The sequence below is a fragment of the Micromonospora sp. RL09-050-HVF-A genome (genome assembly GCF_019374995.1).
Taxonomy (GTDB): domain Bacteria; phylum Actinomycetota; class Actinomycetes; order Mycobacteriales; family Micromonosporaceae; genus Micromonospora; species Micromonospora antibiotica.
The window spans coordinates 5,826,993-5,884,663 of record NZ_JAGKQP010000002.1; the positions used below are offsets into that span (position 1 = coordinate 5,826,993).

At 69.2% G+C, this 57,671-nt stretch carries 49 protein-coding genes, 3 tRNA genes and 1 pseudogene (1 of these 53 only partly in view); 25 read left to right on the top strand and 28 right to left on the bottom strand.

The genetic code is table 11. From position 1 onward, the window contains the following. Window positions 1-128: 128 nt before the first annotated feature. Both J7462_RS25945 and J7462_RS25950 read left to right on the top strand, forming a co-directional pair. Window positions 129-446, top strand: a complete 318-nt coding sequence (locus J7462_RS25945; protein ID WP_219467725.1) for a hypothetical protein — start codon at window positions 129-131, stop codon at window positions 444-446. 63 nt (window positions 447-509) lie between these two features. Next, on the top strand, window positions 510-1,589 hold the full coding sequence (locus J7462_RS25950) for an expansin EXLX1 family cellulose-binding protein (protein ID WP_308291035.1): 1,080 nt from the start codon (window positions 510-512) through the stop codon (window positions 1,587-1,589). A gap of 153 nt (window positions 1,590-1,742) precedes the next feature. Here the strand turns inward: J7462_RS25950 and J7462_RS25955 are convergent, their stop codons facing one another. From J7462_RS25955 to bcp, 4 genes are all read right to left on the bottom strand, one after another. Next, window positions 1,743-2,270, bottom strand: a complete 528-nt coding sequence (locus tag J7462_RS25955; RefSeq protein ID WP_219467728.1) for a GNAT family N-acetyltransferase — start codon at window positions 2,268-2,270, stop codon at window positions 1,743-1,745. Between the two features lie 65 nt (window positions 2,271-2,335). Beyond that, window positions 2,336-2,421: transfer RNA gene (locus J7462_RS25960), tRNA-Leu, on the bottom strand. Window positions 2,422-2,426: 5 nt separating this feature from the next. Beyond that, window positions 2,427-3,329: a helix-turn-helix domain-containing protein gene (locus J7462_RS25965; protein ID WP_219467729.1), complete on the bottom strand. Its 903-nt coding sequence runs from the start codon at window positions 3,327-3,329 to the stop codon at window positions 2,427-2,429. Between the two features lie 31 nt (window positions 3,330-3,360). Beyond that, window positions 3,361-3,837 (bottom strand): thioredoxin-dependent thiol peroxidase, encoded by a 477-nt coding sequence (bcp, locus tag J7462_RS25970; RefSeq protein ID WP_219467731.1) that lies wholly within the window; start codon window positions 3,835-3,837, stop codon window positions 3,361-3,363. A 303-nt stretch (window positions 3,838-4,140) separates the two neighbouring features. On the opposite strand from bcp, the gene J7462_RS25975 reads away from it, so the two are divergent. From J7462_RS25975 to J7462_RS25990, 4 genes are read left to right on the top strand one after another with little or no spacing between them, the layout of a single operon-like run. Continuing rightward, window positions 4,141-4,860 (top strand): energy-coupling factor ABC transporter permease, encoded by a 720-nt coding sequence (locus tag J7462_RS25975; protein WP_219467734.1) that lies wholly within the window; start codon window positions 4,141-4,143, stop codon window positions 4,858-4,860. Next, window positions 4,857-5,270 carry a PDGLE domain-containing protein gene (locus tag J7462_RS25980; RefSeq protein WP_208567418.1) on the top strand — a complete coding sequence of 138 codons (414 nt, stop codon included), beginning with the start codon at window positions 4,857-4,859 and terminating at the stop codon, window positions 5,268-5,270. The genes J7462_RS25975 and J7462_RS25980 overlap by 4 nt, the downstream gene beginning before the upstream one ends. Window positions 5,271-5,284: 14 nt before the next feature. Beyond that, a complete protein-coding gene (cbiQ, locus tag J7462_RS25985; RefSeq protein WP_219467737.1) occupies window positions 5,285-6,055 on the top strand; it encodes a cobalt ECF transporter T component CbiQ in 771 nt (256 codons plus the stop codon). Next, on the top strand, window positions 6,052-6,816 hold the full coding sequence (locus tag J7462_RS25990; RefSeq protein ID WP_208567416.1) for an energy-coupling factor ABC transporter ATP-binding protein: 765 nt from the start codon (window positions 6,052-6,054) through the stop codon (window positions 6,814-6,816). Before cbiQ ends, J7462_RS25990 begins: the two co-directional genes overlap by 4 nt. 124 nt (window positions 6,817-6,940) lie before the next feature. Here J7462_RS25990 and J7462_RS25995 read toward each other — a convergent pair whose 3' ends face one another. Genes J7462_RS25995 through J7462_RS26005 form a run of 3 tightly spaced genes read right to left on the bottom strand, consistent with a single transcriptional unit; the run spans window position 6,941 to window position 9,268 of the window. Further along, window positions 6,941-8,035, bottom strand: a complete 1,095-nt coding sequence (locus tag J7462_RS25995; protein ID WP_219467740.1) for a hypothetical protein — start codon at window positions 8,033-8,035, stop codon at window positions 6,941-6,943. Then, on the bottom strand, window positions 8,032-8,748 hold the full coding sequence (locus J7462_RS26000; protein WP_219467742.1) for a thioredoxin domain-containing protein: 717 nt from the start codon (window positions 8,746-8,748) through the stop codon (window positions 8,032-8,034). The genes J7462_RS25995 and J7462_RS26000 overlap by 4 nt, the downstream gene beginning before the upstream one ends. After that, complete coding sequence (locus J7462_RS26005) at window positions 8,741-9,268, bottom strand: MauE/DoxX family redox-associated membrane protein (protein ID WP_219467745.1); 528 nt, start codon at window positions 9,266-9,268, stop codon at window positions 8,741-8,743. The genes J7462_RS26000 and J7462_RS26005 overlap by 8 nt, the downstream gene beginning before the upstream one ends. A 337-nt stretch (window positions 9,269-9,605) precedes the next feature. On the opposite strand from J7462_RS26005, the pseudogene J7462_RS26010 reads away from it, so the two are divergent. After that, window positions 9,606-11,260, top strand: a pseudogene (locus J7462_RS26010) (copper resistance CopC/CopD family protein). 17 nt (window positions 11,261-11,277) lie between these two features. Further along, window positions 11,278-12,009, top strand: a complete 732-nt coding sequence (locus J7462_RS26015) for a YcnI family protein (protein WP_219467748.1) — start codon at window positions 11,278-11,280, stop codon at window positions 12,007-12,009. 255 nt (window positions 12,010-12,264) lie between these two features. Here J7462_RS26015 and J7462_RS26020 read toward each other — a convergent pair whose 3' ends face one another. Beyond that, entirely contained in the window at window positions 12,265-13,524 is a 1,260-nt protein-coding gene (locus J7462_RS26020) for a glycosyltransferase family 87 protein (RefSeq protein WP_219467751.1), read from the bottom strand. 73 nt (window positions 13,525-13,597) lie between these two features. On the opposite strand from J7462_RS26020, the gene orn reads away from it, so the two are divergent. Next, on the top strand, window positions 13,598-14,188 hold the full coding sequence (gene orn / locus J7462_RS26025; protein WP_091251653.1) for an oligoribonuclease: 591 nt from the start codon (window positions 13,598-13,600) through the stop codon (window positions 14,186-14,188). A 99-nt stretch (window positions 14,189-14,287) separates the two neighbouring features. Next, window positions 14,288-14,360 (top strand) — tRNA-His (locus tag J7462_RS26030). 206 nt (window positions 14,361-14,566) lie between these two features. On the opposite strand, the gene J7462_RS26035 is transcribed toward J7462_RS26030, so the two are convergent. Together J7462_RS26035 and J7462_RS26040 are read right to left on the bottom strand one after the other, a co-directional pair. Beyond that, complete coding sequence (locus J7462_RS26035) at window positions 14,567-15,862, bottom strand: Ig-like domain-containing protein (RefSeq protein WP_219467753.1); 1,296 nt, start codon at window positions 15,860-15,862, stop codon at window positions 14,567-14,569. A gap of 172 nt (window positions 15,863-16,034) precedes the next feature. Then, the gene (locus J7462_RS26040) at window positions 16,035-17,309 is read right to left on the bottom strand and encodes an Ig-like domain-containing protein (protein WP_219467756.1); all 1,275 of its coding nucleotides are present in this window, start codon (window positions 17,307-17,309) and stop codon (window positions 16,035-16,037) included. Between the two features lie 187 nt (window positions 17,310-17,496). Here J7462_RS26040 and J7462_RS26045 point away from each other — a divergent pair. Further along, window positions 17,497-17,572, top strand: a tRNA-Lys gene (locus J7462_RS26045). 274 nt (window positions 17,573-17,846) lie between these two features. Then, on the top strand, window positions 17,847-18,287 hold the full coding sequence (locus tag J7462_RS26050; RefSeq protein WP_219467759.1) for an NUDIX domain-containing protein: 441 nt from the start codon (window positions 17,847-17,849) through the stop codon (window positions 18,285-18,287). Between the two features lie 120 nt (window positions 18,288-18,407). Here the strand turns inward: J7462_RS26050 and J7462_RS26055 are convergent, their stop codons facing one another. The 10 genes from J7462_RS26055 to J7462_RS26100 form a co-directional block, all read right to left on the bottom strand. Beyond that, a complete protein-coding gene (locus tag J7462_RS26055) occupies window positions 18,408-19,244 on the bottom strand; it encodes an IS5 family transposase (RefSeq protein ID WP_219460258.1) in 837 nt (278 codons plus the stop codon). A 227-nt stretch (window positions 19,245-19,471) separates the two neighbouring features. Next, complete coding sequence (locus J7462_RS33755) at window positions 19,472-20,074, bottom strand: GIY-YIG nuclease family protein (protein WP_374197549.1); 603 nt, start codon at window positions 20,072-20,074, stop codon at window positions 19,472-19,474. Window positions 20,075-20,272: 198 nt separating this feature from the next. Next, on the bottom strand, window positions 20,273-21,001 hold the full coding sequence (locus J7462_RS26065) for a helix-turn-helix domain-containing protein (protein WP_219467765.1): 729 nt from the start codon (window positions 20,999-21,001) through the stop codon (window positions 20,273-20,275). After that, window positions 20,998-21,294, bottom strand: a complete 297-nt coding sequence (locus tag J7462_RS26070) for a hypothetical protein (protein WP_219467770.1) — start codon at window positions 21,292-21,294, stop codon at window positions 20,998-21,000. The genes J7462_RS26065 and J7462_RS26070 overlap by 4 nt, the downstream gene beginning before the upstream one ends. A 43-nt stretch (window positions 21,295-21,337) precedes the next feature. After that, window positions 21,338-22,474, bottom strand: coding sequence for a hypothetical protein (locus J7462_RS26075; protein WP_219467773.1), 1,137 nt, complete (start codon window positions 22,472-22,474; stop codon window positions 21,338-21,340). A 131-nt stretch (window positions 22,475-22,605) separates the two neighbouring features. Continuing rightward, window positions 22,606-24,690: a methyltransferase, FxLD system gene (gene fxlM / locus J7462_RS26080; RefSeq protein ID WP_219470726.1), complete on the bottom strand. Its 2,085-nt coding sequence runs from the start codon at window positions 24,688-24,690 to the stop codon at window positions 22,606-22,608. Window positions 24,691-24,704: 14 nt separating this feature from the next. After that, the gene (locus J7462_RS26085; RefSeq protein WP_219467777.1) at window positions 24,705-25,967 is read right to left on the bottom strand and encodes a lanthionine synthetase C family protein; all 1,263 of its coding nucleotides are present in this window, start codon (window positions 25,965-25,967) and stop codon (window positions 24,705-24,707) included. After that, window positions 25,964-28,993 (bottom strand): lantibiotic dehydratase, encoded by a 3,030-nt coding sequence (locus tag J7462_RS26090; protein ID WP_219467780.1) that lies wholly within the window; start codon window positions 28,991-28,993, stop codon window positions 25,964-25,966. The genes J7462_RS26085 and J7462_RS26090 overlap by 4 nt, the downstream gene beginning before the upstream one ends. Window positions 28,994-29,105: 112 nt before the next feature. Further along, window positions 29,106-29,240 carry an FxLD family lanthipeptide gene (locus J7462_RS26095; protein ID WP_219467782.1) on the bottom strand — a complete coding sequence of 45 codons (135 nt, stop codon included), beginning with the start codon at window positions 29,238-29,240 and terminating at the stop codon, window positions 29,106-29,108. Window positions 29,241-29,410: 170 nt separating this feature from the next. Beyond that, a complete protein-coding gene (locus J7462_RS26100; protein WP_219467786.1) occupies window positions 29,411-29,986 on the bottom strand; it encodes a hypothetical protein in 576 nt (191 codons plus the stop codon). Window positions 29,987-30,295: 309 nt separating this feature from the next. Here J7462_RS26100 and J7462_RS26105 point away from each other — a divergent pair, with 309 nt between their 5' ends. Further along, complete coding sequence (locus tag J7462_RS26105; RefSeq protein WP_219470728.1) at window positions 30,296-31,171, top strand: helix-turn-helix transcriptional regulator; 876 nt, start codon at window positions 30,296-30,298, stop codon at window positions 31,169-31,171. Continuing rightward, window positions 31,168-31,377, top strand: coding sequence for a DUF397 domain-containing protein (locus J7462_RS26110; protein ID WP_219467788.1), 210 nt, complete (start codon window positions 31,168-31,170; stop codon window positions 31,375-31,377). The genes J7462_RS26105 and J7462_RS26110 overlap by 4 nt, the downstream gene beginning before the upstream one ends. Window positions 31,378-31,577: 200 nt before the next feature. On the opposite strand, the gene J7462_RS26115 is transcribed toward J7462_RS26110, so the two are convergent. From J7462_RS26115 to J7462_RS26135, 5 genes are all read right to left on the bottom strand, one after another. Next, complete coding sequence (locus J7462_RS26115) at window positions 31,578-31,952, bottom strand: hypothetical protein (protein WP_219467792.1); 375 nt, start codon at window positions 31,950-31,952, stop codon at window positions 31,578-31,580. A gap of 22 nt (window positions 31,953-31,974) precedes the next feature. Further along, on the bottom strand, window positions 31,975-33,309 hold the full coding sequence (locus J7462_RS26120; RefSeq protein WP_219467795.1) for a transcriptional regulator: 1,335 nt from the start codon (window positions 33,307-33,309) through the stop codon (window positions 31,975-31,977). Window positions 33,310-33,790: 481 nt separating this feature from the next. Beyond that, complete coding sequence (locus tag J7462_RS26125) at window positions 33,791-34,144, bottom strand: hypothetical protein (RefSeq protein ID WP_219467798.1); 354 nt, start codon at window positions 34,142-34,144, stop codon at window positions 33,791-33,793. A gap of 138 nt (window positions 34,145-34,282) precedes the next feature. Next, window positions 34,283-34,798, bottom strand: a complete 516-nt coding sequence (locus J7462_RS26130; protein WP_308291036.1) for a barstar family protein — start codon at window positions 34,796-34,798, stop codon at window positions 34,283-34,285. Window positions 34,799-35,143: 345 nt separating this feature from the next. After that, a complete protein-coding gene (locus J7462_RS26135; protein ID WP_219467806.1) occupies window positions 35,144-35,641 on the bottom strand; it encodes an NUDIX hydrolase in 498 nt (165 codons plus the stop codon). A gap of 1,115 nt (window positions 35,642-36,756) precedes the next feature. Between J7462_RS26135 and J7462_RS26140 the strand changes: the two genes are divergently transcribed. The 4 genes from J7462_RS26140 to J7462_RS26155 all read left to right on the top strand — a co-directional run bounded on the left by J7462_RS26140 (window position 36,757) and on the right by J7462_RS26155 (window position 40,792). After that, window positions 36,757-37,644 carry a replication-relaxation family protein gene (locus J7462_RS26140; RefSeq protein ID WP_219467809.1) on the top strand — a complete coding sequence of 296 codons (888 nt, stop codon included), beginning with the start codon at window positions 36,757-36,759 and terminating at the stop codon, window positions 37,642-37,644. Window positions 37,645-38,031: 387 nt separating this feature from the next. Then, window positions 38,032-38,925 carry a DUF2637 domain-containing protein gene (locus tag J7462_RS26145; RefSeq protein ID WP_219467812.1) on the top strand — a complete coding sequence of 298 codons (894 nt, stop codon included), beginning with the start codon at window positions 38,032-38,034 and terminating at the stop codon, window positions 38,923-38,925. Further along, window positions 38,922-39,323, top strand: a complete 402-nt coding sequence (locus J7462_RS26150) for a hypothetical protein (RefSeq protein ID WP_219467815.1) — start codon at window positions 38,922-38,924, stop codon at window positions 39,321-39,323. Before J7462_RS26145 ends, J7462_RS26150 begins: the two co-directional genes overlap by 4 nt. Continuing rightward, window positions 39,320-40,792 carry a site-specific integrase gene (locus J7462_RS26155; protein WP_219467818.1) on the top strand — a complete coding sequence of 491 codons (1,473 nt, stop codon included), beginning with the start codon at window positions 39,320-39,322 and terminating at the stop codon, window positions 40,790-40,792. Before J7462_RS26150 ends, J7462_RS26155 begins: the two co-directional genes overlap by 4 nt. Window positions 40,793-40,976: 184 nt before the next feature. On the opposite strand, the gene J7462_RS26160 is transcribed toward J7462_RS26155, so the two are convergent. The 3 genes from J7462_RS26160 to J7462_RS26170 form a co-directional block, all read right to left on the bottom strand. After that, window positions 40,977-41,564: a hypothetical protein gene (locus J7462_RS26160; RefSeq protein ID WP_219467821.1), complete on the bottom strand. Its 588-nt coding sequence runs from the start codon at window positions 41,562-41,564 to the stop codon at window positions 40,977-40,979. After that, a complete protein-coding gene (locus J7462_RS26165) occupies window positions 41,557-42,132 on the bottom strand; it encodes a hypothetical protein (RefSeq protein WP_219467824.1) in 576 nt (191 codons plus the stop codon). The genes J7462_RS26160 and J7462_RS26165 overlap by 8 nt, the downstream gene beginning before the upstream one ends. Before the next feature lie 303 nt (window positions 42,133-42,435). After that, a complete protein-coding gene (locus J7462_RS26170; RefSeq protein ID WP_219467827.1) occupies window positions 42,436-42,858 on the bottom strand; it encodes a hypothetical protein in 423 nt (140 codons plus the stop codon). A gap of 849 nt (window positions 42,859-43,707) precedes the next feature. Between J7462_RS26170 and J7462_RS26175 the strand changes: the two genes are divergently transcribed. The 7 genes from J7462_RS26175 to J7462_RS33445 form a co-directional block, all read left to right on the top strand. Then, complete coding sequence (locus tag J7462_RS26175) at window positions 43,708-46,068, top strand: AAA family ATPase (RefSeq protein WP_219467830.1); 2,361 nt, start codon at window positions 43,708-43,710, stop codon at window positions 46,066-46,068. 90 nt (window positions 46,069-46,158) lie between these two features. After that, window positions 46,159-47,109 carry a hypothetical protein gene (locus J7462_RS26180; protein ID WP_219467832.1) on the top strand — a complete coding sequence of 317 codons (951 nt, stop codon included), beginning with the start codon at window positions 46,159-46,161 and terminating at the stop codon, window positions 47,107-47,109. 198 nt (window positions 47,110-47,307) lie between these two features. Continuing rightward, window positions 47,308-48,864, top strand: a complete 1,557-nt coding sequence (locus tag J7462_RS26185) for a DUF2397 domain-containing protein (protein WP_308291037.1) — start codon at window positions 47,308-47,310, stop codon at window positions 48,862-48,864. Continuing rightward, window positions 48,861-50,051 (top strand): TIGR02678 family protein, encoded by a 1,191-nt coding sequence (locus tag J7462_RS26190; protein WP_219467836.1) that lies wholly within the window; start codon window positions 48,861-48,863, stop codon window positions 50,049-50,051. Before J7462_RS26185 ends, J7462_RS26190 begins: the two co-directional genes overlap by 4 nt. Beyond that, complete coding sequence (locus tag J7462_RS26195; RefSeq protein ID WP_219467839.1) at window positions 50,051-54,370, top strand: TIGR02680 family protein; 4,320 nt, start codon at window positions 50,051-50,053, stop codon at window positions 54,368-54,370. Before J7462_RS26190 ends, J7462_RS26195 begins: the two co-directional genes overlap by 1 nt. Beyond that, window positions 54,367-55,515, top strand: a complete 1,149-nt coding sequence (locus J7462_RS26200; protein ID WP_219467842.1) for a TIGR02679 domain-containing protein — start codon at window positions 54,367-54,369, stop codon at window positions 55,513-55,515. The genes J7462_RS26195 and J7462_RS26200 overlap by 4 nt, the downstream gene beginning before the upstream one ends. A 719-nt stretch (window positions 55,516-56,234) precedes the next feature. Next, window positions 56,235-57,671: the 5' portion of an AAA family ATPase gene (locus J7462_RS33445; protein WP_219467845.1), read on the top strand. Its footprint extends 117 nt past the window's final position; the window shows 1,437 of its 1,554 coding nt (coding positions 1-1,437); it begins with the start codon at window positions 56,235-56,237; the stop codon falls past the right edge of the window.

The window sequence follows — 57,671 nt, forward strand, 5'->3', positions numbered from 1 at the left end:
GGTGGGGCGGGCCGCCGTGCCCGACCGGTGCCGGACGGCCGAGCCGTACTCCGCCGGCCGGGGTGTTGCCCCCGGTACGGTGCCGGATCGATGATTGCCGAATCGCCACCATCGACGGAGGAGTCGGCATGCAGGTTCTCCACCACCCCCGCGTGGCCTGGGACATGGCCCGCCTGATCGTCGCGAGCGTCCCCGACGACGAACTCTTCGACTGGCTGCGCGCCGAACTCGGTGAACTGCTCGGCCCCGACCACGCCGGCTCCCTCCAGGACACCCGGCGGCGGCTGCTGCCATGGGCCCGGACCACGCCCGAGGCCGCCGCCGTCGAAGCCGGCCGCTGGCGGGTCCGCCTGGAGGACCTGCTGCGTACCCGGCCGGAGACCGCCGAACCGCTGCAGTCGCTCACCGTGATCGCGTCGGGCCTCCACCGTAACCGGATCGGCTGACCGGCTTAGCTTTCGCTTAGCCCGCTTGTCCCCGGGTCGTCGCCTGCGGCAGCATCGGTCGGCGTGACCGATGGCAGCGTGTCCCAGCAACCCGACCCCGGGCCGGGCGGTCGCGCCCCCGCCGCGCGTCCCGGGCCGGGGCGTCGCCGCGCCCAGGGTGGCGGACGCCGCCGCTGGCTGGCCGCCGGTGGCGTCGCCGCGCTCGCCACCGTGCTCGGGCTGAGCCTCGCGCTGCGCTCCGGAGCCGCCCCCGCCTGCGCCGCCCCGCCGGTCGCGCTGGCCGGTGCCGGGCCGGTGGCCGCCGGGCGGCTGGCACTGGCGGCCCCACCCACCGGTAGTACGGTCCACAAGGGGAAAGCCACCTTCTACGACTCGAAGGGGGCCGGCGGGAACTGCTCCTACCCGTCCGCCCCGGCCGACCGGATGTACGTGGCCCTCGGCCCCACCGAGTACAGCTCCGGCGCGGCCTGCGGCGGGTACCTCGACGTCACCGGCCCGCGGGGCACCGTCCGGGTCCTGATCATGGACCAGTGCCCGGAGTGCGCCCCCGGGCACGTCGACCTCTCCCGCGAGGCGTTCGCCCGGATCGCCGACCCGGTGCAGGGCATCGTCAACGTCAGCTACCGCGCGGCCGTCGACCCGCCACTGTCCGGCCCGCTGACCTTCCGGATCAAGGAGGGCGCGTCGCAGTACTGGTTCGCGGTGCTGGTCGCCGAGCACGGCAACCCGCTGCGCGCCGTCGAGGTACGCCAGGGCTCCGGCGCCTGGCGTACCGCCGCCCGGCAGGACTACAACTACTGGCAGATCGACTCGGGTGCCGGTCCCGGCCCGTACGCCGTCCGGGTCACCGACGTGTACGGCCACCGCGTCACCGCCAGCGGCGTCACCATGTCCCCCGGCCGGGTCCAGCGCAGCACCGTGAAGATGTACGGCGGCAGCGCCCCCGCCGCGCGGAAGAACCCGACCAGCCGGCCGTCCTCCCCGAGCCCCGCCGCCAGCCCGACCCGGGCCACCGCCAGCCCGTCGGCGGTCGCCTCCGCCAGTTCACCAGGTGCACCGCAGGTCAGCGACCCGCCCGCGCTCGCCGTGTCGAAGGCGGAGCCGGGCGCGGGCCGGCCGGTCGACTGCACGTCCCGGGGCTGACTCCCGCCGGTCCTCCACCGCCGCTGCCCGCCTCGGCTCGGCGGGACCAGCCGCGCGTCGCCCGGTCGCCGGAGCGGCCCGTCCGTCGGGAGCGGGGCCGGCCGGACGCCGCCGGGTCGACCCGGCGGCGGTCGAGCGCGGTCCGTCGGACGGTCAGTCCGGGGTGTCCAGGTCCCGCCACATGAGGATCTCGTCCCGGTCGTCGTCGGCTGCCACCCGCAGCGCGCCCGGCAGCCGGCCCACCTCGCGGTAACCGAGCCGGTCGTAGAACCTCTCCAGGCCCAGCCCGCCGCGCACCGTCACGTGCAGCGCCCGCCAACCCAGCTCGGGCGCGCGCCGGGCGGCCTCCCGCATCAGGGCCTGCCCGTGGCCGCGCCCCTGGGTGGCCGGGTGCACCATCACCCGCTTGAGGATGCCCCAGTGCGCCTTCAAGCCGAACCGGTTGTCGGCGAGGAACAACACCGCGACCGGTCGGTCACTCTCGTAGCCGACCAGCATCCGGTCCGGACCGTCGGTGACGGCGGCGAAGGTCGCCTCGGCGACGGGGCGTACGTCGGCGGTGGTGACCGGGGCGACGAAGCCGACCGCACCGCCGGCGTTGGTGACCTCGACCCACAGGTCGACGATCTGCTCGCGCAGGGCGGGGGTGAGATCGGGGTCGAGGACGAAACGCAGGCTCACCCTGTCGATCCTGCTGCGCCGACGCGTCGTGCGCCCGCGATCGTGACCCTCCCGACAGGGTCGTGTGGTGCGGGAGGGGGGACTTGAACCCCCACGTCCTTTCGGACAATAGGACCTAAACCTACCGCGTCTGCCATTCCGCCACTCCCGCTCGCGTCAGAGTTTAGAGCGTCGCGCGGAAACGGTGGAGAGCCCGGCCCGGCGCAGGATGTTCGATACCGTCCCGTGACTGACGACGTAGGTGTCGCCGGTCGCCTCGCGGATGAACGCGGCGAGTTTCCGTGGTCCCAGATCGGGACGGGCCAGTGCGTACCGGAGGACGGTTTCCTGGTGCGGCGAGCCGCTGCGCGGTCGGAGCGGGGCGGCGGCGGTGCCGGTGGTGGCGAGCCGGTGGCGGAGCCGGGTGACGTGGTTGCGGTGGCAGCCGATCCGCCGGGCCGCCTCGCTCGGCCCGATGACACCCGCCTCGACCTGTCGGATCACCTCCGCGACCCGCTCCGCGTCGACAGGTGCCGGCGCTGGTGGACGGTACGCGGCCGGCGGCGGGACGGCGACGTCGGGCACCGCACCGGACTGGCGGGCTCCGCCGCCGGACCGGTGACGCCCGGCGTAGGTCGGGGTCTGGCTGTGACAGTTCGGGCAGAGCAGCCGTAGGTTCGGCGGCCGGTTGTCGAGGAAGTCGCCGCTGAGGTGGTCGACGTGCAGGGTCAGCGGCCGCCCCTGCCAGACGGGGTTGGTGCCGCACCCCTCGCACTCGTCGGGAACGCCGATGTCACGCAGCGCAGCCTTCAGGCGGGCGCCCGGCACCCGTCGGGAACCCGCCGGCAGTGGCCGCAACACCTGGACCGACGGGGTACGCCGCCCGGACGGTCGGCCACCCCCGCCCGGACGGCGGGTGAAGTGCGAGGTGTCGATGCCCAGCCGCTTGAGCTGACGACTGATGTGCGCGTGTGAACCACCGCTGAACCGGACCCCGAGAACGCGCAGGACGTCGGCGATGCTGCGGGACTGCGCCGCCGCCTGGGCGAGCATCTCCGGCGTGTACCTGTATCGGGTCATGCGCGCACAGTAGCGACGAGGTGTGACGCGTTCAGTCGAGGCCGAGGTCGCGGCGCAGCTTGGCGACGTGGCCGGTCGCCTTGACGTTGTAGAACGCGTGCTCGATCTTTCCGTCCGGGTCGATGACGAAGGTGGACCGGATCACCCCGGTCACCGTACGGCCGTAGGACTGCTTCTCGCCGAAGGCGCCGTACGCGGTGAGCACCGCCTTGTCGACGTCGGCGACCAGCGGGAAGGTGATGGCGTCGCGCTCGCGGAACTTCGCCAGCTTGGCGGGCTGGTCGGGGGAGATGCCGACCACCTCGTAACCGGCGGCCTGGAGCGAGGCGAGCGAGTCACGGAAGTCACAGGCCTGTTTGGTGCAGCCGGGGGTCATCGCGGCCGGGTAGGCGTACAGGATGACCCGGCGACCGCGCAGCGCGGCCAGGGCGAGCGTCTCCCCGGTGTCGGTGGGGAGGGTGAAGTCGGGGGCGGGGTCGCCGGGGGCGAGCCGGTCGGGCGCGGTCATGGCGACGACCCTACCGTCGGGGGGTGACGTGCCGGCTGATCCCCGCCGGGGCGCCCGGGACGTGGTGGCGGTCCCCTGGGCCGTTCGGGCCGGCTGGTGCTCCGGGCCGGCCGGTGCACCCGGCGGGCGTGCGGAAGCCGGTTCTTCGGGACGACCCGCATGGTCCGGTGTTCCACCCGCGTGGGCGGGGCCCGGGCGGCCGGGCGATGGCCCGGTGGTGAACGACGCAGTGCCTTGTTGCCGCATCTTGGCAACAACAGCCAGCGGGAAATAGGCTGGGCACGCCGGCCGACTGGAGGTCATGTGGAAACCCTGGCGATGCACATCTCGAACGGGATCATCAACGGTCCCGTCGCGGGCGTCTTCGCGGCCGTCGCGCTGGCCGCCCTGACCTTCTGCGTGCTGCGCGGCCGACGTGACCTGGACGACCGGCTCGCGCCGATGGCCGGCCTGGTCGCCGCGTTCATCTTCGCCGTGCAGATGCTCAACTTCCCGATCTTCACGGCCGGGGTCTCCGGTCACCTGCTCGGCGGCGCGCTCGCCGCCCTGCTGGTCGGCCCCTGGGTCGGCGCGCTCTGCGTGTCGGTGGTGCTGATCGTGCAGGCCCTGGTCTTCGGCGACGGCGGCGTCGCGATGCTCGGCCTGAACATCACCAACATGGCGCTGCTCGGCACCGCGGCGGCGTACCTGCTGATCGCCGGCCTGCTGCGGGTGCTGCCCCGCACCCCCACCGGCCTGGCGGTGACCGCCTTCGTCTCGGCGTTGGTCAGCGTGGTCGTCGCCTCCCAGGGGTTCGTCGTGCAGTACTGGCTCGGCGGCACCACCGACCTGGGCGGCAACCTGACCGGCCTGGCCGGCACGATGGCCGGGGTCCACCTGCTGATCGGCATCGGCGAGGGGCTGATCACCGCGACCACGGTCGCCACCGTGGCCAAGGTCCGACCCGATCTGGTGTACGCGTTGCGCGCGCTGAAGCCGGCGACCGTGCCGGCCCCTGTCCCGGCTGTCGGAGGTGCCCGGTGAGGAAGCGTTCCTGGGGTTTCGTGGCGGTCGGCCTGCTGGTCGCCCTGGTGTTGGCCGGGGTGGTCAGCAACTATGCCTCGTCGCACCCCGACGGTCTGGACTCGTCGCTGCTCAAGGGCTGCACGGTGAACGCCGACGACGAGATCACCGGCGGTTCCTGCCCGGCCCGGCAGGCGAAGGACCATGAGCTGGCCGACAGCCCGCTGGCCGACTACGGCATCCGGGGCGTGGACAACGGCTTCCTCTCCACGGGCCTGTCCGGGGTGGTCGGGGTGCTGCTCACCTTCGCCGTCGGTGGTGGCCTGTTCTGGCTGCTGCGTGGTCGCCGCCCGGCCGGCGGTGACGGTCAGCCGGCCGGCACCGACGGCGGCGCGCGTGACGACCGGCAGCCCGCCGGCACCGCCGGCTGACCGGGCGGTACGACGTGGGTGCCGGACACGCGCACGTGCTCTACCGGGACACCCCCTCCCCGGTGCACCGGCTGGCGCCCGAGGTGAAGATCGCCGCGATGGTGCTGTTCACCATCGCCGTGGTGGCCACCCCGCGCGAGGCGTTCTGGGCCTTCGGCGGGTACGCCGTGCTGGTCGCCGTCGTCGCCGCACTGGCCCGGGTCGGCCCGCGCTGGCTGCTGCTGCGCGCCACGATCGAGGTGCCGTTCGTGCTGTTCGCGGTCGCCCTGCCGTTCCTCGGGGCGGGCGCGCGCACGGAGTTCGTTGGGTTGAGCCTGTCGGTGGACGGCCTGCACGGGGCGTGGAACATCGTCGCCAAGGGCACCCTGGGGGTGCTCGCGTCGCTGCTGCTGGCCGCCACGACCACCACCCGGGACCTGATCGTCGGCCTGGACCGGCTGCGCTGCCCGCAGATCATCACCCAGATCGCCACGTTCATGCTGCGCTACCTCGACGTGCTGGTCGGTGAGGCCCGCCGGATGCGGGTGGCCCGGATCTCCCGGGGCGACGACCCGCGTTTCCTGTGGCAGTTGCGCGGCTTCGCCGCCGGGGTGGGCGCGTTGTTCCTGCGGGCCTTCGAACGTGGTGAGCGGGTCTACCTGGCGATGCTCTCCCGGGGCTACACGGGGCGGATGCCGGCGGTCTGGCAGGGGTCCGGCGCGGCGACCGCCGGGCAGTGGGTGGCGGCGGCCACGGTGCCGCTGGTGGCGGTGACGATCGCCGCCACCGCCGTCGTCCTGACATGATCGGGTACGTGCAGACCGCTGTCTCCCTCGACGTCCGTGGCGTCCGGTACGCGTACCCGGACGGTCACGTCGCCCTGGCCGGGGTGGACCTGGCCGTGCCGCGCGGTGGGCGGGTGGCCCTGCTCGGCCCGAACGGCGCCGGCAAGACCACGCTGGTGCTGCACCTCAACGGCATCCTCACCCCGACCGAGGGGGTGGTGAGCGTGGGTGGGCTGACGGTGTCCCGGGACCGGGACACCCTGGCCGAGATCCGTCGCCGGGTGGGCATCGTCTTCCAGGACCCGGACGATCAGCTCTTCCTGCCCACGGTGGCCGAGGACGTGGCGTTCGGCCCGGCCAACCTGGGGTTGCGCGGGGCCGAGCTGGCCGCGCGGGTGGATGAGGCGCTGACCGCGGTGGGGATGGCCGAGCACCGGGACCGGGCACCGCACCACCTGTCGTTCGGGCAGCGTCGTCGGGTGGCGGTGGCCACCGTGCTGGCGATGCGCCCGGAGATCCTGGTCCTCGACGAGCCGTCGTCCAACCTGGACCCGGCGGCCCGCCGGGAGCTGGCCGGGATCCTGCGTGCCCTGCCGGTGACCCTGCTGATGGTCACCCACGACCTGCCCTACGCGGCGGAGCTGTGCGAGCGGGCGGTCATCCTGGACGCCGGCCGGATCGTCGCCGACGCCCCCACCGCCGACCTGCTCGCCGACGCGGAGCTGCTCTCCCGCCACCGCCTGGAACTGCCCTACGGCTTCCACCCCCGACCGATCGGCTGACCAGCGCCGACAGGCGACCCCCCCCCGCGCTGCGGTGGGGGCGGGTTCGGTGCCGGCCGGCGGGGCCCACCGGCGGCGGCTCGGGTCCCGGGCCGGACGGCGACGGGGCACCCCGGGTCGCCGGTCAGGTCCGGGCCGGGTCGGCGGCGGGTCGGGGCGCGGCGGCGCGGGTGGCGGCGTGCAGCCGGAGCAGGCCGGCGGCGACCGCGCCGACCCCGGCTACCAGCACCCCGGTCAGCAGCACCCGCGCGACGCCGCCGGACCAGGGCGCGGGGGCGACGGCGCGGGACAGCACGGTCAGGTTGGCGACGCCGACGACGAGGGTGAGGCACGCCCCGGCCAGCGCGAGCACGAAGTCGGCGGCGGGCCGGCGGGCCAACGCCCACCCCCCGGCGGCCACCGCACCCAGCCCGGTCAGCAGCGGCCAGAGCTGCCCGGCGGCCAGCCCGAGCAGCACCCCGCCGACGCCCTGCGCCCCGGCGTCCAGCTCCCGGCCCAGCACCAGGGCGACGGCGGCGGCACCACCGAGGGCGAGCACCGCGCCGACGCCGCGCAGCGCCCGGGTCCCCGCGCCGGTGCCGGCCGGCAGCAGCCCCGCCGCGCCGACCAGCAGGACGCCGAGGGTGGCGGCCACCCACCACGGGTACGGGTCCGGCGGCGGCACCCAGTCGAGGGTGCCGCGCAGCTCGACCGGTTCGTCGCCGTCGCGCAACGGCACCGTCCAGTCGCGGACCCGGTGCTCCCGGCCCGGGTCGGCGGCCACCGGGGCGGGCACCCCGGTCTCCCGCCACAGGGCCCGCTGGTCGTGCCAGCGGATCCGCCTGTCGTCGCCGATCCGACGCCACTGCGGGGCGGCGGCCGGGTCGGCGGTGGCGGGCAGCGCGGTGTCCCCGGCCAGGGTGCGGTTGAGGTACGTGGCGGGGGAGCGGACGTTCTCGTACACCCCGCCCGGCCCGACCCGCAGGTACGGCTCCCCGGAGTAGCCGATCACCTCGACGTCCCGGTCGGAGTGGTTGACCAGTTCCAGCCGGGCACCCGCCTCGACGGCCCGCGCGGTCAGCCCCGACCGGGCCGGGGTGATCCCCGTCACCGTGGTGCGGTAGTCGGTGCCGTCGGGGGCGTCCGCCCCGTGCGCGTACGCCGGTGCGGCGCAGCCGATCAGGCCGAGCAGTACGGCGGCGAGCAGCAGGACGGCCCGCCGCAGGGGTGCCGGGGTCACTTGCCGGCCGCCTCCACCGCTGCGGTGATGCCGGCCGGGCTGCGGTCGGACACGGCGGTGCCGTTCACCTTGAGGGTCGGGGTGCCGGTGACCCCGTCCTTGCTGGCGTCTTCGGTGACGTGTTCGGTCCACGCCGTGTACGTGCCGTCCTTGACGCAGGAACCGAAGTCGTCCCTGTCGAGCCCGACGCCCGCGCCGATGTCGATCAACTGGTCGTTGCTCAGCCCGGCGCTGCCCTCCGGCGGCTGCTGGGCGAAGAGCGCGTCGGTGAACTCCTTGAACTTGCCGCCCTTGGCGGCGCAGCCGGACGCGGCCGAGGAGCGGGTGGAGTATTCGGTGGTGGAGAACCGGTTGAGGTAGGCGACCGGGTGGAAGACCACCTTGGCCTTGCCGGAGGAGACCAACTGGTTGATGGTCTCCCCGCTGGTCTGCTGGAACTCCTTGCAGACCGGGCAGAGGTAGTCCTCGTAGAGGTCGATGGTGACGGGCCCGGTGCCGAGCACGACGCCGGTGCCGGCGTCGTTCGCCCCGGGCGGTGCGGTGAAGGTGTCCGACTTCTGGCTGGAGTAGACGCTCCACCCGATCAGGCCGGCGATCACCAGCAGCACCACCGCGCCGGCGGAGGTCCAGAGGGTCCGCTTGCGGCGCTTCTCGCGGGCGAGCTGCTCGCGGACGACCCGCGCGGCCTGGTTGCGTTCCTTGCGACTACTCATCGTCGTCCTCCTCCACGGGTGGGTCGCCCGCGAGCCAGCCGTCCACCGAGTACGGGCTACGGGGCCAGATCAGCAGGAATCCGGCCAGCGCCAGGAATCCCAGGTCCCGGAGGATCTCCGGGAGGTAGCTCGGGGCCTGGCCGGCGGCGAGCTGCCCGCCGCTGCCGAAGCACCCGCAGTCGATGGCCAGGCCGCGCGCCCAGGCCGAGGCGATGCCGGCGATGAAGACCACCAGCAGCGCGGCGGAGATCCCGGCGCTCAGCCGGGTCGCCAGCCCGGCGAGCAGGAGCAGGCCCAGCGCCAGCTCCACGAACGGCAGCGCGGCCCCGATCGCCGTCGCCACCTGGTAGGGCATCACCTGGTACGCGTTGACGGCCCGTCCGGAGGCGGCCAGGTCACCGACCTTGGCCCCACCGGCGAACAGCCAGACGGCGGCCAGGCCGAGCCGGGCGGCGAGGCCGAGCCAGGGCCGGACGACGGGCCAACGGCCGGCGGGGGTACGCGCTGCGGTCACGCCCATTGGTCGTACCGCCCGGTCGGTGGGTTCCCCGGGGTGGGTGGTCGCCGGGTCGCCGGTGGCCAGTGGCCGGTCAGCGGGCCGTCACCGGTGGTGGTGGAGGGGGCGCGGTGGGCGGGGATCACGACTAGCCACGCTACGCGGCGTGGCGGGGAGGGGCAGGGTCCTTCGACCCTTTGAATGGTCCCGCTCACGCCGGGAACTTTTCCCCACCGCCGAACGACTACCCGTTCATGACGTCCCACCACCTACGGCAGGCGCCCCGGCCGCCGTGGACGCGCCGTGCCGTCGTGGGGTGGCCGGGTGGGCGTATCGGCCTCCGGTCAGCGAGCATGGCGGGATGAACGCCGTCGATCGTCGCTGGTTGGCCCGCGCGGGTGCCGCCGCCGGCCTGCTGATCACCCTCGTCGCCCTGTTGCTCGCCCCGGCCGGGCCGGCGAGCGCCCACGCCGTGTTGTCCAGCAGCAGCCCGGTGGCCTCGGCGGTGGTGCCGAGCGCCCCGTCGGAGGTGGTGCTGACGTTCAGCGAGTCGGTCCGCAAGGTGCCCGACAAGGTGCGGGTCATCGCCCCGGACGGTTCCCGGGCGGATCGGGGCGAACCCCGCTTCGAGGGCTCGGTGGTGACGATCGGGGTGGACCCGGCCGGACCGCAGGGCACCTACCTGGTCAGCTACCGGGTGATCTCCGCCGACAGCCACCCGGTGTCCGGTGCGTTCACCTACTCGGTGGGGGCGCCGTCGACGCCACCGACCGACGCCGGCTCGGACAGCCGGGCCGACCCGGTGGTCGGGGTCGGCGTGAAGGTGACGAAATACCTGGGGTACGGCGGTCTGCTGCTGGTGGTGGGTCCGGCGCTGGTGCTGGCCGCGCTCTGGCCGCTGCGGCTGTCCCGGCGGGGCCTGCCCGGCTGCTCTGGTCCGGGGTGGGGCTGCTCGCCGTCGCGACGGTGGCCGAGGTGTGGATGCAGGTGCCGTACACCGCCGGTGGGGGGTTGTTCGACGTCACCGGGGAGGGCCTGTCCGAGGTGCTGGGCAGCGGGTACGGCACCGCACACCTGATCCGGCTGGGCCTGCTGGCGGCGGCGGTGTTCCTGCTCCGGCCGCTGACCCGGGGGCCGGTGGGGCGTACCGACGGGATCATCCTGACCGGGCTGGGGGTGGCCGGGTTGTTCACCTGGCCGTTGGCCGGGCACCCGGCTGCCTCCCCGGCGCCGGCGGTGTCGGTGCTCGTCGACGCGGTGCACCTGGGCAGCATGGCGGTCTGGTTGGGCGGGCTGGTGATGCTGGCCGGGTTCCTGCTGCGCCGGGCCGACGAGCGGGAGCTGGGGGCGATCCTGCCGATCTGGTCCCGCTGGGCGGCGCTGGCGGTGGCGGCGTTGCTGCTGGCCGGCGTCGTGCAGGGGCTGATCGAGGTGGGCACCGTCGCGGCCCTCACCGGCACCACGTACGGCCGGCTGCTGCTCGCCAAGATCGGGCTGTTCGCGCTGGTGGTGGGGGTGGCCGCGTACTCCCGACAGTTGGTGCGACGGCGGACCGCGGCGGCCCGGCCGGTGCCGGTGCGGCGCGCGGTGTGGGTGGAGTTGGCGATCACCGCGGTGATCCTCGGCGTCACGGCGACCCTGGTGCAGACCCCGCCGGCCCGGACCGCCGTCGACGGTGGATCCGGCGCCGACGCCGGCTACTACTCGACCACGCTGACCAGCCCGCTCTTCTCGCTCCAGGTGGAGCTGGACCCGGCCGAGCGGGGCAACAACTCGATGCACCTGTACGCCTACACGCCGGACAACCGCCCGCAGCCGGTGGTGGAGTGGAAGGCCACCGCCGCGTTGCCCTCGGCCGGGGTGGAACCGATCGACATTCCGCTGCTCAAGCTCACCGACAACCACGCGACGGGGGAGTTCAGCTTCCCGTCGGCGGGCCAGTGGCAACTGCGTTTCACGGTCCGTACGTCCGACATCGACCAGGCCACGGTGACCGCCACCGTGCCGATCAAGTAAGGAAGGGCCCGTCCCCGATGATCCGTATCCGGCGCTCCGCATCCGCCGCCGCGCTCACCCTCGCCGCCATCACCGCCACGGTGCTCGGCTTCACCGGGCCGGCCGCGGCGCACGTCACGGTCAACCCGAAGGAGGCGACCCAGGGCGGCTACGGCCGGTTCGCCATCCGGGTGCCCAACGAGAGCGACACCGCCTCCACCGTCAAGATCGAGGTGAACCTGCCGGAGAACGCCCCGGTCGGCTCGGTCTCCACGATGCCGGTGCCCGGGTGGACGGTGGCGGTGGAGAAGCGCAAGGTGGACCCGCCGATCGAGGTGCACGGCAGCCAGCTCACCGAGGCGGTGTCCAAGCTGACCTGGACGGCCGCCGCCGGTGGGGGCGTCAAGCCTGGCGAGTTCCAGGAGTTCCCGATCTCGTTGGGTCCGCTGCCGCAGGTGGACAAGATGGTCCTCAAGACGCTCCAGACCTACTCCGACGGCAACGTGTCGCGCTGGATCGAGGAGCCCACGCCGGGCGCGGAGGAGCCGGAGAACCCGGCGCCGGTGCTGACCCTGACCGCGGCGGCCGGGTCGCCCTCGGCGGCCCCGGCGGCGGGTGCGCCGGCCGCGAAGGACGACGACGATGACGACGACTCGGGTTCGATCGCGGTCGTGCTGGGTGTCGTCGGTCTGCTGGCGGGGCTCGGTGGGCTGGCCCTCGGCGGGTTGGCCTTCGCCCGGACCCGGCGGGAGCCGACGCCGAAGTCCTGACCCGTTCCACCGCGCACCGGCCCGTCGGACCTGTCCGGCGGGCCGGACGCGTCGTGCGGTGGCGTCGGACGGGCGTGGACGCGGTGGCGTCGGACGGGCGTGGACGCGGTGGCGTCGGACGGGCGTGGACGCGGTGACGGCCCTCCGCGCTGCCGACGCGGAGGGCCGTCTTCACCGGGGGATCGGTGCGCTGCGAGCCATGACTGGCTGACACCAGATTACCGCTAAAAGTCGGATAGTGGAATATCTGTCCCTTTATGGGGTCGGTCGACCGGTCGACCGCCGCTCCCGTCGGACCGGCAGCAGCGCCAGCAGCAGCAGCGCCAGCAGCACGTACGCGTTGCGCAGCAGGAACTCCCAGGGGGTGTCCGTGCGGGCCGGCGCCACCCCCCAGTCGTAGAACGAGACCACCCCGTAGACGATCACCAGGCCGGTGCCGGTGGCGAGGGTGAGCAGCCGGCGACGGCGTCGCGCCCCCGCCTCGGTCTCCCGGTCGGCGTCGAGCGCGGCGTCCACCAGCACCACCACCGCCGGAATGAACCAGTAGATGTGGTGGGTCCAGGTGATCGGGCTGACCAGTCCGCCGACCAGTCCGGTGAGGGTGAGCCCGGTCAACCAGTCGCCGGCCGCGGCGGCCCGGGCCGCCCGCCACAGCCCGTACCCGAGGATCGCCACGACCAGCACCAGCCAGAGCAGCCGGTTCGGCTCCTGCGGCGCGTCGATCCGGCTGAGCAGCCCGAACAGCGACTGGTTGCCGGTGTAGTCGGTGCGCCCGACCCGGTCGGTGGCCCACAACTCGTGGGTCCAGAACCGCCACGAGTCGCGGGGGGCCACCGCGGCGGCCAGCAGCGTCGCTGCCGCCGCCGTGACACTCGCCACCACGGCCGCCCGCCAGCGCCGGGTCACCAGCAGGTAGACGATGAAGATGCCCGGAAAGAGCTTGAGCGCCGTGGCCAGCCCGACGCCCACCCCGGCCCACCGTCGCGCCTGCGGTACGGCGAAGAGCAGGTCGGCCAGGATCAGCACCACCAGCAGCATGTTGATCTGACCGAAGGTGATCGTCTCCCGGGTGCTCTCCACCGCGAAGACCAGCAGCACCGCCACGGTGAGCGCGAACGTCCGGTGCAGACCGTGCCGCTCGATCACCGGCAGCACCAGCCAGCGGGTGGTGACCACGACGGCGACGCAGGTCAGCACGGTGAAGATGACGATCGTCAGGCCCAGCGGCAGCACCCCGAACGGCCGCAACAGCAGGGCACTGAACGGCGGGTACGTGAAGTACAGCTCACCCTGCACCCGGTCGGGCTGCACGTAGTCGTAGAGCGGATGCCCGGACGCCCACCAGTCCATCGCCCGCATGTAGATCTTCAGGTCGAAGAAGTCGTGCACCAGGCCCGGCAGGTAGAGCGCCGGCAGCACGGCCGCCAACGCCACCACCGTGACGACCCGGCGGGCCGTACGGCTCCGCTGGTCCTCCGGGGCGTTGACGGGGGAAGCGACGGATTCGGCGGGCACGGGGAAACCCTAGCGGTCCCACCCCGCGACAGTGCCGAGGCGCGGGCACCTGGGCTGCGCGTAGTCTGTCCCGGTGGCTGACCTTCTCGTCTGGATCGACTGTGAGATGACCGGGCTCGACCTCGGTAGCGACAAGCTGATCGAGGTGGCCGCACTGGTCACCGACCCCGACCTCAACGTGCTGGGTGAGGGTGTGGACGTGGTCATCCACGCCGACGAGGCGGCCCTGGAGGCGATGCCGGAGGTCGTCCGCACCATGCACGCCAAATCGGGTCTCACCGAGGAGGTGCGCCGCTCCACCGTCACCCTCGCCGAGGCTGAGGACCTGGTCCTGGAGTACGTCACCAGCCACGTGAAGGACCCGCGTACCGCGCCGCTGTGCGGCAACTCGATCGCCACCGACCGGGGCTTCATCGCCCGGGACATGACCCGGCTCGACGCCCACCTGCACTACCGCATGATCGACGTGTCGTCGATCAAGGAACTGTGCCGGCGCTGGTACCCCCGGGTGTACTTCGGCCAGCCGCGCAAGGGGCTGGCGCACCGGGCCCTGGCCGACATCCAGGAGAGCATCCGGGAGTTGGAGTACTACCGGCGCACCCTGTTCGTGCCGCTGCCCGGCCCGGACGTCGAGACGGCGAAGGCGATCGCGGCACAGCTCTAGGCCGGTGCCGGCCGGCCGGCGGAACCCGCTGGACGGCCCCCGTCCGGGTGTGGCTATTATTAGTCCGCACCCGCCCGGGAAACCGGCGCGGACGGCATGGTGGCTGTAGCTCAGTTGGCAGAGCACCGGGTTGTGGTCCCGGTTGTCGTGGGTTCAATTCCCATCAGTCACCCGGTTGGTGGATCTGCTCCACCGCAGCTCAGGCCCCCTCAATCGAGGGGGCCTGAGTCGTTGTAGGGGGCCAGGGGCTGGCCCGGCGGGCAGCACACCCCGCACGCGGACCGGCCCCCGCCTGATGACGGGGGCCGGTCGTGGAAGATCGGCGTGGGCCGGTCGGTCAGGACCCGGCTGGCCGGCTGCGGTCGGTCAGGGCGTCGGTCAGGGCGTCGGCTCGGCGCTCGGCGTGGCGGTGGCCCCGTCGGGGGAGGCGTCGGTGTCCGGCTGCCCGGCGTCCGGGTCGTACGGCAGGGCGCTGCCCTTGACGTACTGGTCCCAGCTCATGTTCCAGTCGGTCCAGCCGTTGCCGTTCTGGAGCTTGCGTTCGGTGCCCTTGACCGTGATCGGGTCACCGATCTTGGTGTTGGCGAACAGCCAGGCACCGTCCTTCATCGACACGTTGACGCAGCCGTGCGACACGTTCGTGGTGCCCTGCTGACCCTCCGACCAGGGGGCGGCGTGGATGAACTCGCCACCCCAGGTGAGCCGCTGGGCATAGTCGATCTTGGTGCGGTAGCCCTCCTCCGGGCCCAGCTCCTCCATCGTGTCGAAGACCGTCTTGCGGAGCTTCTCGATCACCACCATCGTCCCGCTGGACGACGGGGTGCTCTTCTTGCCCAGGCTGACCGGGATCGTCTTGACGACCTTGCCGTCCTTGGTGACGGTCATCCGCTTGGTTTTGTTGTCGACCTGCATCACCACCGACGGGCCGACCTTGACGTCCACCGTCAGGTCGGACCGGCCGTACCAGCCGCCGCCCATCGGCAGCCCGCCGGCCCGCACCTGGTACGACACCGTGGTGCCCGACTGCCAGAACTCCTTGGGCCGGTAGCGGACCTCGGTGGGGCTGACCCAGTGCCAGACGCCCTCCTGGGCCGGGGTGCTGGTGACCGTCATCCGGCGCTGCACGTCGTCGCGGTAGTCCTCCGGCACGGCCCGACCGAACTTCACGATCAGCGGCATGGCCACCCCGACCACCTGGTTGTCACCGAGGAAGCTGGTGACCCGCACCTGCTTGTCCGGCTTGGCCATCACCGTGAAGGCACTGGTGGCCGTCGCCGGCTTGCCGTCCTCACCGGTCGCCGTCACCGTGGCGGTGTACTTCTCCCCGTACTCCAGGGTGCCGTCGGGGAGCCAGCTCGCGCCGTCCGCGGCGAGCTTGCCCTCGACGGCCTTGCCGGCGGCGTCGGTGAGCGCGACGGTGGTGTCCTTGGCATCCTTGGCGGTGAAGACGATGCCGGTGGAGGCCGGGACGTCGGTGGCGTCGGCCTTCGGTTCGGTGATCGTCGCGCTGGCCTTCGGCGCGGCCTCCTCGCCGCCGCCCTGCCAGCTCGACGGCTTGTCGCCGCCCGAGCCGGTGCAGGCGGAGGTGAGGGCCAGCGCCGCGGCGAGGACCCCCGCCGCGAGCACCCGGCGGCGACCGGTACGCCCGGTCAGGTGGTCCTGGACAACTCGCATGATTCCCTCACAGTCGTGGTCCCCGATGTCCCATCGTCCCTCACAGACGCGGCGGCACGCCCGTCGGTTGCGAAGGGTGAACTGAAACACGCCGCCGAGCGGGGTGCGATGACGATGGGTCACCGGCCCGTGCCGCTCCGGGTCGGCGACCTGCGTCGACCCGGAGCGGAGGTCAGACCAGCGGACCCGAGCCGCCCTGTGGAACCGGCAGCGCGCTGCCCTTGACGAACTCCGCCCAGGTCAGGCTCCACGCCGTCCACCCGTTACCCGCTTCGAGCTTGCGTGGGGTGCCCTTGACCGTGATCGGGTCGCCCACCTTCGTCTGGGAGAAGAGCCACCTGCCCATCGCCATCGACACGTTGACGCAGCCGTGCGAGACGTTGCGCCGACCCTGCACCCCCTCGGACCACGGTGCCGCGTGGATGTACTCGCCGCCCCAGGTCAGCCGCTGGGCGAAATCGATCTCGGTGCGGTACTGGTTGGCCGGGTCCGGCTCGTCCATCGTGTCGAAGACGGTCTTCTCCTTCTTCTCCATCACCACCATGGTGCCGCTGGAGGAGGGAGTGCTCTTCTTGCCCAGGCTGACCGGCAACGTCTTGATCAACTGGCCGCCCTGGAACACCTCCATCTGCTTGGTGGCGTTGTCCACCTTCATTTCGAAGGCCCGCCCGATCTTGGCGGTCGCCGACCGGTCCACGTTGCCGTACCGGCCGTTGCTCAGCGGAATCCCGGCCAGCGCGATCCGGACGCTCAGCGTCGTCCCCGGCTGCCAGTACTCCGGCCCCCGGTAGTACGCCTGGGTGCCGCTGGACACCCAGTGCCAGGCACCCGGCTGCGGCGGATCAGTCTTGACGAACATCCGCTTCTGGACGGCTGCCCGGTCCTTCTGCGGAATGCCCGGACTGAACTCGGCCACCACCGGCATGGCCACGCCGTAGGTCCGGTCGTCGAAGAGGTAGAGGCCGGAGCCGATCATCGAACTCGGCTTGGCCATCGTGGTGAACGTGCTCACCCCCTGCCGGGGCTGGCCGTCGGCACCGGTGCCGATCACCGTGGCCTTGTACTTCGTGCCGTACTTCAGTGCCGACGACGGCACCCAGGAACTGCCGTCCAGCCGCAGCTTCCCGCCGACCTGCTTGCCGTCACCCGTCGTCAGGGTGACCGAGGAGACCTTCCCGCCGCCCGGGAGGTCGGCGCTGATCTCGGTGCTGACCGGTCTGCCCTTCGCCCCGTCGGCCGGACTGACCGCCAGGCCGTCCGCCACCGGTGCCGACGGCGACGCTCCGCCGGACTGCGCCGGGGTCACCGCCTCGGCGCTGGGCGAAGCCCCGGTGCCGCCGACGAACTCGGCTTCCTTCTTCTGGTCGCCGCCGCAGCCGGCCAGAGCCAGCGACGCCGCCAGGACGAGAGCGCCCGCCATCGCCCCGCCCCGCGTGAACCTGCCCATCCCCACCTCTGTTCTCGCGTACCTGGCGGACATCGTGCCCCATGTCGGCCACCAGCTCGATGCCGGAAGCTCTCCGGCGGGGGGATCTGAAGCCTTTTGCCCGTTAAGCTCGCCCGAAGAGTGGAGCCGGGTATCGGATTGGAACCCCGCTCATGGCCCGTGCTAGTGTTCTCTCCGTTGCCAACGAGCGCCGCTAGCTCAACTGGCAGAGCAGCGGACTCTTAATCCGCGGGTTCGGGGTTCGAGTCCCTGGCGGCGCACCACCAAAAAGGCTCTGACCTGGGGTTTCACCCTGGGTTGGAGCCTTTTGGTGTTTCTGTCGGTGGCCCGGTGTCTCGGTGGGTGCTCGGGAGCCGTTGGACCGTTCCGGCTTCCGCTGGACGGGTGGCGTCGGTGGAGAGACGGATCAACTGACGCGCCGCGTCGGTCACGTCCGCGTCGGCGGGTCCGGCTTGCCAGGTACCTCGTTGCGCGTCTAAAGCCGCAACCGGGCACCTTTGTGACTTTATTGATCTTGGGTGCGGACAGGAGTGAGTCGTGCGTCAGATCGTACGTAGGTCAGTGCGGGCCGTTCTTCTGGATGAGGACGACCGTCTCGTGTTGATCAAGCGGATCAAGCCCGGTCAGGCGCCGTACTGGACGACGCCGGGCGGCGGTCTGGAGTCGACGGATGTCTCCCTGGAGGCGGCGCTTCGCCGCGAATTGCACGAGGAGCTCGGTGCCGAGCCGGACCGGTTCGTCCAGGTGTTCCTGTTCACCGCCTCCGCTGGTGAGGGCGTTTCCGTCCAGCACTTCTTCGTCTGTCGGCTACGTCAGCTGAACGAGGACGCCCGGACCGGGGAGGAGTTCGCTGATCCGTCACGTGGCGGCTACCAGCTCGACCGCGTGGCGATCGACAAGCTGCCTGCGGTGGATCTCAAGCCGGATGCGCTGAAAGAGTTCATCCTCTCCAACCAGGAGGCCCTGCTCACGGTATAGGGGCAGGCTGACCGCCCGTGCTTGGGCCGAGCTTGTATCGGAGGGAGGCCCGAGGGTGGCCGCCGCGTCGGGCGGCGACGGGCCGCCCAGCCCTGGCTTAGAGAGCGTTTTGCATGTCTGTCAGTCGGGTGTGTTGAGGGTGCGGCGTTGTTGGCGGGTGGCGGGTCCGCCTCGGGTGAGGCGGGCGAGCATGCCGGCGATCGCGGCCCAGCGGATCATGGCTTCCGAGGTCGCGGGTTGGGTTTCGTAGTCGCGGGCCAGGCGGCGGTGGGCGGTGAGCCAGGCCAGGGTCCGTTCCACCACCCACCGGCGGCGGTGCACGACGAAACCTTGCTGGTCGGGGGGCTTCCGGACGATCTCCAGGGTGGTGCGCAGGATGTCGCGGGCCCAGTCGACCAGGCGGCCGGAGAACCCGGAGTCGGCGAACACGTGCCGGATCGGCGTCGCCACATAGGTGGCGAGCAGTGCGCCCTTCGCGCCGTCACGGTCCTGCCACGACGCGGCCAGGACCCAGACGGTGACCAGCAGACCCAGGGTGTCGGTCACGATGAACCGCTTCCGGCCGTTGACCCTCTTCCCGCTGTCGTAGCCACGGGTGTCGGAGTGCACGGTGTCCGCGGCCCTGACCGACTGGGAGTCGATGATCCCGGCGGTGGGCTCGGCCGCCCGGTCGTGGGCCAGGCGGACCTGCTCCCGCAGCTCGGTGAGGATCCGCTCGGTCACACCCCGCCGGTTCAGGCGTTGGAAGTGGGAGTACACCGTCTGCCAGGGCGGGAAGTCCACCGGCAGATACCGCCACGCGCACCCGGTACGCACCACGTACAGGATGCCGTCAACGACCGCCCGACGAGGATGCCTCTCCGGCCTGCCCATCCACTGAGGCGACGGCAGCATCGGCTCGATGATCTCCCACTCGGCATCGGTCAGATCAGACGGGTACCGCCGCACACGATCCATACCCGTCTACCGACCGAGCCCGGCTCATCGATCGCACCCACTGTGCGACACACCCGACCAACACACATCCCAAACGCGCTCTTAGTTCAATTTCATCGATACGCCGTGTCCGCTTGGCGAAGCGGCCCACTATGGTCGGCATGGTGGTCGTGCTCAGCGGCACGGGGAGGCGGCGGACGACAGGCCAAGGCGCGCCGTACTGGCGTTCCCAGCGAAGTGCCCGTTGATCAGGGTTGCCGCTCTACGGGTGACAGCCGAGCTTGAGCGCGCTGGGCGGCGCGGAGTGCGGAAAGCTGGCTGTGGAAGGAGCCATCCCGATTCTGGTCAAGGTTCAGCGGCAGTACGTGTGTTCGGATCAACTCTTCTTCGAGTGCCCATGGCTGCTCTGCCGGGGTCCACACGACTCGGGCGTTGTCGGCCATCCAGGCGCTGAGCTGCTGTTCTCCGTCTCGGCCGAACGTCAGCCGGCTTCCGTTCCCGACCCGCCGCAGGCCAATCCCCAGGTCTTCAGCGAGAAGCGAGCCGAGGGTCAGCCGCAGCGTTGACCCGGCGGCGTTGCCCCGGTAGTGGTATCGAATCCGGCTACGGATCGTCTGCCGACTCGGAGGGCGGCCGTTGCTCGGCGGTGCCTTCGGTGAGATGCCGACGTAGAGCAGTATCGACCCGTTCCACCTGTGGCACTCTTCGACGGGGACCAGGGACGGCGGCGAGGCAAAGTACCAGCCGTAGACGCCAGGGACCGCAGGTATCGGGCACTCGCGCCTGCGGACGTCCTCAGCTCCATAAAGCTGGGCAGGACGTAGCAGAGCCTCTTGCGGGTTCACCGGCACTCCAAGATGTCGTCGTCCAGCCAACCTAGCCAATGGGCGAGCACGGTCAGCTACTCGGATCTGACCCCAGCCGGACTGATGAGGGCTTCCAGTGGGGCGCCACTGGCGGCAGCGGGCGTTGGTTAGAAAGGGCCTCCGAACATGACCGGCTGGCGCGATCCCGGGATGGTCCTTTGCGGCCTGCCCATCGTTGTCCCTTCACCGCGTGGCCTGCGGTCCCTCACTTCGGTGAGGCGGGGTCGCCGTCGCAGGTTGACCGATTTGAGGCCTACCGGGGTGGCCTGTGGACCTCATCGGTGGCATCTGGAGAATCCGTGCGAAGCGGGTCCGGGTGTCCTGGTCGGCGAGTTTGAGGAGGTCGTCGAGGGCTGCCTGCATCATCAGGTTCGGAGGTTCAAGCTGTCTGCGGTCCTCCCAGGTGGCGACGACCGAGGGAGGCACGCGAAGCCGTTCGGCGAACGCCCCAAGGCTGAGCCGCAGTGCCTCCCGCAGCGCAAGGACTTCCCGTTCCCCCCAACGAGCGATCGCGACCGTGCATGCGCAGGCTGGAGTCGTGATCATGAGACCGGGTGGTGGCTTCGCGGGTACGGCTGCCTGATGGCGTAGCAGTCGTTCGTGTTCGGCTAGCCACGCTCGATGCCTCTGGAGCATGGTGATCAGCTCTTGGAGCGTGTCGAACGCGTCCACCAGCGATCCTTGCGCTCGGAGTTCGCGGTCGGCGCGCTCCCAGAAGCCACGAGTGATGGCGTTCCGCCCGATCTCCACGTTCGCGACCGAACTGCGGGAGTAGGCCGTCCGCCTGGCGAGGGCGGCCTGGGTCATCCCGGCTGCCTTGCGCCAGTGGGCCAACTGCCGTCCCAGCGCCTTCTGCAGGTCGCGAATCTGCTCCGATGTAACGGGACCTGGGACGGCATCCGTTCCGATCATCTGCCCTGTCCGCCGTGAAGTGCGTACGAACGAGTCCGGCCGCCGCTGTTCACGAGGGGAACGGCGTTGGAGTCGATAGGCCCGGCAGCCAGGATCTCCATGACCACCATGAACCGTGTCGGATTCATCACCGAGGCATCCGTTCGTGGCTGCGCTGCCGAGCGGTGGTCCACGAATCGTCGTAAGCGGGCCAACGCTCCGCCCGTCCCCAACGCCTGGTCGCAGCGACTCATGACGTCCAGGCTGGCGGTACGCTCGGCTTTCTCGATCTTGCCGAGCAGGTACGGGCTCACGTACACCTGCCTCTACAGCTTCCGACGAATATGGCGGCTCGTTTCATCGCAGCATCGACCGGGGTTGTCGTGCCCTAAATCGGTTCTGCTGGCAGGGCAGATGCCGTTGTATTGCGGTTCCAGCCACATCAAGTGTTGAGGAAAGCTGATCAACCGCTGCTGCTGGTAGGTGGCCCTGGCCTAACCCACTTGCCTCCATCAAAGCCCGCAGCGTCCCTTCGCTTTCGGAGGTAATGGCCGGATGATTGATGAGGTCGCGCGCCGCGTTGGCGTCCTCGTCGTGGATAGCATCTGCGACCAACTGTTTGGTCAGGCTGTCTACGGCAGCGGTTGGGACGCTCACCGCGAGATCCAGGGCCGTCAGTCCGAGGCGAACGCGGAACACGGTGAGGCCGGTGGTTCGTGGTGTGGTCGACACTCGATCGATGAGGTCAGCGTGGTCGACGGGGGTGTGACCCGCAGCCAGTTCCAGCCAGGTCGTGAGGAGTCCATGCACCGCGTCCTCCCACGGCGCTTCGGTCTTGGTGGTCGTGAGGAGAGCTGCTGCTGCCGGCCCTTCGTCCTGCAGTAGGTGGGCGACGATCGCGACCTGTCGTCCATCCATGAGGGTAGGTCCGACCCCGTCGTACCGGCGCACATGGTTCACGGCGTCGTCCCACCGTTCGGCGAGGACAAGGGCGCGGGTTCCGTCGGAGAGCAGTGTGCCGCGCAGCCAACCGATGATCTGATCGAGTTCTTCGGGGTCAGCGGGAAGCTGTCGAGGGTGTACCTCCAGGTCGTCCAGAACAGCGGGAGTGCCGCCGACGATTGCCGTGTACAGGTGGGTGAGTAGGCGGTACGCGCCGTCGCCGTCGCCTTCACGGATGCGTAGGCGTGCGAGGTTGACGACTGGTTCGAGAGCGAAGCGGGCCGTGTGGCCGGTCAGCGGGGCTTGGTTGAGGTAGAGGCTTGCGTGGCGGTGGCACCAGGCGCGGGCAAGGTGGGGGTCTCCGCAGTCGGAGGCGATGAGGGCGGCCCCGTTGAACACCATGGACGCCTTGTCCGGGTCGCTCTCGCGCTGTGCGGTTTCGGCGAGCCTGACGAGCCGGTCGACCCGAACGTCCAGGGGCTTGGCAGGCGGTCGTTTGCGGGCGACGAGAGGGAAGCGGGCGGCGATGGTGGCGGCAAGTGACGGAGTCATGGTGTCCTCATCTGCTGCGGAAGGACCGCATATGGGCAACGAGGTGCGTTCAGGTCGTGCGTGACGTCTCAGCTGCGCTCGTCCCACGGGTGCCGGGGCGGGACACGGCACCGTTCCGGCGCGGGGTGCGGTCAGAAGGTGATCGTGAGGGTGGTATCGGGTCGGCTGATGTCGCCGGGTTCGGCAGGTCGGGTTCCTGCGCGGTGGCCGGTGACGGTGGGCTGGTTGGGGCGGCCTGCGGCGTCCCATTGGTCGAGCAGGTTGGTCAGGTCGGTGGCGAGCGCGTTGGCGTCGGGTCCGTGGGCGATCGCGCCGAGTTCGTGGTGGCCGTCGCCGGTGTCTTGGAAGGCGAGATAGGCGATGGTGCCGCCGTGGTAGATGGCGGCACCGGCCCATCGGTAGGCGGGGGTGACCAGTCCGCTGATGCGGGCGGTGTTGCCGACGCCGAGGCGGCCGAACGGCGTGTTGGCGTGGACGAGGAGCCACAGGTCGAGGTGGCCGATGGGATCGGCGTCGCTGACTTGGATGCCGGTCCAGCGTTCGAGCCGGGGGTGGCTCAGGGCGTTGGCGAGGGCGGCGCGGTCGGGCTGGTCGGTGGCGTCGAGTTTGAGGACCACGTCGGTGTCGAGGCGTACGTGGTGGTCGGTGTGTTCGGTGCTGCCGCGCATGGGGACGAATCCGCAGACCAGTGGCGTCGTGGTGCTGACGAGCTGGTGAGGACCGGTGCGGTCGAAGGCGAAGCATCGGGTCAGGCCGCTCTCGTGCACGCGCAAGGGCACGACGATGCGGCCGTGGTCGGCGAGTTGTTCCCACCAAGCGGCGGCAATGTCCCAGGCTCCGGCGGTGACGATGATCCGGTCGTAGGGCGCGTGGTCAGGGTTGCCCAGGGCACCGTCGCCGCAGATCACCTTCACGGTGTCGTAGCCAGCACGGTCGAGGCCGGCGCGGGCGCCGTCGGCGAGGTCCTGGTCGAGTTCGATGGTGACGACCGTGCCGCCGGGGCTGGTCAGCTCGGCGAGCAGTGCGGCGTTGATGCCGGTGGCCGCGCCGATCTCCAGGACGCGATGGCCGGATTGTGGGGCGAGTTGTTCGAGCATGTCCGCGACGAGGCTGGGGCTCGACGCGGAGGACAACGCCGCACCGCTGGGGTCCCGTTTGGTGACGATCTGACGGCGGGTGTAGACGGTTTCCAGGTCGACACCGGGAAGGAACTGCTCGCGGGGGACCGCACGGAAGGCGTGCGCGACGGGGGCGGAGCGGATGTGGCCGCGCTGTTCGAGCGTGCTGACGAGCTGTTCGCGGAGCGTCGCGGCACTCGACGTTCCCGGTGCGGTGGGGGAAGTGTTCACTGCGTTGACCCTACTGTCGATCTTGGTGGTGGGTTGATAGCCGGAGGGGGTGTCGAAGAGGTGGTGGAAGGTGACGGTCACGGCGGCCGTCGCGAGTAGCCAGGTGTCGGCGGCGGAGATGCCGAGCCGGTTGAACAGGAACAGAAGGTGGTGGGTCAGCACCTCGCGTAGGTCGCGGGTCAGCGCGCTGTGCCGGTCGAGGAAGCCGAGGTCCGCGCCTGCCTGCTCGTGGGCTTTCGGCCATTGCGGGGTGACGGTCAGTGGGCTTGCGGCCGTGTCGTCGGCTGCGGTGATCAGGCGCTGCACCGCCGCGATGAGCGGTGGGGTTGGCGCGGGGGCGTTCGGCTGGTGCCGGCGGGAGGCGAGAAGCCGCCAGACGTCGCCCTGCTCGGAGAACTCCAGTCCGGCGGCGCGCATGAGGCGAGCGGCGAGCAGGACCCCGAGTTCACGCCGATGGGTGCCGCCGGCGGTGGCGAGATGGCCGAGGATGTGGCGACTGTCCGCGTGGAAGAGGGTGTGGGCGATCGTCATGGCCTGGTCCCCGCCGAAGGCGTACGCCTCGGGCCGGTAGACAGGCTCGGTGACACCGCGGACGCGGTCGTCGTCAGTGATGGCGGCGAGGAGCGCGTAGAACTGGGCGAGCCGGTCGCCGGGCAGGAGCCGCAGCCGCCACGTCTCGCTCTTACGGATAAACCAGAACGCGGTGATCGCCCGGTGGTCTTCCGCAGCGGCGAGCTCAGGGGCGAGCCGTGTAGCGGCGAAATCCTCAGCGGTCTGCCAGTCCGAGAACGTCAGGTTGATCTGGCGCCATCGGCTTGCCGGCGCCACGCCGGGTGGCTCGGTGTCGGGTTCGGAATCGAGATCCACGACGCTCTCCTCGTCTAGTTGATCAGCAGGCTGGTGGCCCAGCGGACGTCGGTGCCGGTCGCGACGGTGTGCAGGGTGAGGGCGATTCCAGCGGGGCCGGTGATCAAGCCGGATCGTGCCGGGGTGGTGTCCGTGGCGTGCTGGATCAGCAGGCGCACGATCTGGGGCAGCCGGCCATGCAGGATGGTGGTGCGGGCGTCGGCGGCGGCGTACCAGGCTGTAGCGGCAAGTCCTGCCCAGCCGTGACACAGCGACGGATCGACGATCCGGCTGAGTTGGAGGGGGTCGGCCAGGCAGCGGGTCAGGGCCTCTTCTGCCGCTTGTTGCCGGGCGGGGTCGTCGAGAGCGATCCCGGCCAGCTGCTGGGCGCGGGCGACTCCGGGGGTGCCGTAGCACCAGGACGGCCGCGCCGGTCCGCTCATGGAGGGTTTCCCGGCGTGCAACTCCGCGACGGTGATCTTCTCCGGCCACCACGGTCCTGCAGGGCTTGTCTGCTGCCAGCGGTCGAGCCACGTGCAGATCCAACGGATCGCCTTCGCGTGCCCCGGCACCCGAATGTTCTGCCGCATGGCCAGGGCCAGGAGAGCCAACGGGCCGGCTATGCCGTGCGCCATGCCGAAGTTCGCATGCCCGCCCTGCTCCGAACCTTCGTGGTCGGCGGGGTCTGCGCTCCACCACCCCGGCGCGAGCCGGCCCGCGGCGTCGTCGGTGTGCACCGGCTCGGTGAGTTGGACCAGGTACGCCAGCACCCGCCGGAGCAGAGGTCCGTGCGGTGCGCGGCGCAGCAGGTGGGCTCCCAGGCCGGTCAGCCCACGTACGAGGTCGAACTCCGACAGCGCGGGCCGGGCCTGCGCCGCGAGACGTGCCGTGGCAGCGGCCAGGCGGCGTTCCACCAGGTCATCGAGGGCATGATCAAGCGCGTCCAGGGCTGCCGGGCGGGAGTGCGGCATGGCCATGGTCAGCGCGTGGGTGACAGCGGGTGCGCCGAACCAGAGTCCGGCTCCGCTGCCGCTGTTCAGCGCGTCAGCGGTCGCGCGTCGCAGCCAGGCATGGACCGGTTCCCACCCGCCGTGTCCGGTCTGCGCTCGCACCCCGTGCAAGAGTGCCACCCCGGCGGCACCCCGGGACAGCGACTGGGCGTACCAGCGGGTACTGCGTGGCCCGTAGTCGTCCGCCGCGAAATCCGGGGGCGGCGGCTCGGTCAGGGTGTCGGTGATACACGCGGCCATCGCCTCGGCCGTCCGTAGCAACGGTGTCCTCAGCGGTGCTCCGGTCATCGGGACGCTCCTACGGCGCGCACCCGGCGACGCACCGCCGCCAGCGCGACATGGCGGGCCAACCGATACGTGAGCTGCTCGGCGTCTTCGTCGGGGCCGAGAGCGCGAACGACATGCAGGTGCATCAGCGACGCGAGCACCGAGGCTGGAGTGAGCGGGCCGGCGACGGCGGACAGTTCGGCGGCGTACCGGGTCGCGGCCCTGGTGCGTTCCTGCCATGTATCCCGGATGGGCTCCGGAAGCTCGCCCGGGTCGAGGGTGACCGCTTGACGCAGCACGTCCCGCTGGACCGGTGCCTGCCCGGTCTGCTCGGGGCGCGCCACCAGCCACTCGCATCCGTCGGTCCGGCTGCCGAGCATCGAAGCGGCCAGGTCGACCATGCTCAGGGCGGTCAGTGCCCGCCGATCGATCCCAGACTCGGGCTGCGCTACCAGCTGCGCCAGGGCTGCGGAGGAGTCGGCGGCGAACAACTTCTCGGCCGCTGCCAGCGCGGTGCCGCAGCCGTAGCGACCGGACTCGGGATGGTAGGTGTCCAGGCTCCAACCGCCGACAAGGCGCTGCTGTCGGAGCCCGGCGACCCACCGCCCGACCCGTACCGCCGCGTCACCGTAGTCATCGGTGCGCAGTCGTAGTCGAAGATGCGGGGTGGGGCGTCGCATGCGCACGAACCACCACAGCGGCGGCTTGGGCCAGTCGGCGAACAGCGCGGGCAGCCCTCGCATCAAGACCAGCTCTATCGTCGAAGGCTCGACGGCCACCGAAGCGGACAGCATGCCACTGGCACCCGGGATAACCGGCTCGGGGGGAGCAGGTGGCGGCCATGCGCCTCGCGCAATAATCGCAGCTGGCGCGGCAGCGGGCGCAACCGTCGAGGCGACTGGCACGACGATCTCGTGGGCGCGGCCGGAGAGCCAACCGAAGTCCTCCGGGCTCGCCGCGTCCACTACGGTGACCGGTCCGGCGCTGGCGTCCAGGTGGGCACGCAGCAGGGCACGATCCATGGACTGATCGAGGTGGAGCCGAAGCCGCTGGTCACCGATGCCGACCTGCACCCATGCCGGCAGCCGCAGCCTCGTCCGCAGCGCCTCCCAGGCGGTCGACCATTCGTCATCGCTGGCGTCCGCACCGGGCAGGGACGTCGGATCGACGCGCCACCGGGCCGCCGCCAGGAGGACGCGCCCGTACCTCAGCGCGGGTCGAAACGGCAAGCAGGAAGCCGCACCCCAACCGAACGGTCTCAGCCGGGCATCCGTGGCTCGCGGCAGCTCCAGGAGAAACCGGCCGAGCAACGGCATCGTGTGTACGGCGGCGGCATGCGCCACTGTCGGCTCCACCACCCGCCGCCGCGACATCGACACCAACACCAACCGATCAGGGCCGGCGGTCACACCGAGGTCGTCGACGCCAATCACGTTCTCGGCCACGGGCCGGTGCTCGGCCAGGCTGACCAGCCACGGAAGAACCTGCCGGGAGCTGAGCACGTTCTGGCTGTGCAGCTTGCGCGGCGGGAAGCTCAGCTGCACCGGCATGGCCCCGGCCACCGCGACAGGAAGGCGGGCGAACTCCCGGCACATCAACTCCCGATCGGCGTAGGGCAGCCCGTCGAGGAAACGCCCGCTCGTCGCCATCGCCGAGCGGCCCATGCCAGTCAGCGCGACCGTGAACCGTCCTTGTGTCAGCGCCTCCAGCGAAACCGCGCGGACCTCTGCCGAGACGTCGACGTGAGGGCTGACAGGCCCGGTGACTCGGCCAGTGCCGGCGAGCCTTTCGACGGCCGTGTCATCGAGAACCACCTCACGAGCACCGTCGATCAACGCCTGCTGGGCCATCGCGAGCAGACGCTCGTCACGGCCGGACAGTGGTGCCGCAGGCGCGTTGCCCAAAGCGCCGAAGTGTTCTGGGACGCCCAACCCGACGAGCGGATCTACCAGCCGAGCGAGCGGCACCACAGCCGTCATCCCGTAGCGGTCGACGAACCGGGCCCGGTACACACGCCACTCGGGCCGCCCCGCCGGATCCGGCGTCAGCCGTCGCAGCACCTCCACCGATGCGGCGATCTCGGCGGCGACCTGCTCCGGCAGGGCGACCTGATCCGCGAGCTGAAGATCCACCGCGAGCGGCTGGGTGGCCGTTGCCACGCTGCGCAAATCGTCGGCGAGCCCACGAAGGTAAGTCGCGCTCCCTACGCTGGTACCACCGAGCCGACCATGCAGCGAGCGCAGCTCGGCCCGAAGGGCTCGCTGTCCCTCAGGAGCACCGTCGAACACCGCATCGAGGGTGTCCAGGACATACCTGATCGAGTCCGTGCACGTCGATGGTGGCCGGAGAGCGGAGATCAACATGCCATGGTCCACGAGGCCGGCAATCATCGTGTCAGCGGACGCGCGTGGGAAGCCTGGAAACGCAGCAGCGACTGTGTCGACCAGCTCAGCCCACGGCACTGGGGTACGGGCGAGTGACACCGCCAGCCGTACCGCTGCGGTGTTCCTCACCGAGGTCGACTCCGCACTTGCAGAAGCGTGCGGCCGGCGCGCCACGACTATCCGAGGCCCGTTCACCAGCGCCAGGTTGTTCGCCTGCACAGGCAGACGGCGGCGCACGTCGGGCTCAACTTCAAGGCGCGCAATCAGGGACGCGAGCCAACTCGCGTCCGGCCGTACCCGGAGCGCCGACTGCCCCGCCGGCACCACCGCAGCCACCGTGTCGAACCGCAGAGTCGCCACCCCCGAGAACAACCCGAAGGGCGTCGCACGCCGCTGCGCACGGACCAAGTACCGCGCCAACGCCAACGCCATCCGCCACCCTCGGTCTGGAGTAGCGCTTCCTGTGGCGAGGACCGCTTCTACGCGAGCAGCGAACTCAGGGCTGGCGGCCCAGACAGCCTCGGCCAGGCCGACCTTCCGCCACGTTGCTTGCAACCAGTCCGCGACACCGGAGGTGTCGCTCCGGTCCGGCCAAGGAGCCGGGCCGTCGGGCCATGAGTGAGCGGCAATGCGGATCGTCGCGGCATCGACCGACCGAAACATGAATCGTCCTCCTTCCGTCACGAGGCGCTCCTCCGGGGGCACGGCTGGATGTGGGGTGCTGGTTCCGGCAGGCATCGGGGGATCGCCTGCCGGAACCAGCGAGGGTGTTCGATCAGCAGTCGCTGCCCTTCACGGTGTCGCAGCCGTCGTCCGTGTCGGCCAGCAGGGCGGCGGCGACCGGACCCTCCGTGACGATCTGCACGTCGAGCTCGAACGGGTCGTTGCTGACGGCGAGCACGCTGTTCATGGCAACCTCCAATGGGACTGGGATGATGGGTGGGCAGGTAGCCCCCGCAGCTACCGGCACGTTGGCTGGCGGATCGATCCGCTTTCTCTGGAACGGCGTCCAAGGAGAACTCGCTACGTTTGGCCTGCCCGCCGCCACGCCCTCCCCGGCAGTGACAGCGGGCAGGAGCCTCAGGTACGCCGGACGAGCACCAGATCTTCCGGCGCAGCGCTGACACGGACGTAGGCCAACTCTCGGCCGAAGAGTGCACCCCACGCAGACTCAGGAAGCCCTTCGGCGGGAGCGAGACCGCGACTGCGGAGGGCCTCATAGGTCAGCCGCTCAGCGGTAGCTGCCTCGACCAGATTCATCCGGCATCCGCACGGTGACCGGTAGGAGCGCCGTCCATCGACGGATTCGAGTGGGCACAGCGGCAGGCCGCACCCCTTACAGACCAGCAATCCCCACAATGGGTAGAGATGGTCGGGCAGACTCGTGCCCCCCACCATCGCGGCGAAGATCTTCATGGCGTGTAGCCGAGATTGACATTCCGGTCGGCCGCACCCGCACCCTTGCGGCACCGCCGGATGCGTCCGGTAAACGTCGATAGCAAGGTTGACCATGCGCGAGCTATGCAGACTCGACACGAGCACGCCCGCCGTGGCACCTGCGCTTTGACCACCGCCTGGAGCCGGCCGCACCCCTTCGATACCGCCGCAGGCCCCGGTAGCGTTGATGGCGATCAGCGTTGCGCTCGTGGCGTCCATGCCGCTCCTCCCGCCCCTCGGATTTGGGAGTCCGCCGCGAACCTGTCGCCGCGTGACCCAACTCCAAGCTGTAGACACATCGCTTGTGGTGATTCCACGATCGCGGTTCTTGCATAGCCCCGGGAACACCGGCCAATGGGGAAAGTTAGGGGGAGACTTACCGGTCGCCGCGCGCTTGACCAGGGGTTTCTATGCGGAAAGCATGATCGGCGCTGGCGGTGATCGGCAAAACAGGCGTTACGCTCTCGTCGCCAGGGTCCAGGCGGGATGGATCGCCGGGGCTATTCGCGTCTCTCGCCGGGGGTGTCGTTGATCAGTCCATATGTGCGTCGTCGCCGGCTCGCTACCGAACTCGTGCGGCTACGGGAGGAACACGGCTACTCCGCTGAGCGGCTTTGCAAAGAGGCAAAGCTCGCCAAGCAGAAGCTGAGCCGTTTGGAAAACGCGAGAGTCCGACCAGATCAAGACGAGATCATGCGAATCCTCGACCACTTTCGGGTTGACGAGCAGCGGTGGGAAGAGATCATGGCCATCGCTCGCGAGTCCCAGGAGAACGGCTGGTGGGAGAAGTTCCGCGTCGAGATGGGACCACGCCAGGCCCTCTACGCGGACCTGGAAGCCGGTGCGGAGCACATCGCCGAGTACCACATCACCCTGCTGCCAGGCTTGTTGCAGATCCCGGCGTACACCGAGGTCCGCGCGGTGGCAGATCGTGCTGCCTACCCCCGGAGATTCACGGTGGAGCGAGCGCTGGAAGCCCGAGCTGCCCGGCAACGGGTCCTTGACAGACCCGGCGGACCCACCTACGAGGTGATCATCGATGAGCTCGCGATCCGTCGGCACGCTGCACCGCCGGAGGTCGTCCGCGCGCAGCTTGACCACCTGATCAACGTCGGTCACGAGAAGCAGAAGACCATGATCCGGGTACTGCGGCTGACCGCGCGAATCGCTGGCAACGCGGTACCCCGGTCGTCGTACTTCAGCTACCGATACCCCGACCCGAGCGATCCGGTGGTCGTCGCGGTCGACACCATCACCAGCGACCTCGTCCTCACCGACCCGGACGAGGTTGCCAACTACGCCTCCTTGTACGAGCGCCTGCGTTCCGCAGCCCTCAGCCCCGCCGACAGCCTCGACTTCCTCGCCAGCGTGGCGGAGGAACTGCCCGACTACACCAGGAGATGACCATGCACCCCGAGAAGTTCACCAACTGGCGGAAGTCCAGCCGTTCCGGCGGTGGCGACAACTGTGTCGAGGTCGCCTTCGCGCTCGACGGCACCGTGGCGATGCGGGATTCGAAGGACCGGACGGGACCAGTGCTGGGGTTCACCCGGGGTGAGTGGACGGCGTTCACTGACAGCATCCGAGACGGTGAGTTTGACGCACACTGAGCTGCTGCCTCATCGGCGCGCCCGGGAAGCCGGGCGCGCCGCGCTGACCTCGGCCGACATGAGTGTCACCGCTTGCAGGCGCAGTTCATGCTGGTCGGCGTAGTGCCCTGCCCGCCAATCTCGCGCCGGCTCAAGAGGGAGCCGGACGGCGATGCGAGCATGGAGTGAAAGCTGCGCGCTACTGTCGACTTGTCCTCCGCTCAGCGCATCGAGACCAACGTCTGCTCGATGTGTTCGAAGATGTCCGAGTCCGTCTCCTGCTGCCACTCCGGCATGTCTGACCAGTCGGCCACGTAGGAAGCCTTCGGGCTGGGAAAGTGTTTGAATATCTGCGCAATCCAGCACAGGGCGACGAAGCGTCCTTTCTGTTCACGGGTTAGCTTCGCGGTTGCGCCATCGGTTGCCTCGACGAACTGGCGGACCTGCTCATACACTGCGGCGGCACTCTCCCGTTCCCATCCGGGCGTATCCTCCCAGGGCGTGACGTAGCCCGGTTTCGGTTCGCCAGGGTAGTGCTTACGGACTCCCGCGATCCATGCCTCCCGGAACACACGCCCCGGTTCTTCGACCTGCACGCTGGTCCTCCCTCTGATCGGGTCAGCTCCCTGCCCTTATCAGGGCATTGATCTGGCTGTTGAGATGCCGCACGTGAGTGTCGGCAAGGAACGACTGCAGGCGGTGGTGTAGTCGGTTGAGTTTGGCACCGACCACGCCCGAGCCGCTTTGGCGGGCGGTATCGAGAGCGGCGCTGCCGTAGAGCACGATCTGGTGTACGTCGCTACGGTGAACTCCGACCAAGGCGAGGTCCGTCAGAACGGTTCCGCGCCGTCGCGTGGAGAGGCTTTGCGACAGAGCGCCGGACAGCACCGGCTCGGCCAGATCTGGGCGCCTCAACTCGACGTAGCAGGCTCCGCGTTCCTCGGCGAGCCGGGAGCCGTCGAAGCGTAACCATCCGCCGTTGTGAACCTGGCCGGGCAGGTGGTTGACCTCTTCGGCTTGGTCGAGCGCCCGCCGGCATCCGCTGAGGTCGCCGAGGCCCGCGAGAGCCTGCGCCTGCACAGTTCGTGCCCAGTGCCGGGTCGAAAGCGCGCTGTCTCCGTTCTGGGCCAGGCCGGTGGCAACGTCCAGCATCGGTGCCGCGTGCCGGAAGTCGCGCTCGTAGACGCTGATGAAGGCGTGACGGATCATCGCGCACGCCCAGAGGTCGTAGGCAGCGGCTTCTCGGGCGGCGGTCGCTGCCAGGGTGTAGCAGTGTGCGGCCTCGCTGTACGCGTTCGCGTCGAACGCGACCTCGCCGGCGAGCTGGAGCAGGTCGGCGGTGACCCCGCAGAGCCGACGGTGCACGGGTGTCGTGTGGGAGCGACGTAGGTTCGCCGTGAGCGTCGTCAGCTGACGGTTGACCAGCGGTGATACTGCTGCCTTGGACTCGGCCGCGCCGAACGCCGCCCACAGCTGGGCGTTCAGCCCTTCGTACTCGTCGAGGGTTGCTGGGTCTAGTCGCTTGTTCCCGTCACTGGAGGACTCGATGCGCGCCCAGTCGAGCTGGCTGCCCGGGACGGGCGCGGCCAACAGCGCACCTGTCAGGCTCAGCAGGCGTAGCAACTCGCGGCGGTTCATGTCGCCAGTGTCCGTGATCTCCCTGCCGGTCAGCGACTCGCCAGCGTGATCATCACCAGCGGTGAGCATCTCGCCAGGGGGCATCTGGTGCGCAACGGGATCAGAATGGCGTTGGCCACGGGTGATGTAGAAGCCTAGGTCAGCGTCCCGTGATGCCTTCAGCACCGCACGGAATGCCTCCCGGGTCGTGGGCTTGGGCCAGCGGTGTTCTCCTCGCTCAAGCTTCCCGACGTGGTTGGCGTCCATGCTGGTTCTCGTGCCGTAGGTGTCCCACAGGTAGTTGTTGACCGCCTCAGCGACCTCCTGCCGGGACATCCGTCGGCCTGAACCACTCGGGGACAGAAGCCGGCGGCGGGCGTCGCTGAGCAGGGTGTTGGGGCCATCTGACGCACCCGACTTCGGTGCCAACCCATCACCGCCCGTCGAAACTCGCTGGTAGTCCTCTGGGGTGGCCCTGCAAGATCGCGGCCATCCACATCCCTGGTCTGCTGGATCTCGTCCTCCGCCCTGCTGAACGGAGGCGATCCGACGGCCCGGTTTGCCGGAATGCCACGCAAGGATGCCAGCGTGGCTGCCTGATCACAAGACGCATGGCCAACGGTGACTAAACGTATCGACCGAGCGCTGTGCCGGCCTGATCGCCGCGACGGATTCGCTGATCTGTCGCCGTGCTGCCATCGGCCGCGTGGCACGCCCGTGTGGTGATGCGCGATGACGGGGGTCACTCGCAGAGGCAGCAACGCACTCTCGGCAGCGATCAGCCCGGCAGGAAGCGACTTCGCCCGCGTTGCCGCCCTCAATGGCCTTCATCCGGTTGGCGGCTGCGCGCCAGGAGGTAGCCGGCATAGGCGGTCAGCGCCACGGCGGCCAACGCCGCGGGCGGACCGATGAGTGCGCGGGCGCGCTCGCGGGAGCCCAACACGGCTCCGAAGGAGTGGTCAGCCATCAATGACCAGCGAGACCGCCACGACAGGGCTGACCCGATCGAGAGCGCGGATCCGATGGACAGGACCGATCCGGCGGAGCCGATGCTGCCGACGGAGGCGATCGAGCCGACGCTGCCGATGGACAGCACCGAGCCTCGCGATCCGATGGACAACAACGAGTCGGTGGACCACAACGACAGCCGTGACGAGCCGGTAGAGGTCATGAGCGGATTATGCGGCACTGCTGTTGCTCTCGCGGCCATCCGGATCTGCCGCGAGCAGTTCGCCGTGGCCTCGGGTGGGTGCCGCCTGCGGTTCGTGGCTGCGCCCGTGGGGGCGGCGGTCGCGAGCGGTTCGAGATCTCACTGCTCGTTGTGGACTGCTCGGGTGATGGTCTGCCGCAGGTGCACGGCCTCCTCGTCACAGCTGCACAGCAGCAGCACCTTGAACGGAACGACCTTCCCGTCTGGCTGGCCGAGCGGATTGGCCCAGTGGTCAACTGTCCGGGCCAGGACGCGCAAGAGGATGTGCTGGTCCTGGGTGCTGTTCGGCAGTAGCCGATGCGCGTTCTCCACGATCACCAGGTAGCCGTCCGCCGGCAGCCAGTGCAGATCTCGGAGGCAGTCGGACAGAGCATTCCAGTTCCAGCCGAAGTAGCTGGGAAAGAGCAGGGCGTCCGAGAAGTCGTAGAAGACCTGGTCGGCATTCGTCATCCTGGCACCGTCAAGGCAGGCGACCACGAATCTGCCGGACGCCGGTAGTACTGCGGCCAACTCCACCAGAGAACCAGGCGAGCAGACCACGAGCGGATCAGTGCAGCGGCACCGCTCTTTGTCCGTCATCCTGTCCGCCCCTTGGTCACCGTGCTTCTCCACCATGGCGGGCCTGTCGCGCCAAACCGCCCAGCACCTTGAGTCTTACCGAGCATCAGAGCAGCGGGGCAGGTGGGGCCTCCTCCCTTCGGACGACCGGATCTGCCGCGTACCGCGTGCTGCGCAGCTTCACGTTGAGCGGTTGGGCGGCTCTTCGGGCTGGTCAGGCGGTCGACTCGTTGTGTCTGCGGATGAGGTCGGGTAGTTCGGTGAGTGAGTCGAGGTGGATTAGGCAGCGGTTGCTGATCGCTGTGTTGTCGAGGATGTGTCCCCAGGGGCCTCGGCGGCCATCGGGAGTTCCGCTGTGCCCGACCTGCCACGAGCGTCGCGTCCACGGCTCAACCCGGCCGACTACCTGCTTGAGACGGCGACTCCATCTTCGAGGTAGACGCCGCCATGCCCGATCGCGGCGACGGCCGCGGAAACCCGCCGAGCCAGCCGTGGGATCAACACCTCGCCCAGGCGCTCCGGCTCGACGAAGTCGAACCGGTCGAGTTCGTCCGGGCACAGTCGTATCGCCGTGATCTGGTCCGCCGTCAGTACGCCTCCGTCGAAGACGAACATGAGCCCGCCGTCCCACGGTGGGCTCGCCGGCACCCAGTCGACGCACAGCAGCGGTCCCGTGGGCACTGGAAGACCCAGTTCCTCCTGGATCTCGCGTACACAAGCATCCGCCGGAGACTCGTCCGGCTCCACCATTCCGCCGGGAACCTCCCACACGTCTTTGTAGGTCGGGTGGACCACCAGCACCCGGCCGGCCTGATCCCGGAGGATCACGCCGGCCGCAGCGCGGACCCGCGTCACGCTGGCGATGTAGGAGAGGTCGGGTTCGGTCTGTGTCTCGGCCACGCGACCGACCCTACGGGCTCGCCCCTGGCGAGTGGCTCGCTACCGAAGGAAGGATGCCGTACCGGGGCGACTGGCGGTCCGCTCCTGGTACCGCTGGCGGGCGCGGCAGTGTGACTCCGGCTGCCCGATGCGCGGTGGACCGTCTCCAAGCGAACCCCAGGGCGGGAGCGTCGTCTCATAAGGTGAGACGGTCGCGGGTGTTAGGCAAGATTTTTCTGCCCTGATTCGGACGTGAATTCGTGCCGCTGGGTCCAGTGCGGGTTGGCGGGTGCCGGGGCGTCCGGCTGGGTCCGGAGACGTCGTGATCGGTTGCTGGTGATGCTGGTTGACAGGGTGCTGCCGGGGGAGGCGTACTGGTACGCGCGTGACCGCGTGGCGGTCTGTCTGCCGGGTTTGATCGGCCGGTCTGGTGACGTTCCTTGGAGGAGCGTCGCCGGTCGTTCGAGGTTCGGGAGTGGGCGGGTCGTCGATGGTTTTGAGTGGCAGGGGGTTCGCGATGAAGGATCTTTCTCCGGCGGGTTGAGTCGACGCTCTACCGAGTCGTGTTGTCGACGGCTCCCGGGGCGTCTGTCCCTCGCTGAGACGCGCCCTTGTGCCGGCGCGGCGGCTTGCCGCCCCGCCTCCGCAACTGCTACCGCCGTTCCCGCTGCCGCGACCGCCTTTCTGGTGGTCGTGTCGGTCGTTGCTGTCCTCATCCGCCCTCGGGTCGACCGGATGCCCGGTCGGCGTGTTCGTTGGCAACTCCACAGTGCGCTTCTCCGTAGTCCACCGCACTCGCTGTGGCTGCGTATCCCTGCGGCGTCGTGACTGTCGTCGCCTTTCATCTTTCTCGATCAAGGAGTCGCTGTGTTCTTCGTTCATCTCGTCTCTGTGCGCTCCGGCTTGGTGCCGGTGGCGGTGACAGATCCCGTCTCAGTCCCCGTTGCGGGGTCCGGGTTGGTGTCGGTGTTGAGGTCAGTCTTCAACCGGACGCCGGAACGGACCCCCTGTTCCGTCTCACACCGCAGGTCAGGTCGGCTGTCAGCCCTGCTGGCTTGTCCTGCGACAGACCCTGCATGGTCTCGGGTCTCTCCCCCTGGGGCTGGCGTTCCGTATCGGAGAGGAGGTGGTGGCCGGTGGATGATCCGGTTCTTCGGGTCCAGTCCCAGCTGACCGCCCGTGACCGTGTGCTGCTGGGCTGGTTGTACGCCCACGGTGTGTTGACGTCGTTTCAGGTCGCGCATGCCCTGTTCCCGTCTCTGGATTTCTGTCAGCGGCGGTTGCGGACGTTGTACCGGTTGCGGTTGGTGGCGCGGTTCCGGCCGCAGCGCGCTGACGGCGGTTCGTACCCGTACCACTACGTCATCGACCAGCTCGGCGCGGAGGTCGTCGCCGCCGGCCGCGACGAACGTCCGCCCCGGCGTGATCACGCCCGCGTCGAGCGGCGCCGCTGGACGTCCAGTCGCACCCTGGAGCATCGCCTCGGGGTGAACGGCTTCTTCACCGACCTCGCCGGCCACGCCCGCACCCACCCTGATGCCCGGCTGGGGGAGTGGCTGTCGGAAGCGGCGTGCCGGCGGTCGGGGGTGTTCACCCGGCCGGAGGATCCGGCTCTGGTGCGCGCCTACCAGCCTCGGGTCCGCCCGGACGGCTACGGCCTGTGGGTGGTGCGGGGTGGCCGGGTGCCGTTCTTCGTGGAGTACGACACCGGTGCGGAGCCGCTGTCGGTGTTGACCGGCAAGCTGGTCGGCTACCGGGAGTGGTTCGCCGCGATGGGGCGGGCGTGGCCGGTGCTGTTCTGGCTGCACTCCGCCGCCCGGGAACGCAACCTACGCCGAATGTGGGCTGAGACGCCGCCGTTGGTGCCGGTCGCTACTGGTGCCCGCGACCACGCCACCACGGCGGGCCTGTGCCCCGCCGAGGCGGTATGGGCGGTGGCCGGCGGCGACGAACAACGGTCCACGCTGGCTGACCTGTCGATGTGGGTCCTCGACGATCGGGAGCCGATCGGGGAGGCGGCGTGACCGACAACGCTCCACCGGACCCCTTCGTCGTGCGGGCGGCGGGTGAGACGGCGACGGCCCCGGAGTCGTTCTGTCACCGGTCTGTCAGCGTCTCACCGGAGGCTGCTGACAGACCGGTGACAGCACCGGGTAGCCCTGACAGCGAGCGGGCTGAGGTATCGTCCCGGCGCCCGCAGGGCCGGTCCGCGGTCCGCTCCTGCACCCGGCTATCCGCGGTCCTGGTCCGGTACGCCCGGGCCGCCCGTCCACTGGTCCGATCCGCACGCACGGGCGGACCGGGCGCGCTGGTGGTCCGGTCCGGGGAGGTGGTCGGCCACGACCGCACCAGGTGACCCGGACGCCGGTCCGGGACGGAACCCGGCAGAGGGGGCCGTCCAGGTCGTGATCATGTTGGCGATTGGTGGGGCGGCTGGTGCGGCCAGCTTCACCCACGTCCACAACGTCGCCGCCGCTCACGGCCAGCCGGGGTGGTTGGCGTGGGCGGACGCGATCGTGCTGGAGCTGATGTCCATCGCCTCCGGCCTGGAACTACGCCGCCGCAAACGAGCCCAGGTCTCAACGGTGTTCCCGGCGACGGTCCTGGCCTGCGCGGTGACCTTGTCGCTCGCGGCGCAGGTCGTGGAGGCCGAGCCGTCACCGATCGGCTGGACCGCCGCAGCCGTGCCCGCGCTCGGGTTCCTCGTCATGGTCAAGATCGCCCTCGGCTACACCAACACCCCACCCAAACCCACACCAGCCGGAACGAACCCGTCCACCGCCCGGCCGGCGGACCCGTCCATCGCCACTGCAAGCCAGCTCGCGGCGGACCGCAACGAAGACCGGTCCACCCCTACCGCCGACCGACGTCTCCCCGCGCGGACCGTCCACCACCCCACCAACGACCACCCGCAAGCCGGACCGGACCACTCCCAGACCGGCGCATCGGTCCGCCGGCACCGGCCGTCGCGGCGCGGACCGTCCACCCACCCCACCGACACCGAAGTCCTGCTTCCGATCGCCAGGCGCACCCAGGAGAACCTCGCCGTCGAGGGCCGGCCGCTGACCCGCGCCGCCCTGGCCACCGCACTCCGCGCCACCGGCCACACCGTGTCCAACACCCGCGCATCCCAGCTACTGAAGATCCTCAAAGCCGACCAACCCCCAACAGCCCCAACCGCCGACCGGCAAACCCGACAACCCGCCGACCACAGCCCTCCGTATCCAGCACCAGAACCCGCCACGCCTACCACCTCGCGTACCTCTGCACCGCTTCCACCGCAGTCAGGAGACCCGACACCATGAACGCCCACACCACTCCCACCCGCGACACCCGACCGACCAGCCCACACCCGCCTACCAGGGTGCCGTGGACCTCTGAGCGGATCCGCGCGCTCGGCGCCGCCACCACGCTGCCCACCGCCGCAGCGGTACTCGGTATCAGCCGGTCCCAGGCCTACCGCCTCGCCGCCACCGACACCTTCCCCACACCACTGATCCGCGCCGGCACCCGCATCATCGTCCCGGTCGCCGGCCTCCTGCGACTTCTCCTCCTCGACCAGCCCACCCCGACCCCCGACCCCGACGGTCGGCAACTTGATCCCGTCGCGGTGTCGAGCGTGGATGCAACGACCCCGCCACCAGCGGACTACACCCACCACCGCTGGCGGCACCACGCCGAGCACCCAGGAGACGACGAGTGAAGGGCTCCATCTTCAAACGCTGCGGCTGCCGCGACACCACCACCGGCCGCCGGCTGGGACGCTCCTGTCCTGATCTGCGCCGGCCCGGCGGCGGCTGGTCCCGCAACCACGGCCAATGGCACTGGCAGATCGACCTACCCGCCCGCGCCGACGGCACCCGCCGCACACTCCGCCACGGCCCCTACCCCACCCAAACCGACGCCGACACCATCCTCGACCGCATCCGCGCCGCCCTGGCCGTCCCCGACGCCAGCGACCCGCACGTCATGGTCAAGACCGGGGACCTCATCGAGACCGCCGTCAAGACCGGCGCGCCCATCCCCACCCCGGACCAGGTTCGGCGGACCCTGCACCTGGACATCACCCCCACCGAGCTCCCCACCATGGCCGAGTACCTCACGGACTGGCTCGCCGGACGCAAGAACATCAAGAAAGGCACCCTGCGCTCCTACGAGGGGCACATCCGCCTGTACCTGATCCCGCACCTCGGGCACCTGCGCATCGACCGGCTCCGCCCGGGTCACATCGACGCCATGTACGAGGCCATCAGTGAGCGCAACGCCACCATCGCCACCCTGCGCGCCAGCCGGAACCAGGCCACACGCGACCAGGTCAAGAACCAGCGGGTCGTCGGCCCCCGGACGATGCACGTCATCCACGCCACCCTGCGCAAAGCCCTCAACGACGCGATGCGCCGCCACCGCTACCTCGACATCAACCCCGCCCTGCTGATCGAGCTACCCCGCGCCCGACCACCCAAGCCCACCGTCTGGACCGACCAACGCGTCAAAACCTGGCGCGACACCGGCAAGACCCCGAGCCCGGTCATGATCTGGACCCCCGAACACACCGGCCGGTTCCTCGACCACACCCACGACGCAGGCGACCGCCTCTACGCCCTCTACCACCTCATCACCTTCACCGGCCTCCGCCGAGGCGAAGCCTGCGGACTGCACTGGGACGACCTCAACCTCGACGCCGCCACCCTCACCGTCCGCTGGCAACTCGTCCAACACGGCTGGGCCACCGCCATCGACACTCCCAAAACCACCGACAGCGAAGCCACCATCGCCCTCGACACCGAAACCGTCGCCGTCCTACGCGCCCACCGCGCACGGCAACACCGCGAACGCCTCGCCGCCGGCACCACCTGGACCCAGACCGGACTCGTCTTCACCACCCCTACCGGCGACCGGCTGCACCCCGCCGACGTCACCGACCACTTCCACCACCTCGCCACCCAAGCCGGACTACCACCCATCCGACTCCACGACCTCCGCCACGGCGCCGCCACCATGGGCCTCGCCGCCGGCGTCCAGATGAAAGTCATCTCCAACCGACTCCGCCACTCCAGCCCACACTTCACCGCCACCTTCTACGGCGCCGTCCTACCCGAACTCTCACACGCCGCCGCCGAAGCAACCGCCGCCGTCGTCCCCCGACGCGGTGGCACCGCAAGGCCGGCATAGTTCGCAAGTTCACCACCTGATACTGCGTAGGGCCAGCCGGCGAAGTTCCCGGCCGGCCCTACGCAGTATCAGCGCCTTGACCTCGTTAAAGAGGAAGCCGTCGATCATCCGAGCCGTCACCGATGGCTGCGTGCCCTGTGGTCAGGAGATCGGCCGCCCCGTCTACGACGAGGCGGATACTGTCTTACGCTGGCATCCGGAACCGGCTCAGGCTGCGCGACTGGTCAAGCAAATCTGCGGCCAGTTGGCGCGCTTCTGCGCGTGGCATCCGCTTCTGGCGGCGTATCACCTTGGTCAGGCGCTGGATCACGACATCTTCCCATCGGTCCCGGAAATCGTCGTCGGGCGTCTCGATGAGGATCTTCGGTCGGCGTGGGTCATGCTTCAGGCGGTCGCCCGGCCGACCCGGCTGTAGGTAGAGGGCCCGGCTGTTGAGAGCGGCGTCAACGATGATGCCCTCGTGCTCGATGCTGAACAACAGGGTCGCGCGGACCTCGATCGGCCGGGTGAACTGTAGCGAGAGGGCTACCTGATCGTCGTCGCGGTCTACCTGGCCCCACCTGTATGTGACATCACCAGGTGACAGGTGATCGTGTAGTCGTACCAGTTCATCAAGGTCAGGCCGGGTGGCGGTATCTATGATGACCAGTGGCACCATCCGGCCGTCAGCGATCGGGCCGGCAATCGATCCGTCTGCGACGACGGGCACGATGTCGGCAGGATCAAGGCTCCGTCTCGTCGGACGTTTCTTGGTCGTCCGCTTTCTAATCATGACCCACCTCTCGTAGAACGGACGCGCTGACCGTCGCGGCGATACCCCGGCTGTCCTGCAGAACAGCGTCATAACGATGAATCCCCGCGCCCGCGGGGAGCAAGTTGGCAGGTAGCCGGAACGTCAGCCAACCGGCGACCGCGCCGTTGGCCTGCAGCCGCGCAGGCAGGTCCAGAGCATCCACCTCACTCGGGAACGCATCGCCGGTGGTCTCGTGGCGAACCTTGACCGTCATCGCATGACCGGACTGCAGGGTGTAGGAAATGTGCAGATCAGCGCTGAGAACGGCGGCATCACGGTCAGTGGGGTTGACCGCGAGGATCTTCATGCCGACCCACCGTGGCGCGTCCCGACAACGCCATGATGCGGAGTCATCAAGGGTGACGGTCAACCGGGCCCCTCGCCGCTCTTCCTGCTGCAAAGAAAGGGCCAACGCGCGCCGTGAAGTGTTGCGGTTCGACAGCGCAACCAGCAGCGCGAACACTGCGACGACGGCTGACACCATGGGCATCCACTGGAACCAGCCAGAGTCCGAGGAACCCGATAGCGGGGTCAGAACCAGGAGCATCCGCACAGGATGCCCGACCGCCGCGCCCCACGCGATACCGGAAACAGTGGAGTCGCGCGCCCCAGGCTCCAGCGGCGGATCAGCGTCGCCGTTGCCCTTCTTCGCCTCACCTCGCTACCCGAACTGGTGCCTGTAACGACCTCCTGCACGCTTCACGCCAGCGCGAGCAGCACTCTCACCTCATCGAGCACTGGTTCGCCGACCTGACCAACCGCCAACGCCCGTGGCCGCCCAACCAAAGCATCAGAGACCGGCATATTTTACACAAAATCGCTCACCCGTTCGAAGTCGACGAATCGGAAACTAGAAGGGAGGCTCGTTTGTCGACCAGGAGTCCCTTGCGTTCGCTCGGGCCTCGAACTTCGCCTGTTCAGCGGCCCGCTGCTGCGCCCGCTCGGATCGAGTTCGGGGGATGTCCGGCATGGGCGCCTCGTCTACCGCCTCATTCCAGCAACGGTGAAAGCGTTCGATGTGGGTCAAGGGCGGGTTCCAGCGGTCGACGTCGTCGTCCTCGGTGTCCTCCGGGTCAACATCGGCTATCTCACATAACGCTAGGAAAATCATCTCGACTGTCTGCCACGCGCCTACGGATTCACCACGCAGGGCCCGGCGCACTGTCTCGTGGTTGGCCGTTCCGCGCCGCCGGTCGTCGTCCCACGCCTCGATCGTCTCAGCGATCCGCCTTGTTGTGGGGCGACGGGCCGCAACGTAGAACCTCCAGAGCATGTCGACGAACGGCTGACGTGGCTGAGGCGCATCCGTGGGCTTGGTCAAGCGTGGGGGCACTGGCACATCCCTTCTCAAAGTCCCTCTAATTCTAGGGAATCCACACTAGGTCTAGCTTCAGCACCCGTACGGCCATCGTTTGCAGCGCCTCGTCGCAGTCACTGCGCAGCATCGTCTCGCTACGAATAGGACCTCAAGCCGCAGGCCAGCATGGTGGTGCGGCGTCACGAAGACGTTGCCCGTGCTCGACGCCGTCGAGCACGGAAGAGGTGCGGCGTCCCGACCCCTCTGGCCCGAATGCGGATTGGCAGGGACTCGCGAGCGTAAGGAGAACCGATGCCCCGACGTCCCTCGCCTACCCGCCGTCGCGCAAGCGTTATGCATGTAAGGGTCATCATCCTGGTGGCCGGGGGTGTGCTTGGTCTGGTGCTGTGCTTGCCGATCGAGCGAGCCAGTCTCGTCAGCGGCATGGTCGTCTCTGTGGTGGCCAGTGCCGCCCCGTTATGGCTGAACCGCAGCGAGGGTGGCGTTGGGAAGCGGCCCACCGGCCGCAAGAACCGATGATCTTGCGAAGTCACTACTACGCGAGCAACAGCGAGGACCGACCGACACGGCAACCATGTGCTGGTCGCGCTGTTCAGCCGCAGCGTGATCTGGCTGTCACGTTGGAGCACGCCGCAGTTGCCGTTGACGAGGATGGCCTCGTCACGATTGCGCATTGATGCACGGTTCGGCGGTGGGGCCAACCCTGCCTGTCCGCGGCCTGCGAAGCCAATCGATGCTGTCGTACGCAGGCAGTACTATGGCGCACCGTCGTGCAACCTCCACTGAGCTGAGAGGGGGAGATGGATGTTCATCTCTGCTGTCTACATCCGCTTCTACCGCTCGTTCAACTACGACTACCTCCGCAAGGCACATGAAGGCTTCTCTCCGGACCCCTGGGACCTTCTCGAGCCGCGCGAACTGCAGTACCCGTTCGTCCAGGTTTCGTTGGAAGACGGGATCACCACTGTGGTCGGCGCCAACGAGTCCGGTAAGAGCCAGCTCCTGGCCGCTGTCAAGCACGCTCTCACCGGCCTAGAAATCGAGCGCAGCGACTTCTGCCGCTACTCGCAGTTCTTCGCCGTCGACAAGTCGATGGCCTTCCCCGACTTCGGCCTGGAGTTCAAGCACTTAGACGACGACGACCGTGCCGCCGTGGCGAAAGCCGGCAGGATCAGCACCCTCCACGACAGCATCGACAGCTTCCTGCTGTTCCGCTTCAATGGCAAAGATCCCGTCCTCTACCTGCCGGAAGCGGAGGGTTGGCAGCAGGTCGCGGTGAAGGACAAGAAGACCCTGGACACCGTCCTGCCCCGCTCGTTCGAGATCGATGCCAAAGTTGCGCTGCCCGAGAGCGTGCCGATCACGTACCTGGCCGAGGCCAAGACCTCCATACAGACAGGCCCGCGCAAGGAGCGGTACGCGTTCCTGACCATGGTCATGGAGAACGCCGCCTCGCTGTTCGGGAACGCCGACACCGTGCCAACGGCCACTCCCCATCTGGTCAGCGCATTCACGGCGGCGAACACCCAGACCGTGAAACACGAACGTCAACTGGCTCTGGCCGACGACCTACTCCTCAAGGTCGCGAAGATCGACCGCATCGCCTTCAAGGAGCTCCTCAAGGCCGTCGAGGACGGCCGTGACGGGTTCGCCAACGGCATCGTGGAACAGATGAACCGGGCCTTGGCCGCATCGCTGAACTTCCCGAAATGGTGGTCACAGGACCATGAGTTCAAGCTGCTGCTGACCCTGCGCGACCAAGACTTGGTCTTCACCATCCGTGACCGCACCGGCACCGAGTACTCCGCCGACGAACGCAGCGGCGGACTCAAGTACTTCCTGAGCTACTTCGTGCAGTACCTCGCCCACGAGCCACCCAGGTCGGGCAACCCGGAGATTCTGCTTATGGACGAGCCGGACGCCTACCTGTCGAGCACCGGTCAGCAGGACCTGCTGCGCATCTTCGAGGACTTCGCCGATCCGCAGGACCCTGACCGGCAACCGTGCCAGGTGGTCTACGTGACCCATTCACCGTTCCTGATCGACAAGAACCACGGCGAACGCATCCGCGTCCTGGAGAAAGGCGAAGGCGACGAGGGCACGCGTGTGGTCCGCAACGCCGCCCGCAACCACTACGAGCCGCTGCGCTCGGCGTTCGGGAGCTTCGTCGCCGAGACCACGTTCATCAGCAACTGCAACCTGATGCTGGAAGGAACCTCCGACCAGGTCCTGCTTGCCGGTATGTCCGCCCGGCTCCGGCGTCAGAAGACCGCCGACATGGACAACCTCGACCTCAATACACTCACCTTGGTCCCCGCCGGATCAGCCCAGCACATTCCGTATATGCTGTACCTGGCCCGAGGCCGTGATGTCGACCGCCCGGCAGTCATCGTCCTGCTTGACAGCGACACCGCCGGAAACCAGGCGGTCAAGTCCCTCAAGAAGGGCCCGAACGGCAAGCCTGTCATCGACCCAGAGTTCATCCTGCAACTGGGAGACATTTCTGCCGACACCGTCACCAGCTCAAACCCGGCCAGCGTCATCGCCATCGATGATCTTATCCCCGTCCCTATCGGCATCGCCGCAGTCAAGCGCTACGCCGCCGAGTTCCTCGACCCGCAGCAGGCACAGAAACTTCAGGCGCTCAAACCGAAAGACGTCAACTTCGATGATTGCAAGGGCGCCCACGACGCGCTCGAACGTGCGGCAGCAAGACTGGTCGAGGGCCTCCACCTCGACAAGGTCGGCTTAGCCCGGAGCGTGCTCGACGTCGTCCGCTACGAGGAGGCCCCCGCCCAAGCGACGGAGACCATGGACGCCAACTTCCGTGTCCTCTTCCGAGAACTACGACGGCTCCAGCGGCGCGCACTGCGGGAGGCCACCACAGAGAAGGCCAGCGCGAAGATCAAGCGGCTCAAGCGCTCCTTCCTACTTGATCATCCCACCTGGGCCAGCCGCGAGGCCGGTCTCCTGCTGTTAGACGATATCGAGACCGGACTCGACAACTCGATCGACGCCGAGGATCTCAGGAGCCAGATCCGTAGCGTGCGCCGCGACTTCACCCTTGACGACGAGCCCACCGAACCGATCCCTGACTTCCCCGGCTTCCGGGGCGCCCTCGACAAGCTGGTATATCGCGAGATCAACGAGGTCCAAGAGGCATAGCCGACGCCCGAGGGGTGAGTGAGGGCTGTGCTCATGTCGACGTTTGCCGAGCGGCTTGGTTTCGGGCGGTGACCGATCTAGTCTGCTGCGATGACCGACCGTGTCCGTCCGGTAGATCTCGTCCTTGCCATCGCCGAGACGTTGCACCAGGTTCACCATCAGGAGCTACCGGAGGTGTGTGAAAGGTACGGCTTGGAGCCCGGTAAGCCGAGCGAGGCGTATGATGGTAAGAAGTGGTATGTCCGTCGACGCATCAAGTCGTGGGAGTTGCATCGCTTGGTTGTGCTGGGCGGGCGCGTTCTCGACGACTTTCGCTCGGAGGAGCTTGAGGAGCTGATGCGTCGGTGCGGCACTCGCGGCGTGGCCGGCGACTTCAAGAATCTGATCTTCGCGGCGAATGGACCTAAGCCCGAAATCGTGCTCCGCGATGCGGTCAACAATCAGGTCGAGATCGTCAAGAACGCGCAATTCTGCCTGGTTTACGACCGGGTTCTGCCCAACGAAGGTCTCAGCTGGGCGGCTTTGGTCAGCTGGTGGAGCGAGAGTCAGGGTCGCCCGACCGACGACCTGGTTCATCCCGGGCGTCTGCTGTACGCGCGGCTCGCGGAGGCCTTGGACCCCAACTCGCCGCCGGAGCAGTTGTTCTTCAAGGAGTACTGCGCGCTGTACGGCACCCATCCGATCGACAAGATCCCGGCGCTGATTCCTCAGGTCTACCTGCACTACGACCCGTACACCGCTCGGGAACGACGGGCGCCCGGGCCACTGCCACGCCAACGCATGGATTTCCTCTTGCTGCTACCTCAGAACCAGCGGGTAGTCATCGAGATCGACGGCAAGCAGCATTACTGCGATGACGAAGGGCGTCCTAGCCCTCGCAAGTACGCCGAGATGATGGCCGAGGACCGGCGGTTGCGCTTGGCTGGCTACGAGGTCTTCCGATTCGGCGCAGCAGAACTCGCCGCCGATCCTCATAGCTCGAGCACGACGGTTCGCGCCTTCATCACTGAGTTGTTCCTGCGGTATCACCTTCGCCTGTAGCCCAACCGCGTGCCGTGGTGTCGGCCACGCACGGGCCAACGCTGCGGCAGCATCGGTGACGGCCCGGTCACGCGGGGGTATGCCGCCTGGTCAAGGTGTCGGGCGGTCCGCATATGCTGCGTGGCCCGGGCGGGACAGCGCTGTCGTGTGAAGCGCTCGGGCAGACGGAAATGGTCCAGCGCTGAGAGGAGTTCGCGGGTGCGGCGAACGGGTCCGGAGGAGGATGTCGCCAGCGCGGATGCCTGGCAGTTGGGCGGGATGCCTGGCGGCCTACTGCAGGCCAGCTATCTGACGCCGGGCAGGTATGCCGCCCAGTACCGGGCGATTGTCGACGTGTTGCTCGCGCAGCAGCAGCACACTCTGACCGGTGTCGCCGCCGCGGATCTTCCCGACCTCATACGGGCGCACTTGGTCGCCTCGGGTGCGGACCCCGGCTTGGTCGACGAAGCCGGGTTCGACCTGCCGGCGCGGATGACAGGCCTGGAGCGGTGGGGTGTCGTCGACCGGTTCCAGGACCGAGCGCTGCGGGACGCGGACTTCATCCGAAACTTGGACCGGTACCAGCTGACCGAAGTCGCCGCGCAGCTGCATCAAGCGGTAACGAGTCTCGGGCAGGACGCCGCAACGGCGGCCGCGGCCACGCTGGCACCTGGCGTGTTGACCGCGAACCTGACGCAGCTGCGTGATCTCGCCGAACCGGATCCGAGCGAGGCGGCGAACGCCTGGTCGATCATCTTGAATACCCACCAGTCGATGGCGCGGGCCGCGGCCGGGTGGCAGGCTCGGCTGGCGTCCGCGCTGGCTGGCACCCCGACCCTCGACAAGATCATGGTGGTGCAGGAAACCCTGCGCCGGTATGTCGACATGTGGGGTGCCGGCGTCGATGTGCATTCGGAGACGATCACAAGCCGGGTGAACGAACTGGGTGCGGTCTCGGATGGGGTGTGGCGGGCGGTCGCGGCCCGCATGCTCGGACCGAACGCCGACGATCTGGCGATTGTGGACCTGGTCGGGACGTACCGGTCGACCTTGGAGACGTTGCGCTCCTGGTTCGATGGCCCGGACTGTCAGGCCCGGCGGCTGCGGCGGCAGATGCGCGACACGATCGGTCCGCTGTTGCGTGGGCAGCGGACTCTGGCCGCGGTCGGTGGGCACATGTCGCGGCGTGCCGAGCTGCTCGCTTTGGCGGCCCGGGTCGAGGCCGCTGGCGGTGACGAGGCAGGTTGGCAGGTGTGGTGCAACGCGACCGGTCTGTACGCGGCCCGGCACCTGCCAGGGGTGGCACCGGCACCGGCCGGTAACCCGTCCGCGTCGTCATGGTGGGAATCCGACACGGTGCCGGTCGAAGCCCGGCTGCGTAAGCAGGGCCCGCGCGGCACGACCGGGGCGCCGGCGCGGCTGGCCGACAACGCCGGCAACCGGAGAATCGCGCGGGCGAACGCGGTTGCGCAGCAGTCCTTGGCGGCGCAGACCGAGGCGGCGGTCATGGCCCGCTCGGGGATGCGGTTGTCGGACTGGCCGCCGATCTCGGAGGCGGAGACCACGCTGCTGCTGCAGTTCCTGACCGCGACGCTGCGGGGCAGATCAGCGGCGTCCGGGACGCGGACGGCGACAACCGGGGACGGCCGCTGGTCGTTGCGGACCGAACCGGTTCCCGGTGGCGTAGACGCGGTGATCCACACACCAGCGGGGCGGCTCGTGCACCCGGATCTGATCTTGCACATCTCCGCCACCACGACCGGGAGCATCGGATGAGCGCCAGAACGTCGGCGCAGCAGGTCGCTGCGCAGCACGCGTTCGTCGGCCTGCTCGCCCAGCCGATGATCACCCCTGCCACGAACCGGGAGTTGTTCCGGCTGGTGGTTCGCCATCAGCAGCCGCTGTCGGAGGCCGCGCGCCGGCTCGGGTACCGGATCCAGCGGGTCGGTCAGGCGGCCCGACTGATCCGGGTACCGGTCGGCGGAGCGGCGACCGTTCCGCCCCGGCCGTCGGACGCCCCGTCTCGGCGGCTGCTGGCGCTGATGTGCCTGATCGCGGCGTGCTGCGAGGAGGTTTCCGGGACGGTCACCCTGCAACGGTTGTCCGACATGGTCCGTGACGTGTGCGCCGCGCCCGGCGTGCAGGTGTCGCCCTACGACCCGGACATCAAGTCCGAGCGCCGGCAATTGCGGGACGCGGCGGCGTTGCTGGCCCGCTGGGGTGTGCTGAACCGGCGGACCAGCGACGAGAAGATGTTGGAGGAATGGACTGAGGACGGGTCCGGCCCTGGCGCCGGCTACGAAGTCGACCGGGACGCGCTTCTACTGATGACTAGCCCGGACGTCCTCGCCGCCGCGTTGCAGCCGGAGCCGGCGGACGCGGACGCGACCCGCACGATCCGGCTACTGCGGGCCCTGGTCGAAACCCCGGCAGTGCTCTACGCCGACCTCGATACCTCCGACGCGGACACGCTGCGCCGACACCGGTCCCGATACGCCGGCTATCTGGCGCACATGACCGGCGGTGCGATCGAGGCCCGACAGGAAGGGATCCTGCTGGTCCTCTACGACGGCGACGGCCGCCCGCCGACGGTCGCCGATTGGCCGCGGGCGAAAGCCGCGGACTGGGTCGCGCTGCTCGCCGCCGACCAGGCCGGCCGCGACGGCGTCCGCCACGACGACGGCACGGTCCACCTGACCCGGGTCCTGGTCGACGAGCTGATCGACGACCTGATCCGGTCACGGGGTGCGTACATGAACGACCGGCAAAAAGCCGACCCACAGGTCGTCCTCGATGACGCGCAGCGGGTTCTGACCGAGCTCGGCCTGCTGCGGGTCACCGGTGACGGCGGCTGGGTGCTCCTGCCGCCCGCCGCCCGCTACCGCGACCCGGACGTTCTCTATCCCGAAACCACCGGCCGCACTTTGTCTGCCGCTGACCTGACTATTGTGGAGATTGCCTGATGACCGCCCTCGCCGGCCCAGCCGTACCGTCACCGGGCCCGCACCTGTCCGACGCCCAGCTCGCCGGATGGCGCGACGCCGTAGCGCACGGCCGGCTGCCGGATCCGGTCCGCAGCCGGTGGCAGATCCTGCGGGCCGGGGTCATCGGTTTGTGGGAGTTCGACGTCGCCGAGTACGTGTTCGCTGACGGTCGCGCCCAGTTCGTTGGCGCGAACCAGTCCGGCAAGTCGACGCTGATGACGTTGACGACGCTGATCATGCTCGCCGGCAACCTCGAACGGCAGAACATCGACACCTTCGGTGACTCCGGCAAAGACTTCCGGTACTACGTCGAGCCGTCCGGCAACGACCAGGACCGCCGCGACGACTCCGCGACCGCGCATCGCGGCTGGGCCTGGGTCGAGTACGGCCGGATCCGTGACGAAGGCACCCCGGAGTTCTTCACCACGCTGCTGTACGCGCAAGCCAAACGGGGCGTGTCGCAGCTGACCCGCACCTGGATGATCTGCCACGGCACCGCCCGGGTCCGCGCTGGCCTCGACCTGGTGAGCGGGCAGGCGGTCACCGAACCGAAACACTTCGACGGCATCGGCGGAGTCCAGGTCTTTCCCACCGGTACGCACTACCGGCGCAAGCTGACCACCGCACTGTTCGGGTTCACCGATGAAGACCGGTACGCGACCGTGCTCGAGCTGCTCAAGACCCTGCGGACCCCGCATCTAGGGCAGAAACTGAATCCGGACTGGTTCACCAACCAGATCCGCTCGGCATTACCACCGCTGGCCCGCGACGAGATCGAAGGGCTCGCCTCTGGCTGGCAGCAGGTCGAGCAGGTCGGTGCCGACCGCACCGACGCCGAGGAGGCCCGGTCCGCGATCGTGGACTACGTCACCAAGGCGTGGCGGCCGTGGGCGGATGCCGTGCTCCGCCAGCACGCCGACGCCCTGGTCGAAGCCGACGCCGCGCTGAGCGCGACGTCGGCGGCCGTGGAAGTTGGCGCCGCGACGCTGGATCAGGCCCGGCAGGCTCTCCACGCTGAATCGACCAAGACCCAGCAGCTCACCGACGCCGCCGAGCGCAATCGCGGAGCGCATCAGCAGCTGCTGGAGTCTGCGGCGTACAAGAGCGCGACCGGCCGGGCCGAAGCCTCGACGTTCGCCCGCCGCGCGGCCAACCAAGCCGCCACCCGCGCTGCTGACGCCAAGGCGGCTCTGGCCACGTTGCGCAGCCTGTACGAGCAGACGCTGGTCAAGCAGACCAAGGCGCAAGCGGACCTCGAGGCTGCCCGCACCGGCTACCAGGCGGCGGTGGCCGCCACCGTCACCGCCGCCGGCACGGCGATGCTCGGGGACCTGGCGGCCCAGTGGGCCGTCGACGCGGATACTGCCCGGTTGGACGCGGCCGTTGCCGCTCGCAGGATTGCGGTGGCCACCCTGCGGAACCTGCTGCGAGAGACGACCAGGCTGGCTGCGAAGTACCGCACAGCCGACGACCTGGCGAGCGCCGCAGAAGCGGACCTCAACACTCGTAACGCCGATGCGGAGTCCGCCGCCGGCAGGCTCAGCGACGCGGTACAGCAGCTGTCCGATGACATGGAACGGTGGGCGGCCTCACTTTCCGGACCCGCACCCGAGCAGGCCCTTCGGCAGCGCTGGCTCGAGCAGGTCACGACCGAGTCGATCGCCGCCAGCCCTCGTCAGGTGCTGCAGCAGATGCTCATGCGGGACTGGCTCAACCCGGCCGTCGACCCACGGACCACCCGAGTCGCACAGCTACGTACCGAAGCCGAACAGCAGCAGTCCGCAGCGACGGCCGCTGACCGGGAAGCCAACGAGCTGGCGATGCATGGCGACCCGGTCCCGCCAGCTCCGGCCGGCTGGACCCGCCGCCCGCGGCCACCGTTTCCTTCTACGGCCGGGGCGCCACTGTGGCGGCTGGTCGACCCAGCCGACGGGGTCGAGCGGGGCGTGCTGGACCAGGTTGAGGCCGCCTTGACCGCCGCAGGCCTGCTCGACGCATGGGTCACCGTCGACGGCGTGTACACCGCTGGCCGCGACGGCACGGACGTGGTCGCCACGAGCCTGCCTGCAGCGACTGGGCCGGCGCTGTCGATGGTGCTCGCCCCGGCCGCCGACAGCGGCCCGCTGACCGCGACAATCATGGCAATCCTCGACGGGATCGGGTTCACCCCGGCCGGACAGCCGCACGGCAACGCTGTCGCGGTCGCCGTCGACGGCCGCTGGCAGACCCCGACCGCCGCCGGACAAGCAGGTCCGGCCGAACACGGCGCCGAGCTGATCGGGGCCGCCGCCCGCGCGGCCGCCCGGCAACGCCGGATCACCGAGCTGCGCGAGCTGGCCGAGCAGCACCGCGCCCGAGCCGATGACGCGAACCAGGCCGCGGACACCCTGATCGATGAGATCGCCGCGCTGAGGGCCTCGGCAGAGCATGCACCGTCAGACAGCGACACGGTCGCCGCCGCATTGGCGTTGACGGCCGCCAACCGCGAACGTGACACCGCCCAACGCAAGCACATGACCCTGGCCGGCAAAGCCGACGCCGCCCGCCAGGTGTGGGAAACCGCAACTGCAGACGCGACCACCCATGCACTCGAACACCGGTTGCCGAACTCCGACGAGCACCTCGACGCCGTCACCGCAGCACTCGACGATGCCGCAGCCGCGACCGGCCAGCTCCGGCTCGCCGTCCAGGGCCGCGACACCGCCGAGCAGGCTAGCGCCGAAGCGGAATCGAAGACCACCGAGTCCAAAGCCCAGCTCGACGCCGGTGTCGAGGCGAAACGGACCGCAGCGGCCGAGGCGGCATTGCTCGACGAGCGGGCCATCGAAGCGGAGAAGGCTGTCGGGCGCGGCGACCAGGAGTTGTTCGACCGGGCCACCGAACTCGATAGTGAGGCCGACGCGCTCAAATTGGCGATCGCCGACTCCCACCGCGAAGGTCTCGCCCTAGCCGGGGTCGCCGCGACCGCGCAGAGTGACTGGGAACAACGCCGCCGGGAGCAGACCACCGCCGAACAGGATCGCGCCACCGCCGCCGTTAACTGGTGGATTCCGGTCGACGTGGGGCTCGCCACAGCCCGCAAACTGCCCGAGCCGTGCGGGCGCACCATCGACGACGCGTTACATCAGGCCCGTAGCGCAGTCGCCGATCTGCGACCAGCGAGCTGGCCGGCGACGCGTACCGGACGCGAGGACCGGGTCCGGCAGGTGACCGCCCGACTGTTCGCTGGTCCTTACACCGAGCTGCAGACCAGCCTCGAAGCCAAAGGCGGCCGCGCCGTGCATGCCGCCGAGGCCGACGACGCCCGGCCGCTACCGGAGATCACCATGGTGGTGGAGGCCTCCGGCAAGCAACTCACCCCGGCCGCGGCGATCGCGCACCTCGACGACCAGATTGCGAAGCTGTCCGCCACTCACGACGAGAAGTTGCACCAGATGTACGCGCAGATTCTGTCATCGACTTTCATCAACCATTTGCGCGACCGGCTCAAGCGTGTCCTGAGCCTGCTGAGCACCGTCAACGACGTCCTCGAACGGCACCCGACCGGAGCAAACCGAACCACGCTGCGGCTGCGCCGGCACCCCCGCAACGAACAGCAGGCCGGCTACAAGATCCTGCGCGCTCTGGAGTCCGGCAGCTTCGAATCCGACGCCGCCCAGGAGCAACTGCAGGCCTTCCTCATCGAACGGCTCCAGCAGGTTCAGGAATCCGGCCTGCCCGGCGTCGACGACTGGACCGACCGGCTCGCCACCCTGCTCGACTATCGAGACTGGTTCGACGTCGTCTGTGAGTTTCGGGTCGGGACCGCTCCTGATCCAAAATGGAAACCGCTGACGAAACAGGTCCACGCGGTCGACTCCGGCGGTGGCAAGGTCGTCACTCTGATGCAGCCATTGCTGGCCACCCTCGTCGCCCTGTACTCCGACAACCCGGCCGGACCCCGCCCACTGTGGCTCGACGAAGCGTTCGAAGGCGTCGACACCAACAACCGGGCGATCATGCTGCGGATGCTGTGCGACTTCGACCTCGACTTCCTGCTCGCCGGCCCCGGTGCCCTCGTCGCCGCGGCCCAGGTCCCCGCCGCCGCGATCTGGACCATCACGCGGGCACCGGCGCCGCTGCCCGGCGTCGACTTGTCCCTGATGCTGTGGGCCGGGAACACCCTGCAGATCGTGCCGGTCGCCGACACCGCCGCGCCGCTGCTGGCCACCCCGCGACCAGCCGAACAGGACGGACCGGACCTACTCTCCACGCTCACCGCCGAAGCTACGGCCACCGGCAGCCAGGAGATGCGGTGAGCGCGGCTGCGGACCGCTGGGCTGCTCTTTCCGGCCCGGCGAAAATCCTTACCGCCGCCCGAGAGTTACTGGAGAACGGCAAGACCGGACCCGGCGTCACCCTCCGGGTCACCCTCAACGTGGCTGAACGCGACCAGGTTGGACGGATCCTCGGTATGGCCTGGGAAGCCTCCAGAGCTCCGGTCACCCTCGGCCGGCTACGCAAAGCCCTGCACGGCCTGGACGACACCCTGGAAGACCTCCTCGTCCGGCTCGGCGGTCCACTCGACGACCGGCTCGCCAAGCGCGAACTTGCTCGGCAAGCCGCCCGCGACCATCTCGACAACGCCTACGCCGTCCTGACCAGTGCGGGCATCCCGGAGCATGCGGTCGCGCTCGCGCGCACCCGACGCTGGCTCGAGCACACCAACCCCGATCTGGCCGACAGCCGCGCCCAGGCTCTAGCCACGCTCTGGCCGCACCTGCCCGCCGCGGATCGCCCGTTGCCGGAACTCGCGAACTCGCTTTTCGGCAATCCGCACCATCTCGATCGCGACGCCGACATCGGCCGGCTCGCCGCTCGTCTGCTCGCCGCTGCACACACCACGGACCTCGGCACCGCCGCGGCCGCGGCCGGTACCGCGTTGAGCGCCGATGCTTGGCGCCAGCTGTGGGCGAGCGTGGGCGTCAGCTGCGACGAAGTCTCGGCGACTGTCCTCGTCCTCAACCTCCCTCTGGCCGGCTCCGCCGCCGCAGCGGCAATCACCGCCGCAGCCGCCGCGACCGGTGAACCAGTCTGGCTGACCGCCCGGTCGCTGCGCCGCGCGTGGGAACCCGGACCCGGCCTTCACACCGTCCGGGTGTGCGAGAACCCGGTCGTGGTCGAAACCGCAGCGGCACGGCTAGGCCCCCACGCTCTGCCGCTGATCTGCGTGTACGGGCGCCCGTCGATCGCGGCATGGCTGCTACTGGAGGGTCTGGCCGCCGCCGGGGTCCGTCTGCTGATGACCTGTGACCGCGACACCGCAGGGCAGCAGTTCCTCACCGAACTTCTGCGCCTGCCCGGCGCGGTCGAATGGCTGGCTGCAGCTGACGGCGTCTACGAGGAATCGAGGCTGCCGGACCTGCTGGCCGACCTCACCCCTACACCGCAGGCAGGTACTTGATCCGGTACCCAGCTCAGGGTATAGGGCCACGCTGCTGTTGCGGCGCGCGGAGGAGTGGCGGCCACCGCCGGATAATCGGGGGATGGGCCTGAGCGAAGCGGCTCCCAAGCTCCATCTGATCCATCGGTACGCCAACCTGGTGGGCTGGTCGGTGGCATCAGTCGGTCCGAGCGGGGAAAGGCGTTCAACCAGTTAGTAGTGCTTTGTTAGGTTCGGTGGCGTTTGCTGCGGTGTAAGGGTTTCACGGGTTGGTGGCAGGTGAGGCAGGCGCCGGTCCAGGTCCCGAGGAGCCTCTGCAGCTCGCGGATGACCGTGTAGAGGGCCAGGCCGGCGCAGCCGCTTTTAGGTCCAGGCGCAGTTCGGTGATGAACAGGTGTGCGGCGGTGGCCAAGGTGACGTGGCGGTGCCAGCCGATGAAGGAGCGGCCTTCGAAGTGATAGCCCCACCACAAAACACCAGGTCAAGCCGACCACATCACGAAGTCAGTCACAGACAGTGACGACACCGGGATGACACCCACGCGACACCCACTGTCCAGGTGGGACGATCGACAAGAAACGCCCGACCGCGTTTCCGCAAGCCAGGCGTTCTTTGATCTTGTGCGCCCGAAGGGACTCGAACCTCTAGCCTTCTGATCCGTAGCGTACGGTCGAAGCCGTCAGCTCGTCCGCGAAGATCACCATCACCCGGTGGCGCAACCGGGTCATCGGAGGCCCTCAGTGAGGTTTTCCCTAGTAGACCCCGGGTCCAGGCACCAGATCGCCACTCCGGGTGAGGCGCTCCTGGTTATCGACTGGTGGAACGACTACCACTTCGTCACGCAATTCCAGCTGATCATCTTCGACAGGGCGGGCGAGCGCCACGAGATCGGCCATGTCAAGATCGGGCGGTTCGGTCTTCGCACCGAGGAGAAGATGCCGGAGCTGCTGGCGCGTCAGTTCGATAGCCTCGGCGAAGGCTTTTTCTCCCTCGGCCAGGACGACACGTATTACGAGAAGCTGGAGCATCTCGGCGTCCGGGTCGAGGTGCTCACGGCCCTGCGGGACTTGGCGTACGACTCCGGCCTGCTGGAACGGGCCCAGTCTGAGCAGGTCACCAAGACGTCGCTGCTGCGGAACATTCCCCTTGAGGTGGTACGGGGCCAGTTCCGAGGCATCGCGCACGGGGGTGCTCGGATCACCCCGTACCAGTTCGAATATCGCCCCGCTGTCCGGCCGTGGGATGAGATCTCGTGGTCGCGCGGTCTCGACTTCGCGATCGTCATCAATCGCCGGCCACCGACCAACGTGCACGTTCTCATCGGCCGGAACAACGTCGGAAAGTCGCACTTGCTCCGCAACTTGGTCCGTGCCGTCTGTGACCGTCGCGCACGTGAGGCGGACGTCGGCTCGGTCGTCCATCGCGACCAGCAGGGCCCATCGGGTTTCCTCGGCGTTGTCGCTGTCTCCTTTAGCGTGTTCGATCGTTTCGTCGCGATTCCCGAGGCCGACCGGCTCATCCCCTACACGCACGTCGGTGCCCACGAGCCGATCGACAAGCCGGACGACACCGACACCGACAGTGAGACGGCGGCCAGACCACTCCAGCGTGACGAGCTGGCGGCCCGATTCGCGGAGAGTCTCGAGGCCTGCCTGACCGGGCGTGCCGCCGACCGCTGGACGAATGCCGTCTCCACCCTGCGATATTCCGGATCCGGGTTCCTCGAAGACGACACCTGGATGCCGCGATTCCGCGCGGCGGACGCGGACTCGCGCAGGGAGATGGCCAAGAAGCTCTTCAAAGGCCTCAGCTCAGGACACGCGATCGTCCTGCTGACCATCACCAGCCTGGTGGAGAAAGTCAGTGAACGGACCCTCGTACTGGTCGACGAGCCCGAGTCACACCTGCATCCGCCGCTCCTCGCGGCGATGATGCGAGCCCTGTCCGACCTGCTGGTCGACCGCAACGGTGTCGCCGTCGTCGCCACCCACTCGCCCGTGGTGCTACAGGAGGTACCCGCCTCCTGCGTCTGGATGATCCGACGGCACGACACGGTCGTTACGCCCGAGCGGCCAGCCATGGAGACGTTCGGTGAGAATGTCGGCACGCTGACGCACGAGGTCTTCGCACTGGAGGTAACCGACTCCGGTTATCACCGGCTGATCCGCGAGGCGGTC

Bases quoted from the DNA above. Each gene is read 5' to 3' on its own strand.
- J7462_RS25945 (WP_219467725.1), top strand. From the start codon at position 129: ATGCAGGTTCTCCACCACCCCCGCGTGGCCTGGGACATGGCCCGCCTG.
- J7462_RS25965 (WP_219467729.1), bottom strand. From the start codon at position 3,329: ATGACCCGATACAGGTACACGCCGGAGATGCTCGCCCAGGCGGCGGCG.
- bcp (WP_219467731.1), bottom strand. From the start codon at position 3,837: ATGACCGCGCCCGACCGGCTCGCCCCCGGCGACCCCGCCCCCGACTTC.
- J7462_RS25990 (WP_208567416.1), top strand. From the start codon at position 6,052: ATGATCGGGTACGTGCAGACCGCTGTCTCCCTCGACGTCCGTGGCGTC.
- J7462_RS26000 (WP_219467742.1), bottom strand. From the start codon at position 8,748: ATGAGTAGTCGCAAGGAACGCAACCAGGCCGCGCGGGTCGTCCGCGAG.
- J7462_RS26005 (WP_219467745.1), bottom strand. From the start codon at position 9,268: ATGGGCGTGACCGCAGCGCGTACCCCCGCCGGCCGTTGGCCCGTCGTC.
- J7462_RS26015 (WP_219467748.1), top strand. From the start codon at position 11,278: ATGATCCGTATCCGGCGCTCCGCATCCGCCGCCGCGCTCACCCTCGCC.
- J7462_RS26035 (WP_219467753.1), bottom strand. From the start codon at position 15,862: ATGCGAGTTGTCCAGGACCACCTGACCGGGCGTACCGGTCGCCGCCGG.
- J7462_RS26040 (WP_219467756.1), bottom strand. From the start codon at position 17,309: ATGGGCAGGTTCACGCGGGGCGGGGCGATGGCGGGCGCTCTCGTCCTG.
- J7462_RS26055 (WP_219460258.1), bottom strand. From the start codon at position 19,244: ATGGATCGTGTGCGGCGGTACCCGTCTGATCTGACCGATGCCGAGTGG.
- J7462_RS26065 (WP_219467765.1), bottom strand. From the start codon at position 21,001: ATGATCGGAACGGATGCCGTCCCAGGTCCCGTTACATCGGAGCAGATT.
- J7462_RS26075 (WP_219467773.1), bottom strand. From the start codon at position 22,474: ATGACTCCGTCACTTGCCGCCACCATCGCCGCCCGCTTCCCTCTCGTC.
- J7462_RS26085 (WP_219467777.1), bottom strand. From the start codon at position 25,967: ATGACCGGAGCACCGCTGAGGACACCGTTGCTACGGACGGCCGAGGCG.
- J7462_RS26090 (WP_219467780.1), bottom strand. From the start codon at position 28,993: ATGTTTCGGTCGGTCGATGCCGCGACGATCCGCATTGCCGCTCACTCA.
- J7462_RS26095 (WP_219467782.1), bottom strand. From the start codon at position 29,240: ATGAACAGCGTGCTCGCCGTCAGCAACGACCCGTTCGAGCTCGACGTG.
- J7462_RS26100 (WP_219467786.1), bottom strand. From the start codon at position 29,986: ATGGACGCCACGAGCGCAACGCTGATCGCCATCAACGCTACCGGGGCC.
- J7462_RS26110 (WP_219467788.1), top strand. From the start codon at position 31,168: ATGACCATGCACCCCGAGAAGTTCACCAACTGGCGGAAGTCCAGCCGT.
- J7462_RS26120 (WP_219467795.1), bottom strand. From the start codon at position 33,309: ATGTCCCGGCAGGAGGTCGCTGAGGCGGTCAACAACTACCTGTGGGAC.
- J7462_RS26125 (WP_219467798.1), bottom strand. From the start codon at position 34,144: ATGACCTCTACCGGCTCGTCACGGCTGTCGTTGTGGTCCACCGACTCG.
- J7462_RS26130 (WP_308291036.1), bottom strand. From the start codon at position 34,798: ATGGTGGAGAAGCACGGTGACCAAGGGGCGGACAGGATGACGGACAAA.
- J7462_RS26145 (WP_219467812.1), top strand. From the start codon at position 38,032: ATGTTGGCGATTGGTGGGGCGGCTGGTGCGGCCAGCTTCACCCACGTC.
- J7462_RS26150 (WP_219467815.1), top strand. From the start codon at position 38,922: ATGAACGCCCACACCACTCCCACCCGCGACACCCGACCGACCAGCCCA.
- J7462_RS26160 (WP_219467821.1), bottom strand. From the start codon at position 41,564: ATGATTAGAAAGCGGACGACCAAGAAACGTCCGACGAGACGGAGCCTT.
- J7462_RS26165 (WP_219467824.1), bottom strand. From the start codon at position 42,132: ATGCTCCTGGTTCTGACCCCGCTATCGGGTTCCTCGGACTCTGGCTGG.
- J7462_RS26170 (WP_219467827.1), bottom strand. From the start codon at position 42,858: ATGCTCTGGAGGTTCTACGTTGCGGCCCGTCGCCCCACAACAAGGCGG.
- J7462_RS26175 (WP_219467830.1), top strand. From the start codon at position 43,708: ATGTTCATCTCTGCTGTCTACATCCGCTTCTACCGCTCGTTCAACTAC.
- J7462_RS26180 (WP_219467832.1), top strand. From the start codon at position 46,159: ATGACCGACCGTGTCCGTCCGGTAGATCTCGTCCTTGCCATCGCCGAG.
- J7462_RS26190 (WP_219467836.1), top strand. From the start codon at position 48,861: ATGAGCGCCAGAACGTCGGCGCAGCAGGTCGCTGCGCAGCACGCGTTC.
- J7462_RS26195 (WP_219467839.1), top strand. From the start codon at position 50,051: ATGACCGCCCTCGCCGGCCCAGCCGTACCGTCACCGGGCCCGCACCTG.